The organism is Plesiocystis pacifica SIR-1, from assembly GCF_000170895.1.
Lineage (GTDB): Bacteria > Myxococcota_A > Polyangia > Nannocystales > Nannocystaceae > Plesiocystis > Plesiocystis pacifica.
Genome location: NZ_ABCS01000009.1, coordinates 56076 through 112526, shown reverse-complemented (window position 1 = coordinate 112526; position 56451 = coordinate 56076). Strand labels below are relative to the sequence as shown.

The following is a 56451-nucleotide window of genomic DNA, read 5'->3' as shown; positions in this document are numbered from 1 at the left end:
TGACCGGCGGCCGCCTCGACGGCGACCAGGCCAAGGTCCTCGGCATCGCCCACGAGAGCTACGCCGACGCCGAGGCCCTCGAGGCCGGGCTGGCCGCGACCTTGGCCGACATCCGCCGCTGCGCCCCCGGGGCCGTGGCGCTGACCAAGGACCTGGTGCTGTCCGCCCTGTCCGAGAACCTCGAGGTCCTCCTCGACCGCGCCGCGCGGGACTTCGCCATTCAGATCCGCAGCCCCGAGGGCCTCGAGGGGACCATGGCCTTCGTCGAAAAGCGCGAGCCCGAGTGGGCGCGCAGCGACGCCTGACCCCCTCTCGACGACCCCGAGAACCAGCCGCGAAACCCAGCCGACATGCCCGCCTTCGAAAAGCTCCTGATCGCCAACCGCGGTGAGATCGCCGCCCGGGTCATCCGCACCGCCCGCGCCCTCGGCTACGCCACCGTCGCCGTCTACTCCGACGCCGACGCCGACGGCCTGGCCGTGCGCGAGGCCGACGAGGCAATCCGCATCGGCCCGGCCAACGCCGCCGAGTCCTACCTGTCCGTCGAGGCCATCCTCGCCGCGGCCGCGCGCACGGGCGCCGACGCGATCCACCCGGGCTACGGCTTTTTGTCCGAGAACGCCGGCTTCGCCCAGGCCTGCGCCGACGCCGAGGTCGTGTTCGTCGGCCCGCCGCCCGCCGCCATCGAGGCCATGGGCGACAAGGCCCGGGCCAAGGCGCGGATGATCGAGGCGGGCGTGCCCACGGTCCCCGGCTACCAGGGCGACCAGTCCGTCGAGGTGCTGACCAAAGAGGCCGCGCGCATCGGCTACCCCGTCCTGCTCAAGGCGTCTGCGGGCGGCGGCGGTCGAGGCATGCGCCGCGTCGACGGGCCCGAGCAGCTCGCCGACGCCGTCGCGGGCGCGACCACCGAGGCTCAAAACGCCTTCGGCAGCGGCGAGCTGATCCTCGAGAAGCTGGTCGAGGGGGCGCGCCACGTCGAGATCCAGGTGTTCGCCGACACCCACGGCAACGCCATCCACCTCGGCGAGCGCGACTGCTCGGCCCAGCGCCGGCACCAAAAGATCATCGAGGAGTCCCCCTGCCCCGCCGTCGACGCGGACCTGCGCGCGCGCATGGGCGAGGCGGCCGTGGCCGCGGCCAAGGCCATCGGCTACGTCGGGGCGGGCACCGTCGAGTTCCTGCTCGGGGCCGACGGGGCGTTTTACTTCCTCGAGATGAACACCCGCTTGCAGGTCGAGCACCCCGTGACCGAGGAGGTCACCGGCCAGGACCTGGTCGCCTGGCAGCTCGACGTCGCCGCGGGCCAGACCCTGCCGCTGACCCAGGAACAGGTCGCCCTCGACGGTCACGCCATCGAGGCGCGGCTCTACGCCGAGGACCCGCGGGCGGGCTTCCTACCCCAGACCGGCCCCGTGCACGCGTGGCTGCCCGCGCAGCTCGAGGGCGTGCGCGTCGACCACGGCTTCGTCGAGGGCGTGGACCAGGGCATGGCCGTGGGCTCGGACTACGACCCCATGGTCGCCAAGGTCATCGCCCGGGGCCGCAGCCGCGAGCAAGCCCGGCGCCGGCTGATCCGCGCCCTCGAACACACCGTGCTCCTGGGCCCGGTGACCAACAAGGCCTTCCTCGCCGACCTGCTCGCCCACCCGCGCTTCGTCGCTGGCGAGGTCAGCACGCAGTTCGTCGAGAGCAGCGAGGGCGTCGAGGCCGAGCTGGGCGCGCGACCGGGGGCGAGCGCGGCAGACTTCGCCGTGGCCGCGGCGCTGTGGGCCGAGGGTCGCCGCGACCTCAGCCTGACCCGCGCCGGCCTCGAGCCAGGCTGGCGCAGCGCCCACTCCCGGGCCAGCGTCCTCGAGCTGCGCGAGGCCAACACCGAAGACCCCGCGCGCGTCGAGCTGACCCCCGAGGCCGACGGCTGGTCGGTCCGCGTCGACAACGGCGAGCCGAGCCGCGTCCGCGTGCTCCGGCGCGACCCCAGCCGCGCCCGCGCCCGCGTCGACCTCGACGGCCTCCAGCGCGACGTCATCACCCTCGACCAGGGCGAGGCGCTCATCCTCGAGCGCGACGGCGCCGCGCTGCGCTTCTCCGAGCACCGCCCCCACGACAACGCGGGCGACGCGGGCTCCGACGGCCGCGACGGCATCATCCGCGCCCCGACCATGGGCCGCGTGCTCGCCCTGGCCGTCGCCGCGGGCGAGCGCGTCGAGGCCGGCGCCCGCTTGCTGACCATGGAAGCCATGAAGATCGAGTCGACCCTGACCACCCCCGTCGCCGGCACCATCACCGAGCTGCGCGCGGCCGTGGGCGACCAGGTCGACAACGGCCAGGTGCTCGTCGTGCTCGAGCCCGAGCCCGAGACGGCCCCCGAGACAGCCCCCGAGAGCTGAAACCTCCCCCACCTCCCAAGCGACTCCCCGAAGGACGACCGCGACCATGACCGACAAAGCCGCCCTGACCTGCGCCCTGACCGGGGTGCTCACCAACCCCAAGCAGCACCCCGTTCCCGTCACCGTCGAGGAGATGACGCAGGCGGCCAAGGACGCCTTCAACGCGGGCGCCTCGATCATGCACGTGCACTTCCGGGACCAGCGGCCCAACATGGGCTTTCTGCCCACCTGGGAGCCCGAGATCTGCGGCGAGATCATCGACTCGATCCGCGCCGCCTGCCCCGGGGTGATCATCAACATGAGCACCGGCGTCGTGGGCGAGGACATCTCCGGCCCCGAGGGCGCCATGCGTCGGGTCAAGCCCGAGATCGCGGCCTGCAACGCCGGCAGCCTCAACTACCTCAAGGTCCGCAGCAACGGGAAGTGGGCCTGGCCGCCCATGCTCTTCGACAACCCCGTGGCCAAGATCGAAAAATTCCTCGCGGTCATGAAGGAGACCCAGGCGGTCCCCGAGTTCGAGTGCTTCGACGTGGGCATCGTCCGCTCGATCGGGCTGTTCGTCAAAGCCGGGCTGACCGAGGGCCTCGCCCAGCACCCCGACTACAACTTCGTCATGGGCGTGGCCTCGGGCATGCCCTCGGACCCGCGCCTGCTCGAGCTCATCGAGGGCTACCGCGTCGAGGGCAGCACCTGGCAGGTCACCGCCATCGGCCGCCAGGAGGTCTGGGACCTGCACCGCAAGGCCGCCGAGCTCGGCGGGCAGCTGCGCACCGGCGTCGAGGACACCTTCTACCTGCCCAGCGGCGACAAGACCACGGGCAACGGGCCGCTGATCGAGGCCCTGGCCACCTGCGCCCGCGAAGCCGGCCGCGCAGTCGCCACCCCCGACGAGGCCCGCGAGATCCTCGGCCTTCGCCCCGCTGCTTGAGTATGGCAAAACCGGGGGCATGAGCGACGAGCGCTTCTACCCCATCGGCACCCCCGGCCAGCCCTGGACCGAGGCCGACAAGGCCACCTGGCTCGGCCAGCGCAACATCGAGCGCAGCTACAAAGACGAAGTGCTCGCCAAGCTCGAGGGCGTCGGCGGGCCCGCGCTCGCCCCGGGCTTCCTCGTCGAGCAGTACGGCGCGCTGAGCATCGACGCCGCCCGCTACCCGCTCTTCGTCGCGCGCCCGGCCGAGCCCAAGGCCGGGCTGCCCTGGGCGCTGATCACCGGGGGCGTGCACGGCTACGAGACCAGCGGGGTCCAGGGCGCGCTCGAGTTCCTGCGCGAGCACGCCTCGGCCTACCTCGACCGCCTCAACCTCGTGATCGCGCCCTGCGTCAGCCCCTGGGGCTACGAGGTCATCAACCGCTGGAACCCCGAGACCCACGACCCCAACCGCTCCTTCGTCGCCGACTCGCCCGCCGAAGAGTCCGCCTCGCTCATGCGCCTGGTCGCCGATCTCGAGGCCGAGCACGGCGCCGTGTTCCTCGTGCACATGGACCTGCACGAGACCACCGACAGCGACGAGGACGAGTTCCGCCCGGCCCTCGCCGCCCGCGACGGCAAGGCCTTCGAGCCCGGCCTGATCCCCGACGGCTTCTACACCGTGGGCGACACCGAGAACCCCCAAGCGGGCTTCCAGGGGGCGATCATCGCCGCCGTCGAGCAGGTCACGCACATCGCCCCGGCGGACGACAAAGGCGAGATCATCGGCTGCCCCGTGGTCCAGCGCGGCGTCATCAACTACCCCCTCGACGGCCTGGGCCTGTGCGCGGGCGTGACCGGGGCCCGGTTCACGACGACCACCGAGGTCTACCCCGACAGCCCCAAGACGACCCCCGAGAACTGCAACGCCGCCCAGGTCGCGGCCGTCCGCGGCGGCCTGGACTACGCCCTGGCCCAAGCCTGAGGTCGAGCGCATGACCGACGCCTACAGCCAGCGCGTGCGCGCCGAGACCCTCGGGTGGATCGAGGACTTCGTCGTCGGCCTGGGCCTGTGCCCCTTCGCCAAGGCCCCCCTCGACGCCGGCGCCCTGCGCATCGAGGTCACCGACTGCGACGACCCCCGCGAGCTCCTCGTCCTCCTCGACGAGGCCATCGCTCGGGTCCTGCGCGCGCCCGCCGAGGTGATCGAGACCAGCGTGCTCGTCCACCCCGAGTGCCTCACGGACTTCGCCGACTACAACGACTTCCTCGCCGACGTCGACGGCCTGCTCGAGGCCCGCGAGCTCGTCGGTGAGGTGCAGATCGCCAGCTTCCACCCGGACTACTGCTTTGGCGACGCCGAGCCCGACGACCCCGCCAACGCGACCAACCGCTCGCCCCACCCGATGCTCCACATCCTGCGCGAGGCGAGCGTGAGCCGGGCCGTCGACGAGCACCCGGACGTCTCGGCGATCCCGGCCCGCAACGTGGCGCTGCTGCGGGCGCGGGCTCGCGAGATCTAGCAGCCCAGACCAAACCCGGAGCGGGTGGCAGCGGATGCAAGCGAGGCTCCCGGAGGATCGAATCGGCGCGCCCGTGGCACCTCTCGACGAGGGCCGCGGGCGCTCGGGAGCACCGCCAACTTTTCCAAATGAACCCCGCCAGCGACGGACAATGGATCGGGATGCGTCCGTCCCGCGAGACTGAGGCCGAAGTCCGAGGAGGAGTGACCCGGGGCCGCTTTGAGGCGATCGTCGAGCCTGGACTGCCCCGATGGCTACGATTGCTGGGACGACGGAGAGCTCGATCTGGGCCTGACGCCGGGGCCGATCCTCGAGTCGGGCTTCTGCGCGCGGCCCAAGTAGCCCGGCACGCGCGGGGGCTCTACGAGCGGACCCTGCGCTTTTACCGGGGTCTTACCGGCCCAGAGCCGATGCCTGCCTAGGCTCCGAGGGTGAGCCCCGCCTCCTCCACGTCAACGTCCCAGCGCGCCCAGCTCTTCGTCTTGGGCGCGCTGCTCCTGTGTGCCCCGAGCTGCACGGACGGTCCTTCCGAGTGCCAGGAGTTGTCTGCCGGCCCGCCGACGACGGTGGTGATCCAGGCCGGCGAGGAAGGCCTCGCCCTCGCCGGGCCCCGGGTGCGGGTCGACGGGATCGCCTCCATCGACGTGTCCCCGGACCTCGTCGACCTCCACGTGACCCTGAGCGCCGAGGCGAGCGCGTCCACGGACGCCGTGGCTGCGGTTCGAGAGCAGCGAGAGGCTCTGGCCGCGGCCCTGCGCGAGGCCGGCCTCGACCCGGACGCGATCCGGGTCGGGCACCTCTCGGTCAACCCGGTGTGGAGCGACTACCCGCACCGAAAGGTCCGCGCCTACTCGGCCTCGGCGAGCGTGGTCGCAACCTCGGGGGAGCTCGAGCGCGTCGGCGAGCTGGCCGAGATCGCCGCGGGCTATTCGATCAGCTCCTTGAGCACGCAGTACCGCAGCTCGCAGATGACCCAAAAGAAGGTCGAGCTGCGCGAGCTGGCCCTGCGAGCGGCCCGCGACAAGGCCCAGCAGAGCGCGCGGGTGCTCGACGCCAGCCTCGGGGAGGTCGTCGCCATCGAGGAGGGCCAGCAGGGCGGCTGGGGTGGCTGGGGCATGGCCAACATGGTCGTCAACGAGGCCCGCGGCGCGGACGCGCCCGACGGGGCCTTGGCGCCCGGAGCCGTGACGCTGCGCCTGAGCGTGCACGTCGAGTACGCCCTCGTGGCTCACCCGCGGGGCTAGCAGGGCATCGGAGAAGGCATCGCGGCTCCTCGCGCCGTGGATTTTCGTCGAGATCGCGGAGCCAAAACGCCGCTGTGGTGGATCCACCGCAAGTTTTGGCGACAAAGAGCTCGGCGAAAAGACCAAGCGAGGTGTCGTGAGGACTTCTCCGATGTCCTACCGAGAAAGGCAGCCGCCCACGGGTTCAGCGCCAGCTGAGTCCGTGGACGATGCTTTCGTGGATCATGGGTCCCGGCGCCGCCGGGGTGGGCGACTGCTAGAGGGCTTCGCCGTCAACGCGGCAAGCCGCGCAAGAAGGCCAGCACGGCCTGGTTGAACGGCTCCGGCGCGTCGAAGTTGCTGTTGTGACCTCCGCCCGGGACCACGTACAGCTCGAGGTCCTCTGCGGCGGCCCAGCGCTGGGAGTAGGCGAGCACCTTGCCGGTGACGTCGAGCTCGCCGACGACCAGGAAGGCCGGGCACGCGAGCTGAAAGCGTCGATCGGCGTAGGCGAGCAGGCCGCGGTAGACCTCCGCCATGATCCGTCGAATCTCCGCCTTGCCCATCCCGGCGAGCACCTCCCGCATGTACGCGCGCCCGGCCTCGCTGGCCGCGGAGTTTGCCGCGATGCCCTCGACGAGCATGCCCTGGGGGTAGAGGGCGAGGAGCGCGGGGGTCACCGCGAGCAGCAGGCGATCCACGGTCGAGTAGTAGCTGGCGTCGAAGGGCGAGGTGTCGACCCCGACGAAGGACGCGACTCGGTCCGGGTACTCCAGCGCGAGCACCTGGGCGATGTAGCCCCCCATCGACTGGCCCACGAGGTGCGCCCGCGCGACGCCCTCTCGATCGAGGATCGCCGCGACCTCCCCGGCGCAGCGCGCCAACGAAAAGGGCGCGTAGGGCCGCGAGCGACCGTGCGCGGGCAGGTCCACGGCGAGCACGCGAAAGTCCGCGGCGAAGGGCTCGAGCTGGTGCTGCCAGAGCCGGTGATCGACGGTCGCGCCGTGGAGCAGGACCACCGCCTCCCCCGTGCCCGCGCTCCAGTAGTGCACGGGGCCGCGCGTGGAGGGGTGGACGCGGTGCTCGAGTTCGATCGTCATCGGTGGGGGCGACGGTCCTCAGTATCACACCAGCGTGAGCTCGAGGACCTCGCCACCCGCGGGGCTCGCTGGCTCGCTAGGGCCGCTGCGGACCCAGCTCCTCCTCGTGGCTCCACTCGGGCGGCATGACGAGGTAGCGGAGCTTGTCGGCCCAGGTCGGCGCGGAGCGGGTCCGCGCGAGCAGCCACGCGAAGCCTGCGACCTCGATCCGGGCGGGGTTGTAGCTGTCGAGCGGCGTCGTCGTCCCGTAGCGAGGCTCGTGCTCCTCTGCCTGGTAGGTCCCGAACAGGTGGTCCCAGACCATCAGCACCTCGCCGTAGTTCTTGTCGATGTACTGCGCGTCGACGCCGTGGTGGACGCGGTGGCTCGAGGGCGTGGCGAGGACGCGATCGAGCCAACCCAGGCGCGGGATCAAGCGGGTGTGCTGGACGATGCCGAACACGCTGACGAGCACCCGAATGACGATGAACTGCAGCGGCGCGACGCCGAGGACCGGCAGCAGGTAAAACAGCGGCCGCGAGATCGAGTTGTCGAGCAAGAAGCCGCGCGAGGCCACCGTCATGTTGAACTCCCGCGACGAATGGTGGACGTGATGCATCGCCCACAGCAGCCCGACCCGGTGAGCGAGGCGGTGGTCGACGTACCAGATCAGGTCGTGGAGCAAGAAGGCGATCAGCCACCCCAGCCAGCCCCCCAAGGTCACCACCCGAGCGTGCTCGTAGAGCAGGGTCATCAGCGCGAGCGGCAGCAACCAGCCGATCAGCACGTCGAGGCCGAGGTAGGCGACCGTGATCGCGAGGTTGGCGGCGCCGTCGCGATCGTCCCACTGGCGGTCGCTGGTGAGCTCGTGGGCGATCCGCTCACCGAGGAGCAGGACCGTATAGGCGGGCAGCAAGATGAGGTAGGTCTGTCCCTCGGCCGCGAGCTTCACCAACCCGTCCATGCACCCCAGCTTGCGGGCACGGAGCCGCGACCGCAAACAATCTCCCACGGGGAGCCCGGACTCCGAGGGCCGCGCACGCCGACGCCCCTGAATCAGGCGCTCACGGCGAGGGTGTCCACGCACGCGCGCAGGGCCTCGCCCCGCGAGAAGGGCTTGTTGACCAGGGTGTAGTGGCCCAGGGCCACGTCCCGGCGCAGGACCTCGTCGTCGGAGTAGCCCGTGCACACCAGCACCCGGGTGCTCGGGCTGTGCTCGATGAACCACGCGACGAGCTCCCCGCCCCCGCCGCCAGCCATGACGACGTCGGTCCACAGCAGCTCGAAGGGCTCTTGGGTCTGCTCGGCCAGGGTCCGCGCCGTGGTGATGTCGCCCGCGTCCGTGACCCGAGCGCCCGCGCCGGCGAGGGTGGCCGTGACCACGGCGCGCACGCGGACGTCGTCGTCGACGACCAGCACGCGGCGACCGTCGAGGCGCAGGGCAGCGTCGTCGTCCATGGACGCCCCGCTGCCCTCGACCTCGGCCAGCTCGATGCCGGGGAGCTCGATGACGAAGCGCGTGCCCTCGCCGAGCGCGCTGTGGCATTCGATCTGCCCGCCCAGCGACTCGACGATGCCGCGGACCGAGGGCAGGCCCAGGCCGGTGCCCATGCCCACGGCCTTGGTGGTGAAGAAAGGCTCGAAGATCCTGGCCTGGGTGAGCTCGTCCATGCCGCTGCCCGTGTCCTCGAACACGAGCACGGCCCGCTCGCCCGCGCGATCGACCCGGACCCGGAGCACGCCGCCCTCGGTCATGGCGTGGGCGGCGTTGGTCCCGAGGTTGAGGGTGAGCTGCTGAATCTGGTTGGGGTCGGCGCGCACGGCCGCGGGCTCGGCCACGGACAGCTCGACGGTGATGTCCTTGGGCAGGGTCCGCCGGAGCATCGCGCACGCCCGCTCGAGGGTCGAGGCCAGGGCGATGGGTCGGACCTGCACGACCTCGCGGCGGCCCATCGCGAGGAGCTGGCGGGTCAGGCTGCTCGCGTGCTCGACCGCGTCGGTGATCGCCTCGGCCTCCTCCGGCGCCTGGTCGTAGAGCAGCCCGGCCTCGCCGAGGACCACGGTCAGGGCGTTGTTCATGTCGTGGGCGATGCCGCCGGCGAGCTGCCCGAGCAGCTCCATCTTGCCCGCGCTGACCAGCTGCTCCTGGGCCTGCTGCAAGGTCGCGTGGGCCTGCTCGAGCTCGTTGAGGGCCTCGGTCTGCTCGGCGAGGGACTCGCGCAGCCGGCCCATCAAAAACGCGATGCTGACGATCGTGATGCTGCCGAGGATCAGCAGCGAGGCCGCGTTGCCGCCGAGCATGGCCCAGGGCTCGAGGGGCGGCGGGACGTCGGGCACCAAGACCACGTCGGCCCACCGCGACCAGGCCACGAAGCCGAGCAGGCCCGCGCCGAACACCAGGTAAGCCATGCCCGCGCGCCAGCCGAGCAACACCACGGCCAGGATCTGACCCGTGAACAGGTAGAGGATGCCCGCGCCCACGTCCGCGCCCACGAGCAGGCTGACCCCGCCGGCATAGGCCAGGACCAGCAGGAGCAGCGCCCCGCGGACCATGGTGGGGACCCGCTGCCACAGCGCCACGCCGGCCAGCGCGCCCGTGGACAGCAGGCCGACCGCCAGGCTGACCGGGGTCAGGGTCGAGGCGAACACCAGCATCAGCACCCCGCCCGCGCCCGCCAGCAACGAGAGCAAGCGCCGCGCGATCAGGGCTCGCCAGGCGTCGAGCTGCGCGTCGGCGTGTGCGAGCCTCGTGACGTCCCGACCCACGAAGCCGCACCTTACCCCAGCCGAGCTCGGGCCAAAGCGGGCGGCAACCGCACACATCTGCGCGGCCCGCCCGCAGATGGTGAGGTGGGCCACTGCGGCGATTGCACCAATCCGAGCGCGGTGCTCAGCGGACGGAGCGGATCAAACGTCGGAGCGCGCGTCGGGTGCCCTCGACCTCGACCCCGAGGGCGTCTGGGTCGGCGCCGGTGAGCAGCACCTGACCCAGGCCCAGCTCTGGTCCGCGCAGGGTCAGCTCGGCCCCGCGGCGTTGGTGCTCGAGGATCTCGAGGGTCTCGCCGTCAGCCTCGAGCACGTGACGCTCGCCTCGGCCCCCCTCGACCTCGAGGACCACGCAGCCCTCGAAGCCCCCTCGGTAGCGGCGACGCATGGCCAGCAGGCCCCAGCGCAGGCGCCTGTCCAGATCTCCCGGCCGCGCGACGGGGCCGGCGTGCGCTTCGGCCCAGCCCGCGAGGGCCAAGAGCGCGGGCTCGAGGGCGCGGCCGGCCTCGCTCAGGGCGTAGACCCGGGTCCGCCCCGCGCTGGGCTCCCGGATGACCAGGCCGTCGGCCTGCAGCTGCTCGAGGCGCTTGGCCAGCAAGTTGGTGGTGATCCCCGGCAGCCCCGCCATCAGCTCCGAGTAGCGCTGCGGGCCGACGAGCAGGTTGCGGACGATCAGCAGGGTCCAGCGCTCCCCGACCACGTCGAGGGCGCGTGCCAGCGCGCACAGCTGGCGGTAGCTTCTGCGCTCGCTCATACTTTACTTAACCATAGCAACTGCTATTTAAAAGTAAAGCGCCATGAGCACCCCCGACTTCACCGCCTCCACCTTCCTGGTCGTCGCCTTCATCGCGGTGGTCGCCGGCACCCTCACCGGCCTCGTCGCCTGGCTGCGCCTCGCCGCCCGCACCGGCGCCCTCTCGCCCCGCTCGGTCCGCCCCGTGCTCGGGGCCCTCGCCGCCTGGATGGTCGTCGCTGGCGGCCTGTCCCTCGCCGGCGTGTTCCACAGCGAAGCCTTCCCGCCGCCGCTGATGATCCTGCTGTGGATCGCCGCCGCCGGGGTCATCGCCGTGGTCGCCGTGCCCCGCTCGCGCCGGGCCATCGTCGCCGCCCCGCTGTGGGCGACGGTCCTGCTCCAGTGCTTTCGCCTGCCCCTCGAGCTGGTCATGCACCGCGCCTTTGTCGAGTCCGTCATGCCCGCGCCGATGAGCTTCGACGGCCGCAACTTCGACATCGTCACCGGCGCGCTCGCCCTGGCCCTCGGCCTGTGGCTGTGGTCCCGAGAGCGCGCCGGCAAAGAGCCCCCGCGGGCCGCGGTGTGGGCCTACAACCTCGTCGGCATCGGCCTGCTGGTCAACGTGATCGTCGTCGCCGTGATGTGCATGCCCGGGCCGATGCAGCGCATCGTCACCGATCCGCCCAACGTGTGGGTGACCTACCTGCCCTTCGTCTACCTGCCCGCCGTGCTCGTGCCCCTGGCGCTGTGGGGGCACCTGAGCACCTTCGCGTGGCTGCTTCATGATCGAGCAGATCGGGCGAACCGGGGCGAAGCGAGCTAGAGCGCCTACCGAGAAAGGCAGCCGCCCACGGGTTCAACGCCAGCTGAGTCCGTGGACGATACTTTCGTGGATCATGGGTCCCGGCGCGGCCGGGGTGGGCGACTGCTAGGCTGATCCCGATGGCGCGGGACGGGCGAACGGAGCGGGAGGGGTTGCGCAAGGTCTTGGCCGGCCTGCTCCGCGATGCACAAGGCCAGAGCGAGGGCCCGCCCCAGCGGGACGTCGGCTCGCTCCTCGACGGCGCCGTCGAGCAGGTCAGCTCGACCCTCGAGCGTTGGTCCCGGGGCGCCTCCCTGCGCCGCTTGCTCGGCGGCCTCGCCCGCGATCACCTGACCTCCCCCGGCGAGTGGCTCGCGCTCGAGGCCGAGCTCGGGCTCCCGGGGCGCCTCGCCGGAAAGGCCACCTTCAAGCTCGACGACACCGTCGTCGCCGAGCTCGAGATCGGCCGAGGCCCGCGCTTGCTGGCCATGGTCCGGGCGCCCGAGCCCGGCATCTACCGAGCCAGCGTCGAGCTCGACGGGGTCGCCCGCGAGCTCCTCGGGAGCGCCTGGGTCCACGTCGCCGGCCCGCGCCCGCTGATCTTCGTCGACGCCGAGCTCTTGCTCGAGACCAACGACGGCGCGGACACCCGCGAGGTCCTCGAGCTCGTCCGCGGCCTCGACCGCGCCGGCTTCGACCTCGCCTACTTCGACGTCGCCGAGGCCGAGCGCGAGGCGGCGATCCGAGCCGCCCTCGCCCGCGCCCGCCTCGACCGCGCCGCGCTCACCACCTACGCGACCAGCGACCGCGGGATCGAGAGCCTCGGCCTCGACCTCGGCGAGCTGTTCGGGGTCGCGGCGCTGCGCGAGCTCCACGCCCGCGGGGTCCCGGTCTGCGCCGTGATCACCCCGCGCTTTTCGGCCTCGCGCAGCGCCTTCGAGCACGTCAGCGTGCTGCCCCCCGCGGCCGCCGTGGCCGGGCTCGCGCGCGACGGCCTGGCCCGCGAGCGAGGCTGGGCCGAGGCCTTCCGCGCCGAGCGGGCGGCGGCCGATCGCGTCGAGTGGCGCTTTGATCATGCGACGGACTCGCGCACGACCCACGGCAACGCGGCCGTCGCCGAGCTCGACAACCGCCGCGCCCGCGAGCGCCTGTTCGAGCTGATCGACCAGGCCGAGCGCTCGGTCCACTTTCAGGTCTACATCATGCGCCCGGGTCGCTTCGCCGACGCCCTCGTCGTGCGCCTGATCCAGCGCGCCCGCGCCGGGGTCGAGGTCCGGGTCATGGTCGACGCGCTCTACTCCGACCAGGAGGTGTTCGGGCGTCGAAACCCGCTGCTGCAGGCCCTCGAGGCCGAAGCGAACATCGAAGTCCTCGCGCTCAGCCCCATCGAAGGCCGCCGCGACCTCGACGTCGAGCGCCTCAAGGGCCGCGACCATCGCAAGCTGGTCGTCATCGACGGCTGCCGCGCGCTGGTCTCGGGCCGCAACGCCGACGACGAGTACTACTTCGGCTTCGACGAGGTCGCGATCCACGACTACACCAACCACTCCCGGATCCCCTGGCTCGACGCCCACCTCGAGCTCGCGGGCCCCGTGGTCGCCGACATTCGCCGCTGCTTCCTCGACACCTGGGCCGAGGCCGGCGGGGCCGAGCCGAGCGAGGCGCCGGCCCCGTGTCCACCGCTCGAGCCCGGCAGCGGCTGCGCGGCGCGCTTCGTCGTCCACCGGGGCCTCGTCGACGCCAACGGCCTCGCCATGTACGAGGCCATGCTCGAGGTCGCCGAGGACCACGTCTACATCGTCAACGACTTCCCGATCGTCTCGACCCTCGAGCGGGCGATCGAGCGGCTGCTCGCCCGTGGGGTCCGCGTCGAGCTGCTGACCGGCAACGCCGCGGCGCGCCGCTTTGACGGCAGCCTGTTCCCCGCCCCGATCTACCGGACCTTGTTCGAGCACATGGTCAAAGCTCGGCTCGAGCCGCTGATGCAGGCCGGCGTGGAGGTCTACGAGTTTCAGACCAAGCCCTCGGCGCGGGTCGTCGCCCGGGGCGGCTGCGTGCGCCCCTACGTGCACGCCAAGCTCGTCTGCGTCGACGGCGAGCTGTGCACGATCGGCTCGGCCAACCTCGACGCGACGGCGAGCTTTTGGGAGAGCGAGGCCAACGTCGTGGTCCGGGACCGGGCGTTCACCACGGCCCTCGAAGATCAGCTGCGCGAGCTCATCGCGGGCAGCGTCCGCCTGGACCCGGGCTCGGAGTACTGGGCGCGCGAGCGGGCCCAGCGAGCGGTCGTGGGCAAGCTGTGGCCCGGGGCGCTCTACTCTTGACGGCTAGCGACCCGACGCGTCGCACCACGCGTGGAAGCCCGAGGCCTCGGCGTCGTCGTGGCGAGCCCAGTCGAGCTCGAAGCGCGTGAGCAGGTCGATGTCGGCCTGGCCCTCGCGCAGGCGCACGGCGATCTCGCCCGCCAAGGCCCGCAGCTGCCCGTGCTGACGGCGCAGGTCCTCGACCTCGCGGGCCCGGGCCTCGACCTCTCCGGGCGTCGCCCCGGCGTCGACATAGACCGGGAACAGGACCTCCTCCTCCTGGCCCATGTGGCTGTCGAAGGCGACCATGAAGCGCCCGTGGGCCTCGCTGGCGATCGCCCGCTGCCCCTGGCGGACCGACTCGAACACCAAGAGGAACAGGCTCTGGAGGCGCTCGTGGGAGTAGGGGTCGAGCTTGCGGGGGCTCAGCGGCGACATCGCTCAGACCATACGAGCGCTAGCGAAAAAGTCACCGCGAAGGAGCTGCGCCGTGCGTGCGTTTGCCACGCTCTGCACGCGCCGCCAAAGGCGTCCTCGTGCACGAATTCGCGGTCCAGCCGTCCCACCGGTCTGGTGCCTCGGTGTCCGCCTCGTTTACCCTGAGCGACCCGAAGCCATGGCAGCCCTCGACAAAAAGATCACGCCCTTCGGCTACGCGAAGCTCAAGGCCGAGCTCGAGGAGCTGTGGAAGGTCGAGCGGCCCCGCGTGACCGACGAGGTCGCCGCCGCGGCTGCCCTCGGCGACCGCAGCGAGAACGCGGAGTACCAGTACGGCAAGCGGCGCCTGCGGGAGATCGATCGCCGGGTCCGCTGGCTCAACAAACGCCTGAAGGAGCTCACCGTCGTGCGCGGGGCCCCGGCCGACGGCAAGGTGCACTTTGGCGCCTGGGTCACGGTCGAGGACGAGGCCGGCGAGCAAAAGCGCTGGCAGCTCGTGGGCAGCGACGAGTTCGACGTCAAAGACGGCAAGATCAGCGTCAACTCGCCCTTTGGCCGGGCCCTGCTCGGGCGAGAAGTGGGCGACGACGTCGAGGTCCAGCGGCCCAAGGGCGACCTCGAGCTCGTGATCTTGGCGATCGACTATCCCGAGTATTCAGACGAGGACGGCTGATGTCGCTGCATGCCGGCGCAGCGCTCACGGCGTCGTGGCTCCAGCCATATGACGACTTCGAGCGAGCTTGGCCCGAAAGCCCCGCTGGACGACCGACAGTGCCTCTTCGTCTGCGCTGAACAACTCCTCGAGCGCCATCGCCAACATGGGATCGTGCTCGCGGAGGAAACGGAGCGTCACATCGCCGCTTTGATAGTTGAGCAGGTAGCCCCTCCGCAAGCGCACGATCTTGGGGTTGTCTGCGAGCTTGAACCTCCTCATCGTCGCCTCTGCGCGAGTTCGGTGCGGCTCGGGAACGGCTTCGGTCAGTAGCTCGACTTCCAAGCTCGGAAGTCGAAGTCGAAACCAACCGGCGGCCTGCACGTCATAGGGATCGAGCAAGTCGGGCCGTTCACCCTTTGAGCTGTTGAGCTCGGGCATCGCGTAGCGGTAGTTCGTCCACTCGTAGATGAGCGAGGGATTCCCACCTGGTTCGAGGCACTTCGTCTGACTGACCCAGTGCTCCACATGGCCGCTCGAGATGCGGATCGCAGCCCATCCACAGCGCCCTCGAAACACTTCGCGCAAGTCGCCCTCGCACGCGCTCCACTAATTGGGGGGTCTGCGGTTCGTTCCGCGGGCAGCCGTCTTTTCGAGCCACCGTCGACCCCTGTCTCGAACGTCGGCCTCGAAGCTCGGCGGTTCGAGCTGTCGCTCGACCGGGATCACTCCGGCGCCTCGTCATCGTGCACAAACCACTGCACCCAAAACGGGTCACTCGGCGCCAACACTCGCCGAAGCTCTGCGTCGATGGCGTTGGCGCTCCGAAGCTCTACCGGTAGCTGTTCGAGGCGCCCGTTCATGAACATCTTCGCGTGCCGCATCGCGCGCTCGGCCTCGCGGGATCCGCCGCTGTCGAGGCCAAACACCTCCGAAGTCAGCCAGCCCACGGCGTCTCCTTGCTTGACCCACTCGAGCTCTTCGAGCTCTGGCGCTCCGGCGTCAACACCGAAGTGAAACAAGCGATCCTTGGCGGGCTCGACCAGGGTCTCCCCCGACGCCAGCACCAACGGCGAGTGCGTCGTGACGAACATCTGCACCTGCAGGTGCGGATCGAGCTCCTTGGCGACAGCCTCGAGGGCCGGCAAGATCGCTCGTTGCCAGCGCGGATGGAGGTGTTGCTCTGGCTCGTCGACGAGCACGAACAACAGCCTCGAAGGCTCTTGCCCCGTGATCTTCTCGTACTCGAGGCGCTCGAGCCAGGTCCACACCAGCAAGTAGCTCAGCTCGAGGATCCGTCGAACCCCAGCCGCCGCGAGGGTGATGGGCACTGGCTCGGCTTCCCAGGGCGTGACCAGGGTCGGAATCTCTCGGGAATCGTCGAGAAAGACCCTCCGCGCCTTGCCGAGCTCGAGCGGAGTCGTGTCGGGTGCAGACAAGACCCGCAGCACCGCCGAAAAGATCTCGAAGGGGTCCGGCCCATCAGGGTCGGGGCGCAAGCGTTGCCACGCCGCGAGATCCCGAATCAGGCCATTGCACAAAAATTGACTCGAAGGACCGCTCTTCCCATCCCACAACTCCCTGCCGACGAAACGAAACGCATCCCCTTCGGGACGAGCAGATTCGGGGAACGAGCTGGGAAAGCGATTGCGTCCGTGGACGAAGCTGGCCCGCCGATCCGCCCCGATGTACACGACCGAGCCCAAGGGGGCGCGGCCCCGGACAGAGTCCCAGCGCCACCGCTGCTCACCCGCGTCAAACTTCGAGTCGTAGTGGAGGGCGTCGTCGTAGACGCCAAAATCGAGCGCTGGGGCGACGGCCACGGCGCTCGCCTGTCCGCTCGACCGCCGACCCGCCGCCTCTACCGTCCGATAGCTCAAGCTCGCGCTCTTGTTGCCGGGCAACGCGATGGGCCCTGCCCAGCTCCCCGTCAGCACCCACCAGATCAGGTCGAGCACGAAGGTCTTGCCCAAGCCGTTGTCCCCCGTGAGCACGTTGAGCCGCGGCCCAAACTCGAGCGTCATCTCGGCGATAGGTCCCACGCCGCGGGTGTGGAGAGAGGTGAGCACGCGCCGAGTGTATCGGCGCCTCTCGCTGGCGTCGACAGGACCAGATCCATTCTCAGCGCTCCATCGACGCGATGAGTTGGGTATGATGGCGCCATGGGCGAGGCGGGCACGCAGAATTCGAAGACAGCGGCGGAGCAGCCGAGCGCGCTGCTGGCTCAGCTCGCCGACAACCCCGACGACGAGGCCCTGCGCGAACGCGCCGCGATGGCGCTGACCCACGCCGGCCGCCACGCCGAGGCCGTCGCCGTGCTCAGCGAGCGCCTCGTCAACCTCACCGCCCACGACGGCCCGACCCTGCCCTCCCTGGCCAAGCGCTACCTCCAGCCCGAGCTGGCCGAGGCCACCGCGAAGCTGCCCGACTCCGACGAGACCGAGGCCTTCGTGCGCCGCTTCGTCGTCGCCAACGGCCGGGTGCTCTACTACTGGACACCGCGGGCCATGGCCGATGACCCGGGCCTGCGCCACGCGATCCGCTCGCGCCTGGCCAAGCGGCTGAGCAGCGCGCCCGCGGGAGGCCAGCGATGAGCCGCCGCAGCCCCATCGAGCGCGGGTGCGGGGACGCGCTCATCGATCTCCTCGATCCCGACCCGGTCCTGCGCCGCTACGCCGTGGACGCGGTGCCCCTCGACACGACCGGCCTCTACGCCCTGCGCGAGCGCCTGCTCGACGATCGCCACGGGCCCGTGCGCGCGGCCGCGGCCGAGCGGCTGGCCCGGGCTGCCCGGGCGTCCTTCGACGACGCAGGCGAGCGCAGGCCCACGCGCGCCGAGGCCAACCGGTGGATCGTCGAGGCCCTCGGCGACCCCTTGCTGAGCGTGCGCGTGATCGCCTGCCGCGTCGCCCTGCGCCACGCCGGTCGAGACGCCGCCCTCGAGGCGCGGCTGCGCCAGATGGTCACCCAGGACCCGGCGTGGCGCGTGCGTCGAGCCGCGGCCCGGGCCCTCGCCGGGGTCTCGGGACCCGACGCCATCCCGGGGCTCATCGCCGGACTGGACGACCCCTTTTGGCGCGTCCGCCACGGCGTGGTCCAGGCCCTCGGCTTCGTGGTCTCGCGCAACCCCGAGGACCAACGCGGCGCGCTCCGGTCGCGCATCCTCGAGGCCGGCCGCGACCTCGACGAGGCGCCTCGGGCCGCGCTGCGCTACCTCGCCCTCGAGTGGGCCGGCGAAGAGGCGGCGCTCGGCGACCCCGAGCTCGGCGAGCAGCGCTCGCGCCTCGCCCAACTCCTCGGCACCATCCCCGATCCGGGCGCGGGCCTCGAGCTCAGCGACCCCGACCCGGCCGTGGTCACGGCGCGGCTACAGGCTTGCGAGCGCGCCGGCGCCCCCGAGCTCGAGCCCGCCGCGCTGATCCCCCTGCTCGCCGAGTCCCACGTGCCCCTGCGCGACGAGGCCGCTCGGCGCCTCGCCCAGCTCGACGATCCCCGGGCGTTGCTGCCGGCCCTGGCGTGGCTCGAAGACCCGCGGGTCCCCAACGCGCCGGGCGAGGTCCGCCGCCTGCTCGGGCGCCTGGGACACCGCGCCCGGCCCCTGGTGCTCGCCGTGCTCGAGCTCGACGACGATCGCGTCGTCGCGCTGGGCTGGGCCTGCTCGTGGATCGCCGCGCACCCGGCCGAGGACCTGCACGGGCGCGTGCTCGAGCTCAGCGCCCACCGCCACCCGCAGGTGCGCGCGGCCGCGATCGCCTGCCTCGGGCAAGTCGTGCGACGCGAGCGGGCGACGAGCGAGACTTCGAAGAGCCTGCGCGAGGCCGTGCGCCGGGCCCTTCGAGACCCCAGCGACCTCGTCCGCGACGCGGCGGCGCTGGCCGTCTACGGCCCGGGCACCGCGACCTTCCCCGAGCTCGAGCCGCCGCCCCTCGAGCCGGCGACCTTCGCCCAGCTCGGCGCGACCGTCCGCGCTCGACTGGTCGCCGCCGGGCTGCCAGAGGCCTGCCTCGAGGTCGCCCTCGAGGATCCCGACGCCCGCGTGCGCGCCCTGGCCCACGCCTCGCGCGACGCCGGAGCTCACCAGCCAGACCCGGACCCCTGGGTCCGCGCCGTGCAGCTCGACCTCGCCAGCGCGCAGGCGCTGTTCGAGGCTGAGGTTGAGACCGAAGCCGATCCGGGCGTCCGCCGAGGCGCCGCGCGCCTGCTCGTGCGTCACCGCGAGACCCTCGCCCTCGAGCGCGTCGTCGCCCTCGCCCCGCGCCTGTTCGCCGACGCCGATCCGTGGATCCGCGCCCGCGCGTCCGAGCTCGTCGACGCCCGCGCGGCCGAGTCCGAGGCCCTCCTCTCCCTGCTCCTGCGCGCGACCCGAGACGGCGCCGCCATGGTCCGACTCAGCGCGACCGCCAGCCTCGATCGCACCCCGGGGCTCGACGCGGCCCTCGACGCGCTGCTCACCCGCAGCAGCGACGAAGACCTGCGCATCGCCGCGTGGTCGCGGCGGGTCTCGACGGCCCTGAGCGCGACGGACTCGAGCGTTCCCGAAGCGGTGCTCGCCCGCATCCGCGACGCGCCTTCCGAAGGTCCGCGCGTCGCCGCGCACCTCGACGAGCTCGCCGTCGCCCTCGGCGCCGAGCCCAGCGCGTCCGCCCTCGAGTCGGCCGCCCAAGCCCGCGTCGAGCTGAGCCACGCCCCGGTCGAGCCGCGCCCGCGCCCCCACCTCGGCCCCGGGGTCACCCGTCGCCCCCTCGGCCGCACCGGCATCGAGCTCGCCCCCCTGGTGGTCTCCGGCGCCTTCGCCCCGACCCCCTCGTCCCTCGCCCACGCCGTCGAGCGCGGCGTCGACACCCTGTTTTGGGAGCCCCGCTACGCCAGCGCGACCCGCTTCCTCCGCCAGCCCAGGCGCCGCGATGTCCAGGTCATCGCCGGCAGCTTCCACGCCGACCCGGCGAGCATCGTCGCAGACCTCGAGACCGCCCTGCGCCGCCTGTCTCGGGACCACATCGACCTCTTCCTGCTCTACTGGGTCCGCTCCCCCGCCCGCCTGAGCCCCGCCGCCCGCGACTGCCTGCGCGCGCTCCAGGCCCAGGGCAAGATCCGCAGCTTCGGCTTCTCCACCCACGACCGCGCCATCGCCTGCGCGGCCGTCGAGACCGGTGACTGGCCCGTGATCATGACCCGCCACAGCGCCGCCCACACGGGCGCCGAGCTCGAGCTCTTCCCCGCGGCCGCGGCCGCTGGGGTGGGCCTGCTGGCGTTCTCGTGCCTGTGCTACGGCCGCATGCTCCGGCCCTCCTCGGTGTTCCCGAGCGGGCCCGCGGCCCTCGACTGCTACCGCTACTCCCTGGGCCAGCCCGGCGTGAGCGCGTGCATCAGCGCCCCGCAGCGCCACCGCCAGCTCGCCCAGAACCTCGAGCTGCTCCAAGCACCGCCGCTGGGCGGGCTCGAGCTCGAGGCCCTGCGCGCCCACGGCCGGGAGATCTACGCGGACAACAAGCGCTTCGATCGACTCCTGCGCCGCGGCGGCGCCGGGCCCCTGCGCGAGGCCCTGCTCGAGCTCTTCGAGCGCAACCGCGTGGACACGGCTGACGACGCCGCGGTCGAGCAGCGCGACGATTGAGCCGTAGACAAAGGGGCACAGAACTCGTTCTGGACGACCCTCCGAGCGTGGCTCCGGCCGCGGAGGTCACGGAACGAGCCGTGCCTCCCCTCCTTCGACGGCGACGGATGGACGTTACGGCGGCCTTTCGCCCCGGCGGACTGTCCCAAGGGCCACGCCCTGATCCGAGGTCCCCGCGCTCGACGAGCGCGGCCGTAACCTTTTGTCGCCCCAACCAATCTCCTGGGGGCGATGACTCGCGGCTGCAACGTCCGCGAGTCCTCGCCGCCCTAGACTGGGAGGCCCCTCCCCTCCCGCTGACCACGCGAATCCCCGTCCATGACCACCAAGCGCCCCGTCAAGATCGCCACCTTCTCCGAGCTCGAAGATCGCACCCCCGCCTACGCCCTCGTCGCCAAGGTCGACCTCGTCGTCATCCGCCACGACGGCGCGGTCTCGGTGCTCTACGGCCGCTGCCTCCACCGCGGCGCCCTATTGTCCGACGGGCACGTCGACGGGCCCAACCTGATCTGCGGCCTGCACGGCTGGGACTACCGCTACGACACGGGCGTGAGCGCCTACAACAACGAAGAGGCGCTGCGGCGCTTTGACGCGTGGGTCGAGGACGACGGCGTGCTCGTCGACGAGGCCGAGGTCGCGGCCTGGGAGGTCGACCACCCCCAGCCCTACGAGCGCGACGCCTACCTCGGCCTCTACGAGGACCACCACGGCGGCCCCGAGGAGCCCTACAACATCCGCACCCGGCGACTCGCCGTGCTCGGGCCCGACGAGGCCGGCCACCACGGCCCGGTCTCGTCCATGGGCGTGCCGCTCACCGAGCTCCCGCGCTGGGAGTCGCTGCAGCTGCTCACGGCCCAGCTCGCGCGCAAGCCCAAGCTCGACCACGATCCGGTCGGCACCGAGATCGTCATCGGGCCCAACGCGGCCAAGCCCCTGACCCTCGCCATCCCCATCTTCGTCAGCGACATGAGCTTCGGGGCGCTCAGCGAGGAGGCCAAGGTCGCCCTCGCCAAGGGGGCCGAGGGCGCGGGCACGGGCATCTGCTCCGGCGAGGGCGGGATGCTGCCCGAAGAACAAGCCGCCAACTCGCGCTACTTCTACGAGCTCGCCTCGGCCAAGTTCGGGTGGAGCATCGACAAGGTCAAACAGGTCCAGGCCTTCCACTTCAAGGCCGGCCAGGGGGCCAAGACCGGCACCGGCGGGCACCTGCCCGGCGAGAAGGTCAAGGGCAAGATCGCCAAGGTCCGCGAGCTCGCCGAGGGCACCCCCGCGATCAGCCCCTCGACCTTCTCCGACCTCGACACCCCCGCGGACTTCCAGCGCGTCGCCGACGAGGTCCGCGAGGTGTCCGGGGGCATCCCCATCGGCTTCAAGCTCAGCGCCCAGCACATCGAGGCCGACGTCGACTTCGCCCTGGCCGCGAGCGCCGACTACATCATCCTCGACGGCCGCGGGGGCGGGACCGGGGCGGCCCCGGAGGTGTTCAAGAACAACATCTCGGTGCCCACGATGATCGCCCTGGCCCGGGCCCGGCGGCACCTCGACGCCCGCGGGCGCCGGGACGTCACGCTGATCATCACCGGCGGCCTGCGGACCGAGTCGGACTTCGTCAAGGCCATGGCCCTCGGGGCCGACGCCGTCGCCGTGTCCAACGCGGCCATGCAGGCCATCGGCTGCCTGGGCATGCGGGCCTGCCACACCAACAACTGCCCGGTCGGCATCGCCACCCAAAAACCCGGCCTGCGCTCCCGACTCATCGTCGACAAATCGGCGCAGCAGCTGACCAATTTTTTCCTGACCACGGTCAACCTGATGAAGGTCCTGGCCCGCGCCTGCGGCCACGCGCACCTCGACCAGTTCTGCCTCGACGACCTGACCACCTACGACCGCGACCTCGCCTACCTCACCGGGGTGCCCTACGCCGGCGTCGTCCCGCTCTGAATCCGCGCTCTTCCAGGACCAAGCACCATGTGGACCACGCTCACCGTCGACCCCACCTCCCTGACCCAGGCCCGCCTCGCGGCGCACTGGGCCAGCCAGATCATCGCCGCCGTCGGCACCCACCTCGTCCCCGCCAAGGCCGACTTTGGCCACACCAACCTCGGCTGGGAGCACGCGACCCAGGCCGTGACCGGCCGCGCCCTCGATGATCTCGGCACCCGCGTGGGCCTGCGCGTGGCCGACATGACCCTGCTCGTGCTCCGCGGCCAGGACACGCCCGAGGGCCTCGCTACCCTGAGCCTGCACGGGCGCACGCTGAGCGAGGCCCACGCCCTGCTGCGCGCCGCGTTGAACGAGGCCCTTGGCAAGGACGTGGGCGAGCTGCCCCTGCCCGACTACGCCATGCCGGCGCACCCCGTGCGAGACGGGGCCGCCTTCGACACCGAGGGCCTCGATGAAGCCCTCGGCGCCCTGGCGCGGTGGATGGCCAACAGCCACGACCTGCTCGAGCGCTTCGCCCGGGGCGACGAGCAGGCCTCGGAGGTGCGCCTGTGGCCGCACCACTTCGACATGGCCACGCTGACCACCCTGGTCCCCCACGCCGACGCCGAGAAGGCCAAGTCGGTCAACGTCGGCGTGAGTATGGGCGACGGCAGCTACCCCGAGCCCTACGCCTACGTCAGCCCCTACCCCTACCCGCCCAGCCGCGAGGAGGCGCCCGCGCTGACCTTCGGGCGCTGGCACACCGAGGGCTTCTTCGCCGCGGTGCTCACCGGCAGCGAGCTGCTCGCGGGCGGAGCCGAGGGCCAAGCCCAGCGCCTCGAGAGCTTCTTCGTCCAGGCCAGCGGCATCTCGCGGACCTTGCTGGGCGTCGGCGCGGCGCCCAGGCGCAGCCCCAAGCTGGTCTGGTACAAGGCCGCCGAGATCGAAGAGCTGGGCGAGGGCCGGGTCAAGAGCGTGAACGCGGGCCACCGCGGGGTGTGCCTGACCCGCCACGAGGGCTGCTACTCGGCGCTGACCAACGCCTGCCCCCACCAGGGCGGGCCGCTGGGCGAGGGCTCCATCGAGAACGGCTGGCTGCGCTGCCCGTGGCACGGCTGGGACTTCCACCCGCGCACCGGCCAGTCCCCCGACGGCCACGACGACGGCCTCGAGACCTTCCCCGTCGAGGTCCGCGAGGACGGGGTCTACGTCGGCGTGGCCCCCGAAGACCCCCACGCGCGCGACGCCTCCGACGTGATCGCCGAGACCCTGACCAACTGGGGCGTGCGCTGGGTGTTCGGCATGGTCGGCCACTCCAACCTCGGCCTCGCCGACGCCCTGCGCCGGCGCACGGAGACCGGCGAGCTGGGCTACGTCGGCATCCGCCACGAGGGCGCGGCGGCCTTCGCCGTCTCGGCCTACGGCAAGCTGACCGGGCGCCCCGCCGCCTGCCTGGCCATCGCCGGGCCCGGGGCCACCAACTTGCTCACCGGGCTGTGGGACGCCAACGTCGACCGGGCCCCGGCCATCGCCTTGACCGGGCAGGTCCAGAGCCAGGTCCTCGGCCGCGGCGCCTTCCAGGAGATCGACCTCGAGGCGGCCTACGGCGGGGTCGCCCAGTTCTCGGCCAGCGTGCTCCACGACTCCCACTTCGCCGAGCTCGCCAACCTCGCGTGCAAGCGCGCCATCCTCGGCCGCGGCGTCTCGCACCTGGTGTTCCCCGACGAGGTCCAGACCCTCCCGGCCCCCGACGCCGCCGCGGGCACGCCCGAGGGCCGCATGCCCGACCTGCACACCGCCCCCTCGCCGGCCTCGCTCGACGCCGCCGTCGAGGCCCTCGAGGCCGCCGAGCGCCCGGTCATCATCGTCGGGCACGGGGCCCGCTTCGCCATGGCCGAGATCGTCGCGCTGGCCGAAGAATTCAACATCCCGGTGGTCACCACCTTCAAGGCCAAGGGCCAGATCTCCGACGCCCACCCCCTCGGCTGTGGCGTACTCGGGCGCAGCGGCACCCCCGTCGCCAGCTGGTTCATGAACGAGTCCGACCGCCTGCTCGTGCTCGGCTCGAGCTTCTCCAACCACACCGGCATCACCAGCTACAAGCCCATCGTCCAGGTCGACTTCGAGGCCGAGGCCCTCGGCCGGCGCCACGCCGTCGACGTCCCGGTGCTCGGGGAGATCGGCGTGACCGTCGGGCTCCTGCGCGAGCGCCTGCGCGCGGCCAAGCTCGCCTTCATCGACCAGCGCGAGGAGGTCGCGTCGCGCTGGGCGATCTGGCGCGAGGAGAAGCGCAGCCGCCTCGACGACGACATGGGCAAGGGCATCAACAGCGCGGCGATCTTCGACGCCCTCGGGCGCAAGGCCCCTAGCGACGCCATCATCGCCGTCGACGTCGGCAACAACACCTACTCCTTCGGCCGCTACTTCGAGGCCCGCGAGCACACCATCTTGATGTCGGGCTACCTGGGCAGCATCGGCTTTAGCCTGCCCGCGGCCATGGGCGCCTGGGTCGCGACCCAAGAGGACGATCCGGCCTTCAAGGGCCGCAAGGTCATCTCCGTGTCCGGCGACGGCGGCCTGGGCCAGTACCTCGCCGACTTCACCACCTGGGCCAAGTACGGCATGAACATCACCCACGTCCTGCTCAACAACGGCGAGCTGGGCAAGATCAGCAAGGAGCAGCGCGTGGGCGGCTGGGACGTGTGGCAGACCGGGCTGCACAACCCCAACTTCGCGCGCTTCGCCGACAACTGCGGCGGCCTCGGGATCCGCGTCGAGACCCTCGACGAGCTCGACGCGGCCCTCGAGCGCGCCCTCGCCCACGAGGGGCCGGCGCTGGTCGAGATCATGGCTGACGCCCTGCTGTTTTGAGGAGGTGAGGCAAAAAATCTCGCAAACCCTTAATCCATTCGCGGGTCCGCGGGTACTACTCCAGTGAAGGGCGCCTCGGCGTTCATCCCTCCATCCAAGCAAACCCGTTCATCCTCCCGCGCGGCGTCTCGGACCATGGACGCCGCGCGGGGTCCCATCCTCGCAACCGCTCTCCCCGACATCTCCCCCGTCTTGCGGGTCGTCATGGCCGATGCTACTCGCAGCGGATGCCAGCACTGGCGACTCCGACCACGCTGTGGTTGGCGCGGACCCACGCGCCCGACCAGACCCCCTTCGCGGCCACGACCCTGCGCTGCGCCACGGCGGGCGAGGTCCCGGGGCCCAACCAGGAGTGGGAGCCGATCGCCGACGTGGTCCAGGCCCTGCGCGCGTCGAGCGAGGGCGCCGATCTGCACGCGGCCGTCGCCGAGGCCCAAGCCCTCGGCCCCGCGCAGACCCTGTTCGAAGACCAGGCCGTGCTCGCCCCGCCCCTGGCCCCGACCAAGGTGTTGGCGATCGGTCGCAACTACGCCGCCCACGCCAAGGAGCTCGGCAACGAGGTGCCCAGCTCGCCGCTGAGCTTCTTCAAGCCGCCCTCGTGCCTGCTCGCCTCCGGCCAGCCGCTGTCGCTGCCCCGCGGCTACGCGCGCATCGACATGGAGGCCGAGCTGGTCCTCGTCATCGGCCGACGCGCCCGCCAAATCGCAGCCGCCGACGCCTGGGCCCACGTCGGGGCCTACCTCATGGGCAACGACATCTCCTGCCGAGACCTCCAGCGCAGCGACAAGCAGTGGACCCGCGCCAAGGGCTTCGACGGCTTCGGCCCCGTGTCGGCCTTCGCCCGGCTCAGCCCCGCCGCCGAGCTCCCGCCCGTCGACGCGCTCCGCGTCCGCGGCCTGCTCGGCGACGAGCTCGTCCAGGACGGCCCAACGAGCGCGATGATCTTCGACGTCCCCACCCTCCTCGAGCACCTCAGCGCGTGCATGACCCTCGAGGTCGGCGACTTGATCTTCACCGGCACCCCCGCGGGCGTGAGCGCCCTCGAGCCCGGCATGGTCACCCGCGTGGAGCTCGACGGCCCGCCGAGCTTCGCCCTCGCGCCCGTGGTCACGCCGCTCACTTGAGCTGATCGAGGGCCCGCTTGGGCGCGACCGTGGTGTAGCCCTCGACCAGCAGCGACTCGACCTCGGCCCAGTTGGCCCTGGGCACGAGGCGGACCCCCACCCAGCCCTTGTGGCCCAGATACTTGGGCCGATAGAAGCGATCGGGGTCCGTCGCGATCAGGTCCTCTTGCGCGCCCTCGGGCAGCTTGATCCACACCCCCGGACGGCCCTCGTCGTAGGACCCCGAGTGGAAGGTGGCGAAGGTCCGCTTCCCGCCCCACCAGGTCGGCGAGCCGTGGGAGAGCTTCTCCGAGGTCTCTGGCAAAGCCTCGATGATGGCGCGCACGCGCCCGAGCAGATCGTCGCTCATGTCCGAATCATGCCCGACATTTGGGCTCACTTCTGGGGGCAGTCGAGGACGTGCGCCGGATCGTAGTGGAAGACCCACGCGATGTTGGCCTTGGCGTCGATCCACTCACGGCACGAGCCGACGTGAAAGCGGTGCTGCTCCACGCCAGCGACGGGCTCGAAGTCGCCGAGGGGCGGCGCGTCGCCGTGGGAGCAGGTCAGCGTCGAGCCGATGTCGGCCATGAGCTCGACGCCGCTGGTCGGGCTGGTCAGCACCAGGTCGACCCCCTCGCGCTGGCCCTCGGAGGCGGACAGCTCGGTATACATGCGGACCTCGTAGCGCTGCTCCTTGCCAAAGTGCGCGCCGGCCATGGCGATCTGGTAGCCGCTCAGACGCGAGAGTCGGTTCGCCTCGAGCTCGACCACGAAGGGCTTTTCGGCCGCGCTCGCTTCTTGGATGCAGCGGCTCACCGCGTCGGACAGGGGCAGCCCCGAAGAGCCACAGCGCTCGAAGTTGGTGTCCGGCGTATCCCGAAACAGCATGCCGTTGAGGCTGCACGGTGGCGCAGGCTCCGCCTCGGACTGAACCCCCGGCGCGTTGCCCTTGCAGCTGACCATACAGGCAAGAACGGTCAGAATCGCCGCTCGCCCGCAGACACTGGCCTTCATGGCACGAGTCTACACCCTCTACAGTGGGTCCCAGCATCGGAATTTTCAGAAAAAGCGCAAGTTTTGCGCTGTCGAGTTTTCCTGGCCAAAAAACTGACTCGATCTACGATTAGAGTCATGAATCGCTGGCAAGTGTTTCGAGAGCTGCGTTCGGCCATGCGCGACCCCAACCGCCTCGGGGACGTCGCCGCCTACAAGAGCGAGCTGGGCGGCACGCGGGCGCGGCCCGAGGTCGAGGCCCAGCTCGACGGTGTCCGCGACTACCGGCCGCCCGTCGACCTCGACGCCCTCGAGCAGCTCCCCGCCGGCACCCTCGGTCGGGAGTACGCCCGCTTCTTGAAGGCCAACGGGCTCAACCCCTTCCTGCTCTCCGACCAGGTACCCGCGGACATCGTCGCCCGCAACGCCCTGGTGATCCGCTACGGGATCATCCACGACATGGTCCACGTGCTCACGGGCTTCGACTCGAGCTGGCCCGGGGAGGTCGGCGTGTGGGCCTTCGTCGGCGGGCAGTACTACAGCCGCGGCCTGCAGATGGCCTCGCTCACCGCCCTGCTCGTCGCGCCCCTCTTCTCGCCCCTGCGCCTGGGCCAGGCCTTCCGGGCCTTCCGCCGCGGCTGGGCCATGGGCAAGGCGGCGAAGCTGCTCATCGCCGAACGCCTCGAGGAAGACTTCGACACGCCCCTCGAGACCCTACGCGCGCGCCTGGACATCGAGGGCGCCCGCGACGAGTACGTGGCGGCGGAGGCCCTCACCGCCTAGCAGTCGCCCACCCCGGCCGCGCCGGGACCCATGATCCACGAAAGCATCGTCCACGGACTCAGCTGGCGTTGAACCCGTGGGCGGCTGCCTTTCTCGGTAGCAGTCGCCCACCCCGGCCGCGCCGGGACCCATGATCCACGAAAGCATCGTCCACGGACTCAGCTGGCGTTGAACCCGTGGGCGGCTGCCTTTCTCGGTAGGGCATCGGAGAAGTCATCGCGGCTCCTCGCGCCGTGGATTTTCGTCGAGATCGCGGAGCCAAAACACCGCTGTGGTGGATCCCACCGCAAGTTTTGGCGACAAAGAGCTCGGCGAAAAGACCAAGCGAGGTGTCGTGAGGACGTCTCCGATGTCCTGCTAGAGCCCCGATCGGTTGTTTGAGCGCGCGGCCCAGGGTGCGTCTGGAGCCTGTGGAGAAACCCAACGCGGCCCAGGGTGCGTCATCGCAGCCCCACCCCAGCGCTCACCGACTACTCAGGCGCAGCACCGAAGACGCACTCGCCAAAGTCCACGTAGGTATCCCCGCAGTAGAGCTCGGACTCCTCGAGTTCCTCGCAGGTCAGGTGGCGCTTGCAGTTGAGCACCGCTGCCGCCGCCCACATGCAATCGGGCGGGACCACGTCGCACTCGGCGATGCACGAGTCGAAGTCCTGAAGCCCGCACGCGTCGTCCATCTCGCAGGCTTTTTTGCAGGGCCCTTTGGCCATGCCGGGGACGAACTCGAGGTCCCGAAGCTGCGTCTGCTCACCGACGGTGGTCTCCCCACCCTCGCAGGCAGTGAACAGGAAGGCGGACACGAAGAGGGTGGCCGTGAGAGTGATCGACTTTCCAAACATCGCAGTAGTCTAGTGTGATTCGAGGGTCGGCGAGGTTGCGATCGACGCGTATTTCCTGCGACTTCGCTCCCTCGAGGCGGTTGGAAACACCCACGCCGACCGTGGCCCACCTTCAGGGCGGCGAGCGGCAGTCCGCGGACTCGAGTTCGCCCTGGTGCTCACGCGCTGGAGCTTCCCCAACCCCGCGCGCGCCTTCACGCGAGGACGTCGAGCTTGGCCCAGCGCTGGGTCGTAGCGGATTTCATCACCGCCTAGGCCCTCGCGCGACGGCGGACCAGGCCGGCCCCGAGGGTGAGCGCGAACAGCCCCAAGGCGTTGCGAAGGGGCGCGCCCTCGGAGGCGCTCGAGCACCCGCAGCCCTCGTCGTCGAGCAGCCCCCCGGCGTCGTCGGCCCCCGTCGCCTCGCCGCCGACCTCGTCGGCTCCGTCACCGCTCGACCCCTCGCCGTCGCTGCCGCTCTCGTCGCCCGAGCTGCCCTCGGACTCCGTCGACTCTTCGGTCTCGGTGCCCTCCGTCGACTCCGCCGTGCCCGTCTCGTCTTCGGCCGTCGGGTTGACCACGATCACCGGCTCGGCGAACAGCTGCCCCTCGCCCTCGTCGGGCTGCGCCGCCCAGTTTGCGACGTTGACCACCTGCGTGCCGTCGGGCACCTCGGCGAGGATCATGTCGACGACCACCGCGGTGCTGCCCCCCACCTCGACCGCGATGTCTTCGACGACCAGCGTGTCCTCGGTCGACGCGTCCACGCCTCCCCCGGCGTCCACGAGGGCCCAGCTCTCGATCTCGGGCGGGATCGGGTCCTCGAGCGCGACCGTCCCCGGCGCGTTGCCTTGATTGGTCAGGCTGATCGTGTAGCGGATCGTGTCGCCCGGCGAGGGCTCCCCGTCCTCGTCCGCGTCCTCGCTCAGGGTCCAGGTCTTCGCCGACTCCGACTGGAAGTCCGGCGCGAACACGTTGACCGCGACGATGTTGTAGGCGAGCCAGTACTTGTCCGTGCCCGCGCTGTAGGTCGTCAGCACGGTGTCGTCTCCGGGGCTGATCGCCGCGTCGATCGAGAACTGATCGATGTCCACGCCGAGCGCGTCGGTCTGCTGCGGGTCCGTGGTGTTGATGGTGTGGTTCATCGGGTTGTCGGCGGGGTTGATCCCGTCCGAGAGCAGCACCGGCGCGCCCCCAGGCATGCCCTGGACCGTGACGGACTCGTCGCCCGAGCCGCCCTCGTCGCCCTCGATCACGTACCAGGTCAGGTCCCCCTCGGCCGGGTCGTCGACCTCGATGTTGCCCAGGCTCACGCTCACGCTCGGCTCGGGGTTGTCCGAGGACAGCGTCATCAGGCCGTCGTAGAGCGCGATCCGGCGGGTCGGGTAGTCGGGGTCGCTGTAGACCAGGACGACCGAGAAGGAGGCCGTGTTGGTCGAGCCGTTGGCGATCAGCGCGTCGAACTCGTCGACGGCGTAGTCCCCCGTGAGGCTGCCGAGCAAGCTGGTGACGTTGGCCCGGCACAGCTGCATGTCGTAGTTGAGCGCGCCGGAGTCCGAGCAGTAGCAGTCCTCGGCCTCGACCAGGATCGGCTCGCTCCCCGGCGGCGTGAACGAGACCTCGTCGTCGATGTTGCTCGCGTCGCTGCACTCGTTGTCGGGGATCGACCCGCCCCAGTACAGGAAGGCGCGGCGCAGGATCGCGCCGGGCGGGATGTCGGCCTCAGAGATCGTCGTGACGCCCGGGTGCAAGAGGGTGTCGACGTTGGTCGTGTCCGCGTCGGGCCCGTCGATGGCCAGGGCGCCGCCGGTCGCAAAGAAGGTCGCGTTGCCGCTGTAGGTGTAGCGCTCGAGCAGCGGCTCGTCCGCTCGCGCGGGCCCGGCGAGGGCGGTCACGAGACCGATCGAGAGCCCGAGGGCAGGGGCACTACGCAGCACGCTTTGGCGTTTCACCGCCCGAAACTAGCAGCCTGAGCGGGGCCAAGGGATGTCTAGTGGGCGTGGCTCGCTCGGCCCCCACCCGGCGCCGTGGTGTGCACAAAGCGGCGCAGGTTGGGTCCAGGACAGCGATAACGGCCGCAAATACGGGGCGCGACAAGCGGCGCCAAGGGCCGTAAACTATGCGACGGTGGCAGCGGACAGCGAAGACTCCATGGAGCCCACGGAGACCCTGCTCGACTCACGGGCGCGGCGAGTCGAGCGTGCGCCCAAATTCGACGATCTGATCCGCACCCTGCTCCCGACCAGCGGTCGGCTCAGCCTCGGTGACCTGATCGGCAGCGGGGGCATGGGCTCGGTGACCGCCGCCCGCGAGCAGGGCCTCGAGCGGACCGTCGCCCTCAAGCAGCTCGCCGACGAGCACCGCGAGAACCCCACCCTGGTCGCCTCGCTGATCCGCGAGGCCCGGGTCACCGCCCGCCTCGAGCACCCCTGCGTCGTCCCCATCTACGAGATCGGCGTCCGCGAGTACGACCACGTCTACTACACGATGAAGCGCATCGAGGGCGACACGCTGTCGAGCGTGGTCCGCCGCTCGGCCCTCGCCGAGCGCACCCGGGCCGAGCTCCTCGACCTCGTCGACGCCATCGTCCGCATCTGCGGCGCCGTCGCGGCGGCCCACGACATCGGCTACGTGCACTGCGACATCAAGCCGCAGAACATCATGCTCGGCCGCTTCGGCGCGGTCTACCTGATGGACTGGGGCGGCGCGCAGCCCTTCGGCAAGGCCCGCGAGGAGGCCCGACGCTCCCGCGAGGCCGCCGTGCTCGGGGGCAAGCGCATCGTCGTCCGCACCCCCGCGTTCATGGCCCCCGAGCAGGCCGTGCGCGCCAAGGTCACCCCGGCCACGGACATCTTCCTGCTCGGCGGCGTGCTCTACTACGTCGCCACCGGCTGCGCTCCCTACTCGGGCGCCGGCTCCGTGGAGAACATGCGCTCGCGGGCCAAGGCCGGCAGCTTCCAGCCCCCCTCGGTCCGCGACCCCAGCATCGAGCCGGCCCTCGAGGCGATCATCCTGCGCGCCATGGCCTTCGACCCCGAGGACCGCTACCCCTCGGCCCAGGCCCTCGCCGACGCCCTCAAGGCCTACTCCCGCGGCTCCGGCTGGGAGTTCCCGATCCGCACCTACGAGCCCGGCGAGGTCATCATCCAAGAGGGCGAGGTGGCCGAGACCGCCTACGTGATCATCGACGGCAGCTGCGAGGTCTCCCGCGTCGGCGACGACGGCGGCGAGCAGCGCCTGCGGGTCATGGACGCCGGCGAGGTCTTCGGCGAGACCGCGATCTTCGCGGGCGTGCGCCGGACCGCCACGGTCCGGGCCCTCGAGCCCACGAAGGTCGGCGTGATCACGCGGGATCTGTTCGAGCGAGACGTCGCGCGCTGGAACCCGTGGATGGCCCGCTTCGTCGAGACCCTGGCGAAGCGGCTGGCGGCGGACTGAGCCCGCCGAGCTACTTCTTCTCGAGGTTCATCGTCGCGTACCACCCGCTCGCGTTGGGGCTGACGATGGGCTTGATGTTCTCGAAGGTCCCCGCCATCCGCATCTTGGGGTCGTCGGGGTCGTGGGCCATCACGTAGCCCGTCCACGACTGCTTGACCACATTGGGGACCACGCGCGTGAAGGTCAGGCGCTGGTTCTTGCTGTCCCACTTCGCGTCGACCACGTCGCCGCTGTTGAGCTCGGCCGAGACCTCGCCCCCCTTCTCGCCGTGGATCGTCAGCACGTAGATGCGCTGGTTTGCGATCACGCTCCACTTACCCAGGGGCAGCTCGGGCACGGCGGTGTAGGGACCGTCAAAGAGGGCGCTCTTGGGGAAGGCGCCGGGCTCGGGGGGTAGCTCGATGGTGCTCACGCCGCGAAGTCTACCCACGGTCCGCCCGCGGGCGCCTCAGGGACTGTGAAGTTTTCACAGTCCCTGTCGATTTTAGCCGTCGTGGACGACGCCACACCCTCCCTGCCCCACGTCCACGACTCAGCCGTAGGGTCGGGCTCCGCGGATGGGGTAGTCGTTGTCGGGGTTGCGGATCCACTTCAGCCCCCGCGCCAGCGTATCCAGCTCTGGGCGCACGAAGGGGTTGTTCGAGATGTCGACGACCTGCAGCGTCCCGTGCTCGTTGATGACGAACACGCCAGGCTCCGCGAAGGGGTGGTCGGTCTCCTCGGGCGAGCGGGGATCCGAGATGTACAGGCCCAGCTGCTGCATCTGGGTGACGCTCAGGCTGTGAAAGATCGGGAAGCTGGGCTCGGCGCCGAGCTGGCCCAGGTGCCGCTCGAGCTGGGCGGCGCTGTCGCCCGAGACGGCCGCGACGTCGACCCCGATCGCCGTGAACTGGGGCAGCAGCGGCGTGAGCATGTCGAGGTAGCGGGTGCACATCGGGCAGTGGCGGCCGCGGTAGACGACGACCATCATCCAGTCCGCGTCGCCTTGGGGTTTGCACAGGTCGCGGACGCTGCCGTCGAGGCTGGGGACCTCGAGGCTCGGGAACGCGGCGCCAGGGTGGAGCTTTTGGGTGTGGCTGGGAGTGGTCATGGTGGTGGTCCTCAGGCGGGCAGGTGGTCGCCGACGTGTGTGCGCAGGTGTTGGTCGAAGCGGGCGAGGTCGGACTCGATCTCCGGGTTCTTCATCACGTCGAAGCAAGCGAAGGTGGGCAGGGGCGTCGCGCCGAAGAAGTCGAGGTTGAGGTGCATGGGCCATAGCAGGTCGTCCATGGACCGCCCGCCGAAGAACTCTGCCTCGTCGTCGAAGGCCTCGCGCGGGGCGTTGAAGGTCACGGACAGCATGTAGCGCGTGCCCGTCAGCGAGCCGCCCCGGCCGTAGTTGGCCTTGGGCTGCTCGCGGCTGCGGCCGTCTCCGGCGCACAGGCGCCCGTCCATGCCGGCCGAGTACACGACGTCCATGTAGCGCTTGAAGCTCCACGGCGCGCCCATCCAGTTCACGGGGAACTGCAAGAGGATGAGGTCGGCCCACCGGTGCTTGTCGATCTCGGCGTCGACGTCGAGGGCGGGGGCGCCGGCGACGTCCGCGGTCTTCGAGACGCGCAGCTCGTGGCCCGCGCCCCCGAGCAGCGCCTGCGCGCGCTCGACCAAGGTGGCGTTGAGGCGGCCCGGGGAGAAGGGGTAGGGCTGGTGGCCGTTGAGGATGAAGACCTTGCTCATGGCCAGGACAAGCTAGGACCGGGCGGGTAGACAATCCATGACATCAAATCTAAATTTTGTGCTCCTTCGTCCAAGAGCTCTCTCGCTCCGGATCCAGCCCATGCTCACCTTCGCCGAGCTCCACGAGCCCCGCCACGCCCTCCTCGACTCGCTGCTGCGCCTGCGCCTGCGCGAGAGCAGCTACTGCCAGTCCCTGCTGGCCGCGCCCTGGGGCCTGGCCGTGCCCGAGAGCGCCCGCGGGGCGGCCTACGTGTTCGTGGCCCGGGGTCGGGCGACCCTGCGCGCGGCCGGTGAGCGCGTCGCCCTGGGGCCCGGCGACTTCGCCCTGCTCGCCCAGGGCGACGCCCACGAGCTCGCCAGCGGCAAGCGCACGCCCGTCTACCCCCTCTCCGAGCTCGAGTGGGACAGCGTGCTCGGGCGCTGCATCGTCCGCAGCGGGGGCGCGGGCGCGGTCACCCACCTGCTCACCGGCGGCCTCGACTTCGAGCTCAACGCCCTGCTGCCCGCGCTGCCGCCGGTGCTCTCGCTCTCGGCCGAGCAGGCCCCGGACTGGCTCGCGGGCCTGAGCGCCCTGCTCGTCGACGAGGCGGCGCAGCCCGGGGCCGGGAGCGAGCTGGTGCTCTCGCGCCTGGCCGAGCTCCTCGCCGTCGGGGCGATCCGCGAGTGGCTCGACGGCGGCGACGAGGAGTCCCCGGGGCTGCTCCGCGCCCTGCGTGATCCGCCGATCCGCCGCTCCCTCGACCTGCTCCACCGCGACCCCCGAGAGCCGTGGACCGTCGCCAGCCTGGCCAAGGCCGTGGGCCTGTCGCGCAGCGCGTTCGCGGCTCGCTTCCAGGCCTGCCTCGGCGTCTCGCCCATGCGCTACTACACGCGCTGGCGCATGGGCCACGCCGAGCAGTGGCTGCGCGACGAGCAGCGCAGCGTCGAGGAGGTCGCCGACGCCCTCGGCTACGCGTCGCGGGCCGCGTTCACCCGGGCCTTCAAGTCGGCCCTCGGGCACTCGCCGGGGCAGGCCCGACGGCGCGCCCGGGAGCGGCTGACGACCATCAACGAGCGCCTGGTCTGACCTCAGGCCGCGATGGCCTCGGTCGAGGACACCAGCTTCACCCGCGTCGACAGGGCATGCAGCGCGATCACGTGCAGCATCTCGTCGACGGTGGTGCAGCAGTCCGCGAGCACGCTGACGGCGTACTTCTCGGCCGCCTTGGAGATCGCGGTGTGGGTGACGCAGTTTTGGGTCATCATCCCGGCGACGAGCAGCTCGGTGACGCCGAGGCCCGAGAGCAGCTCCTCGAGCTTGGTCTGCTCGAAGCTGTCGGCGAAGGCCTTGACGACCACGGGGCCGTCGGGGGCCGCCTCGCGGATCGCCCCGTGGATCTCGACCCCCGGGGTGCCGGCGTTGAAGAAGGGCGAAGGCCCCGCGCTGGGGTCGGCGACGTGCTGGACGTGGATCACCGGGATGTTCGCGTCGCGGGCCGCCCCGATCGCGCGCTCGAGCTGCGCGAGGGTGCCCTCGGCGTTCCACAGCGGGTAGGCGCCGCCGGGGAAGTAGTCGTTTTGGAGGTCGATGACGATCAGTGCCTTGCTCATGCCCGGAGTCTGCTCTGTCACTTCCAGCTGGTCTAGGTTCAAAACTGACAACATCGAGGCCAAACATGACAACATGCGCGCCATGGCGGAGACGGTGACCATCGGGGTGCTCGACTACGCGGGGGCCCAGCGGGCTGCCGTCTACGGCCTCGTCGACCTGTTCACCTGGGCCGCGCGCCTGCACGAGCGACGCACGGGCGCGAGCGGCCTCGAGGTCTCGCGCTTCGAGCAGGCCGCCCTCGACGAACCCGACACGCCGCTGACCGCCGTGGTCCTGCCCCCGAGCCTGGGCGAGTCTCCGCCCGGGCCCATCGACGAGGCCGTCGGCGCCTGGCTGCTGCGCCGCCACGAGGCCGGCACCATGCTCTGCTCGGTGTGCGTCGGGGCGTTCTTGCTCGCGGACATCGGCCTCCTCGACGGCCGCCCCGCGACGACGCACTGGGCCCTCGACGAGGCCTTTGGCCAGCGCTACCCCGAGGTCGAGCTGGACTGCGATCGCCTGCTCGTCGACGACGGCGACGTGATCACGGCGGGCGGCCTGTTCGCGTGGATCGACCTGGGCCTGTGCCTGGTCGAGCGCACCCTGGGCCCGGCGACCATGCTCGAGACGGCGCGCTTTTTCCTCGTCGATCCCGGCGGCCGAGAGCAGCGCTTTTACCGGACCTTCACGCCGACCCTGACCCACGGCGACGCGCAGATCCTGAAGGTCCAGCGCTGGCTCCAGCGCAACGTCGGCAAGCCGGTGAACGTGGCCAAGATGGCCAAGCGCGCGGGCCTGGGCGAGCGCACCTTCATGCGCCGCTTTCAACGGGCGACCGGGCTGCGGACCCGCGAGTACCTCCAACACCTGCGGGTGGGCAAGGCCCGCGAGCGCCTCGAGCTGAGCCAGGACAGCCTCCAAGAGATCGCCTGGGCCGTGGGCTACGAGGACGCCGGGGCCCTGCGCAAGGTGTTCGCGGAGCTCGTCGGGCTCACGCCGGCGGAGTACCGCCGACGCCTCGGCGGGCGGGCGCGCTGAGCTACACTGGCTGCCATGATCCGGGGACACTGGGGGCGCAACGTGGGACTCGCCGTCGCTTCGCTCGCGCTGGCTTGCAACCCCGACGCCGTCGACCCGAGCGGTGACGAGGCCGGGTCCGAGGCCGCCCCGTGCACCGACGCCGAGCTCGAAGGCAACGGCTGGGTCTACGCCCGCACCAGCTACCCCCAGCTCGACGCCCTGTGGTCCGACGGCGAGCGCTTCCTCGCCTACGGCCACGACGGCGCGCTGCTGAGCTTCGACGGCGAAGCGCTCGAGCTGCGCGAGGGCTTCTTCGAGCTCGACAACCCCGAGCTCTTCGCCCGCGCCCCGGACGACGCGTGGCTCTACGGCTCCTACGAGCTCGGCTACTGGGACGGCGAGACCTTGACCCACACCCTGACCGCGGACGAGGCCGAGGTCGTCATCACCGCCGAGGGCGAGGCCTACTTCGTCGGCGACAGCAGCGACCACGCCCAGAGCGTGCTGCACTGGCAGGGCTCGAGCTGGGTCGGGGTCAGCGTGCCCGTGACCGTCACCGGCATCTCCAGCGTGTGGGCCGAGGGCGAGGAGATGTGGGTCGGGGGCGCGTTTGGACGCTTCGCCCACCGCGTCGACGGCGAGTGGACCATCGAGGAGAGCGGAGAGAACTTCGCGGCGGCGATGATCCACGTCGAGGCCGGCGAGGTCCTGGCGATCGGCCAGGGCGCCCTCGCGCGGCGCAGCACCGCGGGCGAATGGAGCGTCGTCCCGGGGCCCAGCGGCGACCTCGAGCGAGTGCCCGCGGACGCCCCCGGGCTGACCTTCACGACCCAAAGCGGCGACGCGGCCCCCCAGCTGTGGCGCTGGCAGGGCGGCGGCTCCGAGGGCGCCGAGGCCCTCCTCGACCTCGGCACCCTCGGGCTCCGCTCCTCGGCCGCGGCGCCCCTCGTGGTCGCGGGCCGGGCCGAGGCCCTGCAGCTGTTGAGCACCGAGCTGGCCATGGGGCCCACGCCCCAAAACCAGTGGATCCATGGCGTTCAAAACGCCGACTCCTCGCCCCTGGTCCAAGAGCGCCTGCACTTCGAGTCCACCCCCTGGCGAGCAGGCTCGGCCTACGCCATCGACGCGACCCTGCACTACGAGGGGCCGAGGGTGTGGCGCTGGGATCCCGCCGCCCTGGTGTTCGTCGTCGACGGCCTCGAGCTCGACGGCGCCGACCCAGCCACCGACCGGGGCCGGTGGTTCGAGCTGTTCACCCTGCCCACGACGGGCGCCGAGGCCCCGGAGATCGACGACCTCATCGCCGACGGGTCCGCGAGCGCGTGGATGCTCGTCGAGCCCGACCCGAGCGACCCCGACGCCCCCCTCGAGCTGCGGCGCTGGGCCGACGGCGAGGCGGGTTTGTGGCAGGCCTGGCAGCCACCGGTCGCCGAGCTCCGCGCCCTGGACCTGCGGGCCTGGGGCCGCACGCCCTGGCTCGTCGCCGAGTTCGAGCGCGAGGGCCCCAACGCCGCCGTGCTGTGGCGCTTCGAGCCGAGCGCAGGCGAAGGCGAAGGGAGCTGGATCCCGACGCTGACGGTCGAAGACGACATGCGGCCCATCGAGTCCATGGCCGAGCTCAACGACGGGCTCGTCGTCGCGACCGACCGGGCCGAGGTGTGGCGCTGGTCTGCGGACCAGGGCTGGACCGTCCTCGCCGAGCAAGACGAGCTCTACGCGCCCAGCTCGGACTCGAACCTCGAGTCCGTCTACGTCACCAGCGTCGGCTCGACCGCGAAGGCCCGCGACATCGTCGCTCGGGTGCGCTACTCCATCGGCTTCGACAGCTACGAGACCTTCACCGAGCTGCACCGCTACGACCCCGCGACGGGGCAGTGGACGCCGTTCGAGCCCCCGGTCAGCGGCGGCGACACCCCCTTCAACGACGCGACGGGGCGCGCGTGGCTGCTCGGCGAGTCCCAGCTCTCGGGCTGGACGCTGCACCGCCACCTCGGCGAAGCGCCAGCGGACCACAGCTGGGAACCCGTCGAAGACGTGCCCATCGCGCTGAGCGGGCTCCGATCGATCCGCCCCACCGCCGACGGCCTGCTGCTCCACGCCCAGCGCTACACCGCGACCTTCCGCTGGCAATGTAGCGAGCTCCCCCCTTGACCAGAGGCGCCCGCCCGCGCTCCCATGCGGGGGTGTCTCGCTCGCTGCCCCTCGCCACGTCCTTGGTCGCCGCCTTCGGCCTGGCCTGCATCACCGCCGGCTCGCTGAGCTGCTCGAGCCTGGCCGTCGCGGGCGAAGGCAGCGCGGAGCCCCAGCTGCCGACGCGCCGCGGCAAGGACAAGCTCGACGTCGACTACGCCCGGGACATCCACGCCAACACCACCGACCCCACCTACCTCAGCGAGTGGGTCGACCACCTGCCGGTCTCGCGGCGGGTCAGCTCGCCCAAGCAGGCCCTGGGCTACAGCATCGGCACCCCCGGCGAGCTGACCCAGCCCGAGACCATCAACGCCTACTTCCGCACCCTCGCCGACGAGAGCCCCCGGGTCCAGGTGTTCTCCATGGGCCGCAGCCACGGCGGGCGCGAGATGATCGTCGCGGCCATCGGCAGCAAGAAGAACCTCGCCAAGCTCGACGAGATCAAGGCGGCCAACCGCGAGCTCGCCGACCCGCGCGTCACCGACGAGCAGCGCGCCCGGGCCCTGGCCAGGGACACGCCGCCGATCTACTGGATGACCGCGGGGCTGCACTCGCCGGAGACCGGGCCGCCCGAGATGGTCATGGAGCTGGCCTACCGCCTCGCCGTCAGCGAGCAGGACCACATCAAAGAGATCCGCGACAACGTCGTCGTGCTGATCACCCCGGTGCTCGAGATGGACGGGCGCGCGCGCATGGTCGACTGGTACTACCGCCACCTCACCGGCGTGACCGAGCGGCGCGACAGCCCCCCACACATGGCGCCGTACTGGGGCGACTACACGGCCCACGACAACAACCGCGACGGCCTGCAGCAGTCCCAGCCGCTGACCCGCAACTACACCGACACCTTCCACGAGTTCCTGCCGGTCTTGACCCTGGACCTGCACGAGTCTGTGCCCCTGCTCTACGTGTCCACGGGCACCGGGCCCTACAACGAGACCATCGATCCGATCACCGTGACCGAGTGGCAGTGGATCGCCAGCTACGAGGTCAGCACGGCGACCAAGCTGGGCCTCCAGGGGGTGTGGACCTGGGGCTTTTACACGGGCTGGTACCCCGGCTACATCCTGTGGGTCTCCAACAACCACAACGCCACGGGCCGCTTCTACGAGACCTTCGGCAACTCCAGCCCCAAGACCTTCGAGCGCGAGCTCGACGACTACAGCTACGCGGGCGCGCGCATCAACTCGCGCCAGTGGTACCGCGCCTGGCCCCCGGACCAGACCCTGACCTGGAGCCTGCGCAACAACACCAACTACATGCAGACCGCCGTGCTCAGCTCGCTGCAGCTGGCCGCGCGCCACGGCGAGGAGCTGCTGTTCAACTTCTGGCAAAAGGGCAGCAACAGCCTCGAGGCCGGCGAGACCGAGCGGCCCCACGCCTTCGTGATCCCGGCCCACGCCGACGCAGCGAGCGAGGCCGGCGCGACGCGGCGCCTGCTCGAGCTGCTGTTGCTGCACCGCATCGAGCTGCACCAGGTCCAGGGCCTGGGCGAGGCCGGCCAGACCTTCCGCGCGGCCAAGGGCGGCGAGCCGGTGACCGTGCACGACGGCGACTACCTCGTGCGCATGGACCAGCCCTACCGCAACTACGCCAAGACCCTGCTCCAGGCCCAGCCCTTCCCCGCCAGCGCCAAGACCACGCCCTACGACGACGTCGCCTGGTCCCTCGACCTGATGCTCGACGTCGAGGTCCTGGCCATCGACGACCCCGCCGTGCTCGCGCTCGACGGCGCCGGCGAGGGCAGCCAGCTGAGCCCCGTCGCCGACCTCGCCGCCGTCGACGATCACCTCGGAGCCCAGGCGGCCACGCCGAGCGGGCCGGGCACGCGCTGGCTCATCGAGCACCGCGGCCAGGCCAGCCTCGCGACGCTGCGCTGGGCCCTGCCCGAATCCGCGAAGGTCCGGGCGCTGAGCGAGGCGTGGCAGGGTCACCCCGCCGGCTCGCTCATCGTCGAGGGCCTCGCGGGCGACGAGCTCGCCCGCCACACCGCGCCCTTGCTGCTCGACGCCCTCGCCCTCGAAGGCGAAGCACCCGGCGAGGCGGCCACCGTCGAGGTCAACCGCCCGCGCGTGGCCCTGTTTCACACCTGGCGCTACACCCAGGACTCGGGCTGGGCCCGCTACACCCTCGAGCAGCTCGGGGTCGAGTTCACGCTCATCGACAAGGACGACCTGCGCGCGGGCGGCCTCGCCGATCGCTTCGACCTGATCTTGGTGCCCAGCCAAGGCGGCATGCGCTTCGCCGACATCGTCCACGGCGTCGACACCAAGTGGGGCCCGCTGGCCTACACCACCACCCCCGAGTTCCCCTCTCACGGCGTCGTCGACAGCTCCCCGGACATCACCGGCGGCATGGGCTTCGCCGGCCTCGGCGAGCTCGAGGCCTTCGTGCGCTCCGGCGGCACCCTGGTGTGCCTGGGCAGCGCGGGCGTGCTCGCGGCCGACGGCGGCCTGGCCCCGGGCGTGCGCAGCCTCGACCCCGGCGGCACCCCGGGCTCGCACCTGACCACCAAGCGCCTGCGCCCCGACCACCCCCTGGCCTGGGGCTACGAGGCCGTCGACTGGGTGTTCCGCGGCAACCTCCCGGTCTACGCCGTGCGCGACTGGGACTGGGGACGAACGGTCGTGCAGTTCGGGACCAAGACCCACGTCGACGCCCAGCGCGAGGCCGACCGCAAAGCCGACATCCCCGCCGAGCCCGAGGCCCTCGCCGAGCTCGAGGGCGACGCGCCCGCCGAGCCCGAAGCTGCCGAGCCTACCGAGCCCCCGAGCCCGTCAACCGCGAGCGCCAAGGTCCCCCTCGCGCGCTCGGGCATCGTCACCAAGCCCAAGGCCATCGAGCGCCGAGCCGCCCTCCTCGACGTGCCCGTGGGTGACGGCCGGGTCCTGCTGTTCGCCTGGAACCCCTTGCACCGCCATCAAAACGAGCACGACTTCGCCTACGTGACGAACGCGCTGCTGTTCTTCGACGACATGCCCGACCGAGCGCCCAGTCGCGACCAAATGCGCACATGGGAGGTCCCGCTAGACGCCGGTGATTCGCGAAACTGAAACGAGCTGCCGATTCGCTGTTTCCTTCTTGCTCCCGCATGGAGGGCGGGGACTGCGAGGGCATGGGCGGCATGGGCAACCCGGGCGAGGGGCTGGGCCGCCAAAACGACAAAGGGCCGCGAGCATGCTCGCGGCCCTTTGTCGTTGGGCTCGCGGCGATCAGATGTTGATGCTCTGCGGCACCCGCGAGGGCAGCAGCGTGCGGTAGTTCGCCCGCTCGAGGTTGCGCGCGCCGATCGTCCGCTCGATCTTCGTCAGCTCCGCCTGGAAGGACGCGAGCGGCTCCCGGACCCGCGGGTCCGAGAAGTAGGGCTCGTTTTCGTGGCGGTCGTACTCGCCCAGGCGGGTGAAGTAGACCCCGCCCAGGAGGTCGCCGATGATCAGCTGCACGAGGCTCATCTGCAGGGGCGGGAGGTTCTGGAGCAGGGCGTCCTCGGGCAGGTCCCCGCCGGTCTGGGTCGGCGGCGGGGCGTAGCTCGCCAGGGGCATGGCCGGGGTGAAGCTCATGATGTCGAGCTGCGGGAAGTTGACCGAGGCATGCTGGGCGCTGCCGGTGAAGATCAACATGGTGACCACGTCGACGAGGTAGTCGAAGGTGTAGATGCCCTTGGGCCCGCTGGGGTCGTCCCTGGGCGGCTCGCCCAGGCTGACGACGGTGCCCCCGTCCGTGGCGCTCACGTCGGCGAACCAAGCCTGCAGCTCCGAGTCGGCGATGATCGCCGCGTCGTCGTTGTAGTAGATGGCCAGGTAGTTGCGCACCCACTCGTGGGTCGCGTTCCAGATCAGCAGGGCGTCGTCGCGGTAGGGATAGTTGGGCAGGGCCTCGGCGTCGTCGACCTGGCGCGCCTTCAGGTCGTTGGGGAGCATGTGCGCGTTGAAGTCGAGGCCGCCGAGGGCGTTGGCGACCACGGCCCAGTCCGACTCGATGGCCCCGGCGAGCAGCATGTCGACCACGCCCTCGGGGGCGATCAGCGAGGTGATCGCGGACTCGTTGATGAACAGCGTGCCCTGGATGTGGGGCAAGAGCAGCAGGAAGAGCGGGTGGGTCTGGGCCAGGTTGCGGTGGGTCGCGACCGCGAAGGGCTCGATCAGCAGGTGGGTCAGCCCCAGGTGGCTGATCAGCTCGTGGTAGTTGCCGTCGGCGCACTGGATGTGGAGCTTGGCCAGCTCCCACACGTCGCCGTCGTCGGCGTAGTGCACCGGCGTGGAGTTGCCCGGCTCTTGCCCGCACTGGATCGCCACGGGGGTCAGCTTGCGGCCCTCACCGACGGCGGCGAACAGAGCCAGGCCGGGGCTGACGTACTTGCGCCCGGCCGGGAAGGAGCCCGGGGTCATGGCCGTGAGCGGGGCCCAGTCCGCGACGTAGACCCGCCTTTGGGCCAGCGCGTCGGCCAGGGCGACGCCGGTCAGGGCCTCGAAGCGCGCCGCGTCGACGGGGAAGTTGTCGGGCAAGGCGTCGACGCCGGAGAGCAGCAGGGGGTTGGGCCCGGCCACGCGCATGCGCGCGAACTCGGCGTCGGTCAGGGTCGTCGACGACACCTCGGGCACGACCAGGGTCTGGAACTGGCGGGCGAAGGCCGCGAACTCGGGGGCGGTGCCGTAGAGCCCGGCCTTGGTCAGCAGCTCGATGGCCGCCTCAGCCAACAGGTGCTTCAGGATCTTGCAGATCAAGTCGACGACGCCCTTGCGCGCCTTGCCGGCGGCCTCGTTGCGGGCGTCGCTGTCGCCTTGCATGGCCTCGTGGAGCGAGCTCTGCAGGGCCTTGGCCTCCTCGTGGTAGGCGCTCAGCTTGCGGACGAAGCCGCCGGCCTCGGTGCTCACGCCGCGCAGGTCCTCGGCCACGGCGGACACCCGATCGACGACCTTCTCGGCCCGGTCGAGGGCGCCCTCGACCGCGTCCTCGACCGCGTTGCGGGCCCGGTCGAGCAGGCTCTCCTTGCCCTCGTCTTCGCTCGCGCCGGGGTCGAAGTCCTCCGGGGGCGGCGGGTCGAACTCCACGGCCCCGATGCCGAACACGTCGCCCAGGCGGGTCAGGGCGTTGCCGGTGACGGCGATCAGCCGCGTGAGCACGTCGAAGATCTGGATCAGGTCGGGCTCGGCCGTGGCCGGCAGCGGCAGCTCGTCCGTGACCTCGAGGATCGCGATGGGCTCGAGCACCTTGCCGTCGGGGTAGGTGAAGGAGTGCCGCCACTTGTATTGGGTCTTGGCCCACGCGAGGGCGCGGGCGCGCTCGGCTTGGTCGGCGGACGAGTCGTTTTGAGGGAGGGTGGGCGTGGTCATGGTCAGTACTCGCGGGTACGCGCCAGCGCCGGACACCCCGAGGAGGGGCGCCCGAGCAAAGCGACGCAGTACGGGCTCACGATACTCCTTCGACTCTCTCCTTTGGGTGACGAAGATGCGCCGCAGTGTTCCCAAAGCCCAACCAGCTGGCACCCTGCGCGCTGGCTGACCTTTGGAGCGAGGCGCTCTCGTCAGCCTCGCGGCTCGCCTTGGCTCGATGCCGAACATCCGAGCTTCCAGAGCGACCGGCCGTCCCCCCGGATTTTTTCCTGGCGCGCCTAAGTGTTCCATGTACACTTCGCGGCATGGCCAACGCGAGCGAGTTCAAATTCACCGACGCCGAGCTCGAAGCGCGCCTCGGCGCGCTCTTGGATAGCCTGCCCGCGAAGCCCAAGGTCGTCGTGACCACGGGCGCAGGCATCTCGGCCGAGAGCGGCATCCCGACCTTCCGCGGCCCCGAGGGCTACTGGACCGTCGGCGCCAAGGAGTACCGCCCCCAGGAGCTGGCGACCCGCGAGGCCTTCGGCAAGCTGCCCAAAGAGGTGTGGCGCTGGTACCTCTACCGCAAGGGGGTGTGCAACGCCGCCGCGCCCAACCCCGCCCACGAGGCCCTCGTCCGCCTCGAGCAGGCGCTGGGCGAGCGCTTTTGCCTGGTCACGCAAAACGTCGACGGCCTGCACCTGCGCGCGGGCAACAGCCGCGAGCGGACCATCGAGGTCCACGGCAACACCGACTACATGCGGCCCATCGAGGGCGATCGGACCCCCGTCCCGATCCCCGAGGCGATGCCGCGGGTGCAAAAGGATGACCCGATGACCGACGCCATGTGGGAGCTGCTCGTCGCCGACGACGGCCGCCGGACTCGCCCCCACGTGCTGTGGTTCGACGAGTACTACGAAGAGGAGCTGTTCCGCTCCGACTCGGCCCTGCGCGCCGCGGGGGAGTGCGACCTGATCGTGGTCGTGGGCACCTCGGGGGCCGCGGCGATCCCCTATCACATGTCGGCCGCGGCGCTCGAGCGCGACGCCGCGATCATCGACATCAACCCCGGGCAAAACCCCTTCTCCGACCACGCCTGCGACCGGGCGCGCAAGAACAAGGGGCTGTGGCTGCACGGGGCCGGCACGCGCTGGGTCCCCGCGCTGGTCGAGGGTCTGCTGGCCCGCGGCTGAACCCGACCCCTCTCCAAGACCGAACGCGAGCGTCCCCAGGGGCGCTCGCGTTTTTTAAAGTGCTTGCGGCCTGGCCAAGCTGTGTATATATGTATGCACACCGACAGAGCATGTCACAGCTTCCCATCACCCTGAGTCAGGCCTCGGGCGTGCCCTTCTATCGGCAGATCGTCGATCAGATCGCCGCGCTCGTGCGCACCGGACAGCTCCGCGCGGGGGACCAGCTCCCCTCCTACCGCGACCTCGCGGGCCAGGTCCTGGTCTCGCTGATCACGGTGCGCCGCGCCTACGCGGAGCTGCAGAGCGCGGGGCTGGTGGTGCGCAAGCAAGGGCGGGGCACCTTCGTCGCGGACACGGTGACCACCGCGAGCCGGGCCGCGCTGCGCAAGCAGGGCAAGGCCGCCCTGCGTGCGGCCCTCGACCAGGCGCGAGGGCTGGGCCTGAGCGCCCAGGAGCTCGCGCCCATCGTCCGTGCCCTGCTGACCGAACTGGAGAACGAGCAATGAGTCAGACACACCTCGTAGACATTCGAGGGCTGCGGATCGATCGCGGCGCCTTCTCCCTGCGCATCCCGGCGTGGACCGTCGCCCCGGGCTCCGTGGTCGGCGTCGTCGGCCCCAACGGCGCGGGCAAGACCACCTTGATCGACTGCCTCGCGGGCCTGATCCGGCCGACGGAGGGCACGGTCCGCGTGGTCGGCCGCGACCCCGCCGCCGAGCCCATGTTCGTCCGCTCCCGCGCCGGCTTCATGAGCGACGACCGGCCGCTCTTCGACCTCAGCGTCGCTCGCCTGCTCCGCATGCTCTCGGGCTACTACGCGAGCTGGGACGAGGCCCTGGTCGAGGAGCTGCTGGCGCGCTTTCGGGTCGACCCGCGGGTCCGCGTCCGCGACCTGTCCCGCGGCCAGGGCACGAGCGTGCGGATCATCGCCGCCCTCGCCTTCCGCCCCGACGTGGTCGTGCTCGACGAGCCCGGCACGGGCCTGGACCTCGGCGCGCGCCGGGCCGTGCTCGAGGCCGTGCTGAGCGTCGCCCGGGACCCCACGCGCAGCGTGATCATCAGCTCCCACCAGCTCGCGGACGTCGAGCGCATCGCCGACGCCCTGCTGGTGCTCCAAGACGGCCGCGTCGCCGCCAGCGGGCCCACGGACGAGGTCGTCCAGGACGGCGAGTCCCTCGAGGAGACCCTGCTCGTGCTGCGCGCCTCGGGCATGGAGGCGGCGTCGTGAACGGCCTCGTACACCACTTTTGGGTGACCTTGCGGCTGATCGGCACCACCCGCGGGGGCCTGGTCGCGCTCTTGGCCCTCGCCAACTGCCTGCCCATGGTGGCCATGCAGATGTTCTCGCGCCACGCCCCCCACGCCTTCGCGGCCGGGCCCGACCCCGCGGCCTTCGCGTTCTCCCTGCTCTTCGTCCCCCTCGCGCGCTGGTCCCTGGGCCTGAGCCTCGGCCAACGCGACGACCGGACCTCGGCCGTGACGCTGCCCCTCGGGCCGCGGGTCCGCGCCCTCGCCGAGGCCCTCGCGGTGCTGGTCGCCGTGCTGATCCCCGCCGCGCTGCTGATCCTCTCGGCGAGCGTGGTGTTCGCGGAGTCGCCGGAGGTAGGCCTCGAGCGCGGCCTGGCCATCCTCGGGACCATGGGCGCGGCCCTGGGCGCGATGGCCCTGCCGCACCTGTTCCTGGCCAGCCTCGACCGCGAGCAGCCCTTCGGCTGGCGCATGGCTGTGCGCTGGCTGGCCGCGCCCACCCTCGTGCTCATCGGCCTCTCGCTCCCGGGCGCGAACTCGCTGCTCGGTTACTGCGTGGTCGGAGTCAGCGCGGGGCTCTTGGTGCTCGTCCGCGGCCCCTCGCCGTGGGTCGCGTCGAGCTCGGCGCGCCAGCTCGGTCCGCGCCCCGAGCTGACCCGGCTGCGCGCCGCCTCGCCCCTGGCCGCGCTGCGCGGAGACTTCCTGCGCGGCCTTGGTCGGGCCTCGCTGCGCGGCCTCGGCTGGGGAGCGGTCCTCGCCGCGCCCTTGCTCGCCAACGGCTCCGACGGCTCCGGGGAGCAGCTGGCCATCGTCGCCACGACCCTCGTCGTGGCCGCGGCCCTGATCGCCGGGGCGAGGCCCCTGGGTCTGTCGACGCGGGTCGCGGGCAGCCAGTGGCTCGAGAGCGGGAGCTTTGGCCGGGCGTGGTCCGTGCTCCCGGTCCCCGCCGTGAACGTGGCCCGAGCCGTCTACCTCCACGCCGCGCTGTGCTCGACCGCCGTGCTCGGAGCCTGCGCGCTCGTGCACCGCTACTGGGTGGCCCAGCACGCCGACAGCGGCGGCTTCGCGGGGGCCCTGCTGCTCGCGGCGGGCGTCGTCAGCATGGCCTCGATCGGCATCCGCTCGACCACCGCGACCGGCAGCCCCAGGGCCTGGCAGGGCTCCTGGATCCTCGGCGGCACCGCAGCGGCCGCGACCTGGGCGACCTACTTCCTGTCCGCCCCGAGCGAGCACGCCACCTTCCTCGGCGCGCTCCAGGCCACGCCGGTCGCCGCCGCGTTCGTGGTCCTCGCCCTCGCCCTCGGCCTGGGCTCAGCCCTGGTGCCCGTGCCGCAGCTGGCGGCCCGCGCCTAGCTCTCCTCGAGCTCGCACGCCAGCATCCCGAACCACACCACGTCGTGGCGTACGCCTCGCTTGACGACGTGCTGACGCAGCGTCCCCTCCCGGGTCATGCCGATCTTCTCCATGACCCTGCCGGAGGCGACGTTCGTGGCCATGTAGTGGGCGTGGATGCGCTGGAGTCCAACCGAGAAGCCGTGCCGGATCACCGCGCGAGCGGCCTCGGTGCAGTAGCCCTTGCCCCAGTGGGGCACGCCCACCCAGTAGCCGAGCTCGCCGATCTTCGTGTCCGGATCGATCGCCAGGCCGATGGCGCCGACGAGCTCGCCCGAGCCGACCAGGGTGATGGCAAAGTTGCGCAGCTTGCCGGCCTCGAACTGGGGCTGGTGCGTGGAAATCCACGCCTCGGCCATGCCGTCTTCGTAGGGGTGCGGGACGTTGAGGGTCGTCGCGGCGATCCGGTCGTCCCCGGCGAGGCGCTGCACCTCGGCCGCGTCCGCGAGCGCGAAGGGGCGCAGGACGAGGCGCGCGGTGGACAGGGTGGGTCGCTCGGGCATGTCGCGCCGCTCAGCCGGCGGGGGCTGCCTCGGGGCTCGGCGCGGCCGGGGTCCCGGGCGCCTCCGAAGACGCGCCCTCGCCCTCGCCCTTGGCGGTCATGATCCGGCTCTTCTCGTCCTCGCTCAGCGGCGAGTTGTCGATGACCTCGACCTTGGCCCGGAACCACTCGCCGTTGACCACGGACACCCGCACGCGGAACTGGTGCCCGTCGACGACGAGCCGGGCGCTGCTGTTGCCCCACGCCCACACGTCGATGACGGCGTCGGGGTCGTTGGTCGCGGGCGGGTTCTCGTGCTTGGGCTCCCGCGGCAAGACCAGGCCCACGAGGGACAGGGCGGCGTCGTAGCTAAAGCCGCCCGAGCCCGGCAGGCCGATGATCTCGACCACCGAGGCGAAGCCGTCGTGGTACTCGACGCGGACCGAGCTGACCTTGTCGTGGTCGTACATCCGCGTGTCGTGGTTGCACTTGAAGAAGGTCCGCTCGGGCACGAAGCGGACGCAAGAGCGCTCGCGCTGGGCCTGCTCCTTGGGCGTCCCGAGCACCTTCTCGGCCTCCTCCGGCGACTTGCGCAGGATCTTGGTCAGGTCGAGGACCTCGTTGGACAGAAGCTGCGCCCGCTCGTCGTCGGCCTCGTTGCCCTTGCCCGCCTCGGCTTTGTCGGCCTTGGCCTCGGCCTCCTCGCCCGCCTCGGCTTTGTCGGCCTCGCCGGCTTCTGCCTTCGTGTCCCCAGAAGCGCCTCCTGCGCTGGGTTGCGAGCAAGCCAGGGTCAAAAAGAGCGATGCGAAGACGCAGGCGTGGAGGCGGTGCACCGCTGGAGCATACAAAAGCGAGACCGCGGGGCGTAGTCGCCCCAGGTCGCCCGGACATCGAGGCGTCCTGACCCACTCGAGCCCGACGATCCGGGTCCCCCTCGCAGGGTTTTCACGGTCCAAAGGCCACCGACCTCCCCGCGTTCACGGCCGCGGCTGGGGCGAAGCTCCCATGGCACCCGATGGGCGGGCGCGAGGGGGTCCGCGAGTTGAGATCAGCGCGGTTGTCGATCATGTTGATCTCGTGGCGATGTGCGCGGACATGAGAGGCGGTGGGCCTTCGTGAGCTGGGCCCTGGCCACCGCGAGCGGGGCTGCGATCCCCGCATATGTGGGCTACCGCTGGTGGCAACGGCACCAGCGCGAGCAGGCCATCGCCCGTGAGCTCGACGAGGCCAACGGCGAGCCCCTGCGCCTGCCCGAGCACATCTCCCCGCGCCTGGCGAGCATCGCCAGCCAGGCCCACCAGCTGCGCATCGAGCTCGAGCTGCCGATCCGCCGGGTCCGGGCGCCGCTGTTGTCCGAGACCCCCTGGGCCCGACGCCAGCGCTGCGACGAGTACGACGCGGCCCTCTACGAGATCCGCCTGTCGATCTGGGCCTGGCTCCGCTCGCTCCAGCGCCTCGACGCCGACGAGCGCCGCCTGCTCGCCGAGCTCGGCCTCTCGGTCCAGCCCTTTCGCAAGCTGCTCTACGGCTGCGACCGCACCGACGACGTGTGGGAGCAGGTGCTGTGGGCCGAGGCGCCGGACCTGGACATGATGTGGGCCGAGCTGCACCGGACCATCCTCGCGCTCAAGCGCTTCGAGCACGCCCTGGCGAGCGCGCCGACGGATCCCTACCGCTGAGCTCAGCTCTCGGCCGAGATCTGCGGCGTGCGGCCGCCCCAGCTCGGGTCGGGCCAGCTGGGCACGGACAACGCGTCGAGCATCCAGCGGGCGACGTCGGCCCGGGTGATCGCCGCTCGCGTACCGAAGCGCTCGACCACGGCGACGCGCCCCGTGGCCGCGCCGTCCATGAGCCGCGTGGGTCGGGGCGCGAGCCAGTCGAGGCCGGACTCGGCGTAGACCGCCTCCATGCGCGCGAGGTCGGCGTAGGCCGTGCCGATCATCGAGGTCGCCAGGAAAAAGCGCATCACCAGGTTGAGCTGGGCCGCGCTGTCGCCCACCCCCGCCGCGCTCACGGCGACGATCCGCGGGACGCCGTGCTCGCGCATCGCCGCGACGATCAACCTCGCCGTCGCGGAGCTCAGATCCTCCGGCGAGCGCGAGGCAGACCACGGGTTCGCCGGGTTCGCGCGCTGCATGCCGATGCACGACAGCACCGCGTCCGCGCCGGCCATGGCCTCGTCGAGGCGCGGGCGCTCGTCGAGCAGACCCCGGAGCACGCGGACACCCTCGGGCACCTCGCAAGCAGTCGTCGGTCGCACGAGCAAGGTCAGCTCGTGGCCCGCCGCGCTCGCCTGGGCGACGAGCTGTCGGCCGACACCGCCGGTGCCGCCGAGGATGAGGAGCTTCAGGGCCTTCACGGCCCCGACTCTACGCCCTCAGTAGGAAGGCTCCCGGAAGATCGCCCACGACAGCTCGTCCACGCCGCAGCTGACCCCCGCCTGGGCCTGGGCGGGCACGAAGGTGTAGTCGTAGCCGTCGAGCTGGATGTTCGCGGGCGGGTCCATGGGCCCGACGACGGCACCGCCTGCCTCGCTCAGGTCGAAGCCGAAGGTCTGCACGCCGTCCTCGTCGAGGCAGCAGGGCACGCCCGCGAGGGCGTCGCAGCCACAGGGCTCGCCCTCGACGGCGATCTGGGGCCACCAGCCCTCGAGGCTCGCGGCGGCCTTGGGCCCGAGCTCGGAGGCGTCGCGCACGGCCAGGACGAGCGGCGGCTCGTAGTCCTCGCCGGCCTCCCAGATCGCCACGGTCTCGTAGTAGCAAGCGTCGCTCTTACCCGCGGGGTGGGCCGCCTCGACCTCGTAGCAGGCCACGGCGACGTCGTTTTCGGTGGGCACAGGCGCGGGCAGGATCTGCTCGAGGGGCAGGCCGAGGATGCCGAGGGGGTGGAGGTCGTCGGGGTCGCAGTCCGAGCAGTCTCCGCTCGGGCACGCGCCGGCCATCCACTGGCCGCTCTGCTTGGCGAACACCTTGACCTGCACGTCGATGTAGGGCTGGCAGACCTCGGACAGGAGCACCGGGTCGCCGAACATGGGCGCGAGCGCTTCGCCGAGCTCGGGCTCGCAGGCGAGGCCCTCGGAGTCGGCCGCGTCTTCGCCCCCGGCGTCTTCGTTGGCGTTGCCGCCCGAGGCCCCAGGGCCGTCCTCGGAGTCGGGTCCCGCCTCGTCGCCCAGGCCCTCGTCGAGGCCCGTCTCGTCCCCGCTGATCTCGTAATAGTCAAACAGCGGGTTGGCCATGGTGCAGGCGGCCAGGCACGGGAGCGTGAGGGTGGCGAGCAAGGCAAGGCGAGGGCGCATGGCTTTGTCCTATCCGCGCAGACACCCCGAGCCGAAGGGCCGCGGCCGCCTCCGGGAGACGGCCGCGGAGTCCCCGTTCCATGAGTGGAACGAGGGCGTCCTGCGCGCAGTTCAGTCCGCCGCGCAGGGCGTCGCGGCCCGCTCGGCGAGCTCGCTGCGCCCGAGCACGGAGCACGCCGCGTCCACGAGGCCCTCGACCTCGAGGGGCATGCGGGCGATGCCCCCGTCGAACACGGCGAGCTCGAAGTGCGTCGCGTCGCCGACCCACTCCGGCTTGCCCCCGTGGCCGAGGCGACCGAGGACCCGGAAGCGCTCGCGGCCCGTGGCCACGTCGACGATCGCCACCCGGCGCGTGTCGACGCCGAACACCAGGGCGCCACCGTCGGCGCTAAAGCGCGGGACCCCCCTGTACTCGCGCAGATCCAGGGTGCCCAGGGGCTCGCCCGTGTCCGTCGACCACAGCTGGCCGGGGTTGGTCTCGGGCGCCTCGGCGTCGCAGCTGCCCACGAGCAGCGCGCCGTCGGGAGACAAGGTCGCGTAGGCCGTGGGTTGGTCGTAGGCGCAGCCCTGGTCGATGATCTGCTCGCTGCCGTCGGCGTGGTGGATGAGGTTGTGGCCGTGGCCGGTGCGCAGGTGCAGCGCGCCCGCGTTGGTCACGGTCTGGAGCACGTAGATCTCCGAGGGCAAGGCCACGCGCTCGCGCTCACGGCAGCTGTCGACCTCCCAGATGTCGACCCGCTCGCCGCTGTCCCGGGCCGCGAGGCGACCGTCGCGGCTGATGGTCCAGGCCAGGCCGGGGTCGCCGGGCAGGCGGCACAGCGTCGAGCCCCCGAGCTCGCGGACCTCGACGTGGCCGTCGAGCTGAACCAGGGCCCGGTCCACGCGCTCGGCCGCGAGCATCACGGGGTAGATGCCCGCGAGGCTGTCGTCCTCACGCACGGGACCCTCGCCGCTGCGCGGGTAGACGCGGTAGCGCTGCCCCTCCCCGCGGGTCACCGCCCGCTCGCCGTCGAAGGCGATCAGCTCCTCGCCCTCGGGCGCGGGCCAGACCTCGGGCGCGGCGGCTCGCTCGGCCGTCCACAAGCTCGCGCCCAGGTCGGACACGGTGGCGACGAAGCGCCCGTCCGCGCTGGCGACGAGCTGGCGCGCGGGCGTGGCCGGCTGGCGCGACTCGGGGCGCGGGAGCTCGAGCCACTCGCTGCCGCTGATCCCCAGCCAGCCCGAGGGCAACGCGGCGACCGTGGAGCTGCCCCAGGACTGGGCATGGAGCACGCGGTCGCGCTCGAGGTCGAACAGGCCCAGGCCCGCGCCGCGGCCGTGGGTGAGCAGCTCGCTGCCGTCGTGGGACAGGGCGAGGTTGGAGAACCACCAGCCCCAGCTCGTGGGCGCGACGGACTCGACGACGCGGCCCTCGAGGGTCACGGAGCCGCTCAGGTCAGCCAAGTCGCCGAGCTCGGTGAGATCCCAGACCGCCACGCGGCCGTCTGCGTCGTGCTCGACGGCCGCGAGGGTCGAGCCGTCGCCGGACAGGGCGAGGTGGGCCGCGTGGGCCCGGGAGCTCGGCGGCGCCCCGGCCCCCTCCCGCTGGAAGCGGACCCGCGTCGCGCCGTCTTCGATCGCCCGCAGGGCGAGCGCCTCCCCGCCGCGAAAGTCCTCGCGGACGATGACGCCAGCGCTCGCCGGCGCGCTCAGGAGCGCCGCGCTGCGGCCCGCGAGGGCCCGCTTCCAGCGACGCTCGCCGCTGTCGACGGACCAGGCCGCGACGGCGCAGGCCGGATCGCGCTCGCCGGCGAGGTCCGGATCGGCGCACGGGACCTGGCCAAAGAGGGTCGCGCCGTCCGTCGAGAAGTGGGGGTCGGTGCAGCCCTCGAGCTCCTGCAGCGACTCGCCGCTGTCGACGGCATAGACCGCGCAGCGATCCCCAGAGCTCACGGCCACCCGGCGACCGTCGGCGCTCAGCACCGGCGCCCGCACGCCCAGCTCGAGCCGGCCCAGGTCAACGCTGCGCTCGAGGGCGGGCGGCGAGGTCGACCACAGCTCGAGGGTGTTCTCGCCGATGCGCTCGAGCTCGCCCGAGCCTCCCCGCGCCCGCCGACGGTGCAGCATCGGCGTGGTCACCAGGGTCTCGCCGTCCGCGGACAGGGCGAGCTTGGCCACGAGCCGGTGAGTCCGCGACCCGGCCGCGCCCGCGTCCAGCTCGGCCACCGGGACCATGCCGTCGAGGGCCAGGCTCAGCCCGTGGACCGCCGCCTCGTAGTCCTCGCCTTCGGCCTCCCCGGCCTCGGCGTACTCGCCCAGCACCTCGACACCCAGGGCGAGGGCCTCGAGCTCGCGGCCGGGGCTGCGCGCGAGGTCGTGGACCCGCACGGCCCGCTGCGCCCGCCCGAGCAGGGCCTTGGCCTCGTCCGAGCGCTCGGCCCGGGCGCTCTCGGCCTCGGTCTGCTCCTGGGCCACCGCGAGCTGCTCGGCGCTGCTGTCGAGCTCGCGCTCGTAGCTCTGGACGATCGCCCAGCCGCCCACGGCGACCAGCGGCGCGGCGATGGCCGCCGCCAGGCCCAGGCTGCGCAAGCGCGCCGGGGGCTCGAGGGCGTCGAGGAGCAGGTCCATGGACGGCCACCGCTCGCGCCGGTCCCGGCTCAGCCCGCGCTCGATGGCCCGCCGCACCCGACGGGGGACGCCCAGCTTGGTCGGCCACTCGATCGTGTCCTCGTTTTGGATCCGCTCCCAGCGCTCGACGAGGCTCGGGGCCTCGAAGGGCCGCGCCCCGGTCAGCGCCTCGGCCAGGGCCACGCAAAAAGCAAACTGGTCGGCCCGGGCGTCGACGTGATCCCCCGCGACCTGCTCCGGCGCCATGTAGGCCGGCGTGCCCAGGAAGGCCCCGGTCGCCGTCAGCTCCACGTCGAGGGCGCGCACGGCCTCGGGCAGCGAGGCGCTCGCGGCCGCCGAGCCCTCCGGCTCGCCCGGCTCCCCCTGGACCAGGCCAAAGTCGAGCACCCGCGGCACGCCCTCGCCGTCGATGCGCACGTTGCTGGGCTTGAAGTCGCGGTGGACCAGGCCCGCGGCGTGGGCCGCCGCCAGGCCCCGACCGGCGACGACGAAGAGCTGGAGGACCTCCCGAGCGCTGGGCCGCGCCTTCGTCAGGTAGTCCGACAGGGTCTGGCCCTCGACGAACTCCATGGCCATGAACACGCGCTCGTCGTGCTCGCCCGCGCCGTAGACCTGGACCACGTTGGGGTGCGAGAGCTTGGCCAGGGCCTGGGCCTCGCGCAGCAGCCGAGCCCGGCGCTCCGCGTCCCCGCCGACGTGGTGGGGCAGGAGCTTGAGCGCGACCTTGCGGTCGAGGACCGGGTCGTAGGCCGCGTAGACCTCGCCCATGCCCCCGGAGCCCGCGAAGCTCAGGAGCACGTAGCGCTCGACGGCGATGGGGTCCGTGTGCCCCGGGAACATGCGCTGACGCAGCAGCCGGCGCCCGATCGACTCCGCTCCGCTCGGGCCGGGCGGGGGCTCTTGGCCATCAGCGCGCTCCGTGGCGTCCATCGAGGCTTCGGCGGGGAGGGAGGGAGAGAGAGGGGAAGGATGCCACGTCGGGCCGTCTGCTGTCTGGGTGTTCATGGCGAGCTTCAGGCGCCTCGGCGCCCTCCCTGGCAAGGTTCCCGGCCCGCGACGGCGCAATTGCAGAAAGTCGAAAAAATCTGGGAGCGGCCCTGCGGCGGCCACCGTCCTATGCTGTGCCCGGTGGCCGACGACGACGCGACCCTCCTCGCCGCCTGGCGCGACGGCGACACCCGGGCCGGCTCGCGCCTGTTCGACCGCCACTACACCCGCCTGGCCCGCTTTTTCCGCAACAAGGTCGGCGACGAGCACTACGACCTCACCCAGCAGACCATGCTGACCTGCCTCGAGCGCTGCGATCAGCTCCGCGACGACCAGCGCTTCGCCGCCTTCTTGCTCGGCGTGGCCCGCAACGTGCTCCTGCACCACTACCGGACCCGGGCGCGCAAGCTCGACAAGCTCGACTTTGGGGTCAGCGCCGTGGCCGACCTCGCGCCCGGGGGCAGCACCATCCTGGCCCGCCGCCACGAGCACAAGCTGCTGCTGGAGGCCCTGCGCGCCCTGCCCCTCGAGCAACAAATTTTACTCGAGCTCTACTACTGGGAGGAGCTCCGCGGCGGCGACCTGGCCCGCTTTTACGGCCTGCCCGAGGGCACGATCCGCACGCGCTTGCGGGCCGCCCGTCAGGCCCTCGAGGGGACCTTGCCCAAGGTCGCGCGTCAGCTGGGTATCGAGGTCACAAACGCCGCGGACAACCTCGAGACCTGGGCCCGCGAGGTCCGGCCGCTGCTGGAAGTCTGAGCCAAAGTAGGGGTGAGTGGGGGTTCGTAGCGCTCGTCGCTCAAGCCTCCGCCGCGCCCAGGGCCTTGGCCGACCTGGGCGCCGCGAACAAAGTCTGAAGCTCCGCCCCGAGGGCCTCGAAGCTGGCCTCGGTCTCGTCGACGCGCCTGTTGTGGCGCCGGCTGAACCACCAGTAGACCAGCGGCGGGCCGCCGAGCAGCAAGGCCGCCGGGAGCACGCCCCCCAAGACCAGGGACATGCCCATCATGATCATCGGCATCGACATGGTCGCGCTCAGGCCCACGACGCCGTTGGCGGTGTTGCGGAATTTCTCCTGGAT

At 71.5% G+C, this 56451-nt stretch carries 48 protein-coding genes (2 of these 48 running past the window's edge); 26 read left to right on the top strand and 22 right to left on the bottom strand.

Annotated features, from left to right (window positions below; translation table 11 throughout):
* From PPSIR1_RS06760 to PPSIR1_RS06735, 6 genes are all read left to right on the top strand, one after another.
* Positions 1–305, top strand: partial view of an enoyl-CoA hydratase/isomerase family protein gene (locus PPSIR1_RS06760; protein ID WP_006970259.1) — the final stretch only. It extends 538 nt beyond the left edge of the window; only the last 305 of its 843 coding nucleotides appear in the window; its start codon lies beyond the left edge, outside the window; its stop codon occupies positions 303–305.
* Positions 306–350: 45 nt separating this feature from the next.
* A complete protein-coding gene (locus PPSIR1_RS06755) occupies positions 351–2390 on the top strand; it encodes an acetyl/propionyl/methylcrotonyl-CoA carboxylase subunit alpha (RefSeq protein WP_006970258.1) in 2040 nt (679 codons plus the stop codon).
* 46 nt (positions 2391–2436) lie between these two features.
* Positions 2437–3318: a beta-keto acid cleavage family enzyme gene (locus PPSIR1_RS06750; protein WP_006970257.1), complete on the top strand. Its 882-nt coding sequence runs from the start codon at positions 2437–2439 to the stop codon at positions 3316–3318.
* A gap of 19 nt (positions 3319–3337) precedes the next feature.
* Entirely contained in the window at positions 3338–4285 is a 948-nt protein-coding gene (locus PPSIR1_RS06745; RefSeq protein WP_006970256.1) for a M14 family metallopeptidase, read from the top strand.
* Positions 4286–4295: 10 nt separating this feature from the next.
* A complete protein-coding gene (locus PPSIR1_RS06740) occupies positions 4296–4823 on the top strand; it encodes a DUF1415 domain-containing protein (protein WP_006970255.1) in 528 nt (175 codons plus the stop codon).
* 431 nt (positions 4824–5254) lie between these two features.
* A complete protein-coding gene (locus tag PPSIR1_RS06735) occupies positions 5255–6067 on the top strand; it encodes an SIMPL domain-containing protein (protein WP_086001072.1) in 813 nt (270 codons plus the stop codon).
* A 272-nt stretch (positions 6068–6339) separates the two neighbouring features.
* Here the strand turns inward: PPSIR1_RS06735 and PPSIR1_RS06730 are convergent, their stop codons facing one another.
* The 4 genes from PPSIR1_RS06730 to PPSIR1_RS06715 all read right to left on the bottom strand — a co-directional run bounded on the left by PPSIR1_RS06730 (position 6340) and on the right by PPSIR1_RS06715 (position 10645).
* A complete protein-coding gene (locus PPSIR1_RS06730) occupies positions 6340–7146 on the bottom strand; it encodes an alpha/beta fold hydrolase (RefSeq protein ID WP_006970252.1) in 807 nt (268 codons plus the stop codon).
* A gap of 76 nt (positions 7147–7222) precedes the next feature.
* On the bottom strand, positions 7223–8089 hold the full coding sequence (locus tag PPSIR1_RS06725) for a sterol desaturase family protein (protein WP_006970251.1): 867 nt from the start codon (positions 8087–8089) through the stop codon (positions 7223–7225).
* 92 nt (positions 8090–8181) lie between these two features.
* Positions 8182–9891, bottom strand: a complete 1710-nt coding sequence (locus PPSIR1_RS41980; protein WP_006970250.1) for a hybrid sensor histidine kinase/response regulator — start codon at positions 9889–9891, stop codon at positions 8182–8184.
* Positions 9892–10015: 124 nt separating this feature from the next.
* Entirely contained in the window at positions 10016–10645 is a 630-nt protein-coding gene (locus PPSIR1_RS06715) for a winged helix-turn-helix transcriptional regulator (RefSeq protein ID WP_006970249.1), read from the bottom strand.
* 43 nt (positions 10646–10688) lie between these two features.
* Here PPSIR1_RS06715 and PPSIR1_RS06710 point away from each other — a divergent pair, with 43 nt between their 5' ends.
* On the top strand, positions 10689–11447 hold the full coding sequence (locus tag PPSIR1_RS06710) for a hypothetical protein (RefSeq protein ID WP_006970248.1): 759 nt from the start codon (positions 10689–10691) through the stop codon (positions 11445–11447).
* Positions 11448–11599: 152 nt separating this feature from the next.
* Positions 11600–13750, top strand: a complete 2151-nt coding sequence (locus PPSIR1_RS06705; RefSeq protein ID WP_006970247.1) for a phospholipase D-like domain-containing protein — start codon at positions 11600–11602, stop codon at positions 13748–13750.
* Positions 13751–13753: 3 nt separating this feature from the next.
* On the opposite strand, the gene PPSIR1_RS06700 is transcribed toward PPSIR1_RS06705, so the two are convergent.
* Positions 13754–14167, bottom strand: a complete 414-nt coding sequence (locus PPSIR1_RS06700) for a hemerythrin domain-containing protein (RefSeq protein ID WP_006970246.1) — start codon at positions 14165–14167, stop codon at positions 13754–13756.
* Positions 14168–14345: 178 nt separating this feature from the next.
* On the opposite strand from PPSIR1_RS06700, the gene greB reads away from it, so the two are divergent.
* Positions 14346–14840: a transcription elongation factor GreB gene (gene greB, locus PPSIR1_RS06695; protein ID WP_006970245.1), complete on the top strand. Its 495-nt coding sequence runs from the start codon at positions 14346–14348 to the stop codon at positions 14838–14840.
* 24 nt (positions 14841–14864) lie between these two features.
* Here the strand turns inward: greB and PPSIR1_RS06690 are convergent, their stop codons facing one another.
* Together PPSIR1_RS06690 and PPSIR1_RS06685 are read right to left on the bottom strand one after the other, a co-directional pair.
* Positions 14865–15260 (bottom strand): hypothetical protein, encoded by a 396-nt coding sequence (locus tag PPSIR1_RS06690; RefSeq protein ID WP_157595261.1) that lies wholly within the window; start codon positions 15258–15260, stop codon positions 14865–14867.
* Positions 15261–15544: 284 nt separating this feature from the next.
* Positions 15545–16888 (bottom strand): AAA family ATPase, encoded by a 1344-nt coding sequence (locus PPSIR1_RS06685; protein WP_006970243.1) that lies wholly within the window; start codon positions 16886–16888, stop codon positions 15545–15547.
* A 93-nt stretch (positions 16889–16981) separates the two neighbouring features.
* On the opposite strand from PPSIR1_RS06685, the gene PPSIR1_RS06680 reads away from it, so the two are divergent.
* The 5 genes from PPSIR1_RS06680 to PPSIR1_RS06660 all read left to right on the top strand — a co-directional run bounded on the left by PPSIR1_RS06680 (position 16982) and on the right by PPSIR1_RS06660 (position 26351).
* The gene (locus PPSIR1_RS06680) at positions 16982–17413 is read left to right on the top strand and encodes a hypothetical protein (protein ID WP_006970242.1); all 432 of its coding nucleotides are present in this window, start codon (positions 16982–16984) and stop codon (positions 17411–17413) included.
* Positions 17410–20433, top strand: coding sequence for an aldo/keto reductase (locus PPSIR1_RS06675; RefSeq protein ID WP_006970241.1), 3024 nt, complete (start codon positions 17410–17412; stop codon positions 20431–20433). The genes PPSIR1_RS06680 and PPSIR1_RS06675 overlap by 4 nt, the downstream gene beginning before the upstream one ends.
* A 318-nt stretch (positions 20434–20751) precedes the next feature.
* Complete coding sequence (locus PPSIR1_RS06670) at positions 20752–22374, top strand: glutamate synthase-related protein (RefSeq protein WP_006970240.1); 1623 nt, start codon at positions 20752–20754, stop codon at positions 22372–22374.
* A 900-nt stretch (positions 22375–23274) separates the two neighbouring features.
* On the top strand, positions 23275–25227 hold the full coding sequence (locus tag PPSIR1_RS06665; protein WP_045115521.1) for a thiamine pyrophosphate-dependent enzyme: 1953 nt from the start codon (positions 23275–23277) through the stop codon (positions 25225–25227).
* A 227-nt stretch (positions 25228–25454) separates the two neighbouring features.
* On the top strand, positions 25455–26351 hold the full coding sequence (locus PPSIR1_RS06660) for a fumarylacetoacetate hydrolase family protein (protein WP_086001070.1): 897 nt from the start codon (positions 25455–25457) through the stop codon (positions 26349–26351).
* Here the strand turns inward: PPSIR1_RS06660 and PPSIR1_RS06655 are convergent.
* Positions 26344–26700, bottom strand: coding sequence for an MmcQ/YjbR family DNA-binding protein (locus PPSIR1_RS06655; RefSeq protein ID WP_006970237.1), 357 nt, complete (start codon positions 26698–26700; stop codon positions 26344–26346). The two genes, PPSIR1_RS06660 and PPSIR1_RS06655, sit on opposite strands and share 8 nt — an antisense overlap.
* A gap of 26 nt (positions 26701–26726) precedes the next feature.
* Entirely contained in the window at positions 26727–27296 is a 570-nt protein-coding gene (locus PPSIR1_RS06650) for a hypothetical protein (protein WP_006970236.1), read from the bottom strand.
* A gap of 168 nt (positions 27297–27464) precedes the next feature.
* On the opposite strand from PPSIR1_RS06650, the gene PPSIR1_RS06645 reads away from it, so the two are divergent.
* Positions 27465–28109, top strand: a complete 645-nt coding sequence (locus PPSIR1_RS06645) for a Coq4 family protein (RefSeq protein WP_006970235.1) — start codon at positions 27465–27467, stop codon at positions 28107–28109.
* 470 nt (positions 28110–28579) lie between these two features.
* Here PPSIR1_RS06645 and PPSIR1_RS06640 read toward each other — a convergent pair whose 3' ends face one another.
* Positions 28580–28945: a hypothetical protein gene (locus tag PPSIR1_RS06640; RefSeq protein ID WP_006970234.1), complete on the bottom strand. Its 366-nt coding sequence runs from the start codon at positions 28943–28945 to the stop codon at positions 28580–28582.
* Between the two features lie 251 nt (positions 28946–29196).
* The gene (locus PPSIR1_RS06635; protein ID WP_157595260.1) at positions 29197–30876 is read right to left on the bottom strand and encodes an MYXO-CTERM sorting domain-containing protein; all 1680 of its coding nucleotides are present in this window, start codon (positions 30874–30876) and stop codon (positions 29197–29199) included.
* Positions 30877–31051: 175 nt separating this feature from the next.
* Between PPSIR1_RS06635 and PPSIR1_RS06630 the strand changes: the two genes are divergently transcribed.
* On the top strand, positions 31052–32362 hold the full coding sequence (locus PPSIR1_RS06630; protein ID WP_198154473.1) for a protein kinase domain-containing protein: 1311 nt from the start codon (positions 31052–31054) through the stop codon (positions 32360–32362).
* A 10-nt stretch (positions 32363–32372) separates the two neighbouring features.
* Here PPSIR1_RS06630 and PPSIR1_RS06625 read toward each other — a convergent pair whose 3' ends face one another.
* The 3 genes from PPSIR1_RS06625 to PPSIR1_RS06615 form a co-directional block, all read right to left on the bottom strand.
* On the bottom strand, positions 32373–32774 hold the full coding sequence (locus PPSIR1_RS06625; protein ID WP_006970231.1) for a hypothetical protein: 402 nt from the start codon (positions 32772–32774) through the stop codon (positions 32373–32375).
* 120 nt (positions 32775–32894) lie between these two features.
* Positions 32895–33452 carry a redoxin domain-containing protein gene (locus PPSIR1_RS06620; protein ID WP_006970230.1) on the bottom strand — a complete coding sequence of 186 codons (558 nt, stop codon included), beginning with the start codon at positions 33450–33452 and terminating at the stop codon, positions 32895–32897.
* A gap of 11 nt (positions 33453–33463) precedes the next feature.
* Positions 33464–34078, bottom strand: a complete 615-nt coding sequence (locus PPSIR1_RS06615) for an NAD(P)H-dependent oxidoreductase (RefSeq protein ID WP_006970229.1) — start codon at positions 34076–34078, stop codon at positions 33464–33466.
* 100 nt (positions 34079–34178) lie between these two features.
* Between PPSIR1_RS06615 and PPSIR1_RS06610 the strand changes: the two genes are divergently transcribed.
* Positions 34179–35144, top strand: a complete 966-nt coding sequence (locus PPSIR1_RS06610) for an AraC family transcriptional regulator (RefSeq protein ID WP_006970228.1) — start codon at positions 34179–34181, stop codon at positions 35142–35144.
* Positions 35145–35146: 2 nt separating this feature from the next.
* Here the strand turns inward: PPSIR1_RS06610 and PPSIR1_RS06605 are convergent, their stop codons facing one another.
* Positions 35147–35668, bottom strand: coding sequence for a cysteine hydrolase family protein (locus PPSIR1_RS06605; RefSeq protein WP_006970227.1), 522 nt, complete (start codon positions 35666–35668; stop codon positions 35147–35149).
* A 73-nt stretch (positions 35669–35741) separates the two neighbouring features.
* On the opposite strand from PPSIR1_RS06605, the gene PPSIR1_RS06600 reads away from it, so the two are divergent.
* From PPSIR1_RS06600 to PPSIR1_RS06590, 3 genes are read left to right on the top strand one after another with little or no spacing between them, the layout of a single operon-like run.
* A complete protein-coding gene (locus PPSIR1_RS06600; RefSeq protein WP_006970226.1) occupies positions 35742–36686 on the top strand; it encodes a GlxA family transcriptional regulator in 945 nt (314 codons plus the stop codon).
* 15 nt (positions 36687–36701) lie between these two features.
* The gene (locus PPSIR1_RS06595) at positions 36702–38819 is read left to right on the top strand and encodes a hypothetical protein (protein WP_006970225.1); all 2118 of its coding nucleotides are present in this window, start codon (positions 36702–36704) and stop codon (positions 38817–38819) included.
* Between the two features lie 32 nt (positions 38820–38851).
* On the top strand, positions 38852–41911 hold the full coding sequence (locus PPSIR1_RS06590) for a M14 family zinc carboxypeptidase (RefSeq protein ID WP_006970224.1): 3060 nt from the start codon (positions 38852–38854) through the stop codon (positions 41909–41911).
* A 159-nt stretch (positions 41912–42070) separates the two neighbouring features.
* Here the strand turns inward: PPSIR1_RS06590 and PPSIR1_RS06585 are convergent, their stop codons facing one another.
* The gene (locus tag PPSIR1_RS06585) at positions 42071–44191 is read right to left on the bottom strand and encodes a lipoxygenase family protein (RefSeq protein ID WP_006970223.1); all 2121 of its coding nucleotides are present in this window, start codon (positions 44189–44191) and stop codon (positions 42071–42073) included.
* A 305-nt stretch (positions 44192–44496) separates the two neighbouring features.
* On the opposite strand from PPSIR1_RS06585, the gene PPSIR1_RS06580 reads away from it, so the two are divergent.
* From PPSIR1_RS06580 to PPSIR1_RS47435, 4 genes are all read left to right on the top strand, one after another.
* Positions 44497–45363: an SIR2 family NAD-dependent protein deacylase gene (locus PPSIR1_RS06580; protein ID WP_006970222.1), complete on the top strand. Its 867-nt coding sequence runs from the start codon at positions 44497–44499 to the stop codon at positions 45361–45363.
* 110 nt (positions 45364–45473) lie between these two features.
* Complete coding sequence (locus PPSIR1_RS06575; protein WP_045115500.1) at positions 45474–45869, top strand: GntR family transcriptional regulator; 396 nt, start codon at positions 45474–45476, stop codon at positions 45867–45869.
* The gene (locus tag PPSIR1_RS06570; RefSeq protein ID WP_006970220.1) at positions 45866–46591 is read left to right on the top strand and encodes an ABC transporter ATP-binding protein; all 726 of its coding nucleotides are present in this window, start codon (positions 45866–45868) and stop codon (positions 46589–46591) included. The genes PPSIR1_RS06575 and PPSIR1_RS06570 overlap by 4 nt, the downstream gene beginning before the upstream one ends.
* Positions 46588–47964, top strand: coding sequence for a hypothetical protein (locus tag PPSIR1_RS47435; protein WP_006970219.1), 1377 nt, complete (start codon positions 46588–46590; stop codon positions 47962–47964). The genes PPSIR1_RS06570 and PPSIR1_RS47435 overlap by 4 nt, the downstream gene beginning before the upstream one ends.
* On the opposite strand, the gene PPSIR1_RS06560 is transcribed toward PPSIR1_RS47435, so the two are convergent.
* Together PPSIR1_RS06560 and PPSIR1_RS06555 are read right to left on the bottom strand one after the other, a co-directional pair.
* Positions 47961–48506, bottom strand: a complete 546-nt coding sequence (locus PPSIR1_RS06560; RefSeq protein WP_006970218.1) for a GNAT family N-acetyltransferase — start codon at positions 48504–48506, stop codon at positions 47961–47963. The genes PPSIR1_RS47435 and PPSIR1_RS06560 overlap by 4 nt on opposite strands.
* A 10-nt stretch (positions 48507–48516) precedes the next feature.
* Positions 48517–49317 (bottom strand): hypothetical protein, encoded by an 801-nt coding sequence (locus PPSIR1_RS06555; protein WP_006970217.1) that lies wholly within the window; start codon positions 49315–49317, stop codon positions 48517–48519.
* Between the two features lie 282 nt (positions 49318–49599).
* Between PPSIR1_RS06555 and PPSIR1_RS06550 the strand changes: the two genes are divergently transcribed.
* Positions 49600–50163: a hypothetical protein gene (locus PPSIR1_RS06550; RefSeq protein WP_157595259.1), complete on the top strand. Its 564-nt coding sequence runs from the start codon at positions 49600–49602 to the stop codon at positions 50161–50163.
* A 2-nt stretch (positions 50164–50165) separates the two neighbouring features.
* Here PPSIR1_RS06550 and PPSIR1_RS06545 read toward each other — a convergent pair whose 3' ends face one another.
* The 3 genes from PPSIR1_RS06545 to PPSIR1_RS41975 form a co-directional block, all read right to left on the bottom strand.
* Positions 50166–50843, bottom strand: a complete 678-nt coding sequence (locus PPSIR1_RS06545; RefSeq protein ID WP_006970215.1) for an NAD(P)H-binding protein — start codon at positions 50841–50843, stop codon at positions 50166–50168.
* An 18-nt stretch (positions 50844–50861) separates the two neighbouring features.
* Positions 50862–51779, bottom strand: coding sequence for a hypothetical protein (locus PPSIR1_RS06540; protein ID WP_157595258.1), 918 nt, complete (start codon positions 51777–51779; stop codon positions 50862–50864).
* 111 nt (positions 51780–51890) lie between these two features.
* The gene (locus PPSIR1_RS41975; protein WP_006970213.1) at positions 51891–55316 is read right to left on the bottom strand and encodes a serine/threonine-protein kinase; all 3426 of its coding nucleotides are present in this window, start codon (positions 55314–55316) and stop codon (positions 51891–51893) included.
* Positions 55317–55514: 198 nt separating this feature from the next.
* Here PPSIR1_RS41975 and PPSIR1_RS06530 point away from each other — a divergent pair, with 198 nt between their 5' ends.
* On the top strand, positions 55515–56132 hold the full coding sequence (locus PPSIR1_RS06530) for an RNA polymerase sigma factor (protein WP_157595257.1): 618 nt from the start codon (positions 55515–55517) through the stop codon (positions 56130–56132).
* A gap of 40 nt (positions 56133–56172) precedes the next feature.
* Here PPSIR1_RS06530 and PPSIR1_RS06525 read toward each other — a convergent pair whose 3' ends face one another.
* Positions 56173–56451, bottom strand: partial view of a hypothetical protein gene (locus PPSIR1_RS06525; RefSeq protein ID WP_006970211.1) — the 3' end only. 423 nt of this gene lie beyond the right edge of the window; 279 of the gene's 702 nt are visible here — the last part of the coding sequence; its start codon lies off the right edge, out of view; its stop codon occupies positions 56173–56175.

Coding starts and splice junctions, on each gene's coding strand:
- PPSIR1_RS06755 (WP_006970258.1), top strand. CDS start 351: ATGCCCGCCTTCGAAAAGCTCCTGATCGCCAACCGCGGTGAGATCGCC.
- PPSIR1_RS06750 (WP_006970257.1), top strand. CDS start 2,437: ATGACCGACAAAGCCGCCCTGACCTGCGCCCTGACCGGGGTGCTCACC.
- PPSIR1_RS06745 (WP_006970256.1), top strand. CDS start 3,338: ATGAGCGACGAGCGCTTCTACCCCATCGGCACCCCCGGCCAGCCCTGG.
- PPSIR1_RS06740 (WP_006970255.1), top strand. CDS start 4,296: ATGACCGACGCCTACAGCCAGCGCGTGCGCGCCGAGACCCTCGGGTGG.
- PPSIR1_RS06730 (WP_006970252.1), bottom strand. CDS start 7,146: ATGACGATCGAACTCGAGCACCGCGTCCACCCCTCCACGCGCGGCCCC.
- PPSIR1_RS06725 (WP_006970251.1), bottom strand. CDS start 8,089: ATGGACGGGTTGGTGAAGCTCGCGGCCGAGGGACAGACCTACCTCATC.
- PPSIR1_RS06715 (WP_006970249.1), bottom strand. CDS start 10,645: ATGAGCGAGCGCAGAAGCTACCGCCAGCTGTGCGCGCTGGCACGCGCC.
- PPSIR1_RS06710 (WP_006970248.1), top strand. CDS start 10,689: ATGAGCACCCCCGACTTCACCGCCTCCACCTTCCTGGTCGTCGCCTTC.
- PPSIR1_RS06700 (WP_006970246.1), bottom strand. CDS start 14,167: ATGTCGCCGCTGAGCCCCCGCAAGCTCGACCCCTACTCCCACGAGCGC.
- greB (WP_006970245.1), top strand. CDS start 14,346: ATGGCAGCCCTCGACAAAAAGATCACGCCCTTCGGCTACGCGAAGCTC.
- PPSIR1_RS06690 (WP_157595261.1), bottom strand. CDS start 15,260: ATGCCCGAGCTCAACAGCTCAAAGGGTGAACGGCCCGACTTGCTCGAT.
- PPSIR1_RS06680 (WP_006970242.1), top strand. CDS start 16,982: ATGGGCGAGGCGGGCACGCAGAATTCGAAGACAGCGGCGGAGCAGCCG.
- PPSIR1_RS06675 (WP_006970241.1), top strand. CDS start 17,410: ATGAGCCGCCGCAGCCCCATCGAGCGCGGGTGCGGGGACGCGCTCATC.
- PPSIR1_RS06670 (WP_006970240.1), top strand. CDS start 20,752: ATGACCACCAAGCGCCCCGTCAAGATCGCCACCTTCTCCGAGCTCGAA.
- PPSIR1_RS06660 (WP_086001070.1), top strand. CDS start 25,455: ATGCCAGCACTGGCGACTCCGACCACGCTGTGGTTGGCGCGGACCCAC.
- PPSIR1_RS06655 (WP_006970237.1), bottom strand. CDS start 26,700: ATGAGCGACGATCTGCTCGGGCGCGTGCGCGCCATCATCGAGGCTTTG.
- PPSIR1_RS06650 (WP_006970236.1), bottom strand. CDS start 27,296: ATGGTCAGCTGCAAGGGCAACGCGCCGGGGGTTCAGTCCGAGGCGGAG.
- PPSIR1_RS06645 (WP_006970235.1), top strand. CDS start 27,465: ATGAATCGCTGGCAAGTGTTTCGAGAGCTGCGTTCGGCCATGCGCGAC.
- PPSIR1_RS06640 (WP_006970234.1), bottom strand. CDS start 28,945: ATGTTTGGAAAGTCGATCACTCTCACGGCCACCCTCTTCGTGTCCGCC.
- PPSIR1_RS06620 (WP_006970230.1), bottom strand. CDS start 33,452: ATGACCACTCCCAGCCACACCCAAAAGCTCCACCCTGGCGCCGCGTTC.
- PPSIR1_RS06615 (WP_006970229.1), bottom strand. CDS start 34,078: ATGAGCAAGGTCTTCATCCTCAACGGCCACCAGCCCTACCCCTTCTCC.
- PPSIR1_RS06610 (WP_006970228.1), top strand. CDS start 34,179: ATGCTCACCTTCGCCGAGCTCCACGAGCCCCGCCACGCCCTCCTCGAC.
- PPSIR1_RS06605 (WP_006970227.1), bottom strand. CDS start 35,668: ATGAGCAAGGCACTGATCGTCATCGACCTCCAAAACGACTACTTCCCC.
- PPSIR1_RS06600 (WP_006970226.1), top strand. CDS start 35,742: ATGCGCGCCATGGCGGAGACGGTGACCATCGGGGTGCTCGACTACGCG.
- PPSIR1_RS06595 (WP_006970225.1), top strand. CDS start 36,702: ATGATCCGGGGACACTGGGGGCGCAACGTGGGACTCGCCGTCGCTTCG.
- PPSIR1_RS06585 (WP_006970223.1), bottom strand. CDS start 44,191: ATGACCACGCCCACCCTCCCTCAAAACGACTCGTCCGCCGACCAAGCC.
- PPSIR1_RS06580 (WP_006970222.1), top strand. CDS start 44,497: ATGGCCAACGCGAGCGAGTTCAAATTCACCGACGCCGAGCTCGAAGCG.
- PPSIR1_RS06575 (WP_045115500.1), top strand. CDS start 45,474: ATGTCACAGCTTCCCATCACCCTGAGTCAGGCCTCGGGCGTGCCCTTC.
- PPSIR1_RS06570 (WP_006970220.1), top strand. CDS start 45,866: ATGAGTCAGACACACCTCGTAGACATTCGAGGGCTGCGGATCGATCGC.
- PPSIR1_RS06560 (WP_006970218.1), bottom strand. CDS start 48,506: ATGCCCGAGCGACCCACCCTGTCCACCGCGCGCCTCGTCCTGCGCCCC.
- PPSIR1_RS06540 (WP_157595258.1), bottom strand. CDS start 51,779: ATGCGCCCTCGCCTTGCCTTGCTCGCCACCCTCACGCTCCCGTGCCTG.
- PPSIR1_RS41975 (WP_006970213.1), bottom strand. CDS start 55,316: ATGGACGCCACGGAGCGCGCTGATGGCCAAGAGCCCCCGCCCGGCCCG.